The sequence below is a fragment of the Candidatus Erwinia haradaeae genome (genome assembly GCF_900698955.1).
Taxonomy (GTDB): Bacteria; Pseudomonadota; Gammaproteobacteria; order Enterobacterales; family Enterobacteriaceae; genus Erwinia_E; species Erwinia_E haradaeae_G.
In genome coordinates this window covers 173015-230685 of record NZ_LR217720.1, presented here as the reverse complement: position 1 = coordinate 230685, position 57671 = coordinate 173015, and the positions used below count along the sequence as shown (strand labels likewise).

The 57671-nt window shown below is 34.1% G+C and carries 28 protein-coding genes and 2 pseudogenes; 11 read left to right on the top strand and 19 right to left on the bottom strand.

The features are described 5' to 3' along the window. The first annotated feature begins 741 nt into the window (after positions 1-741). Complete coding sequence (nlpD, locus tag ERCILAFE3058_RS00710; RefSeq protein ID WP_157989578.1) at positions 742-1854, top strand: murein hydrolase activator NlpD; 1113 nt, start codon at positions 742-744, stop codon at positions 1852-1854. A 1197-nt stretch (positions 1855-3051) separates the two neighbouring features. Here nlpD and dnaB read toward each other — a convergent pair. The 4 genes from dnaB to hns all read right to left on the bottom strand — a co-directional run bounded on the left by dnaB (position 3052) and on the right by hns (position 12579). Beyond that, the gene (gene dnaB / locus ERCILAFE3058_RS00705; RefSeq protein ID WP_157990047.1) at positions 3052-4470 is read right to left on the bottom strand and encodes a replicative DNA helicase; all 1419 of its coding nucleotides are present in this window, start codon (positions 4468-4470) and stop codon (positions 3052-3054) included. An 855-nt stretch (positions 4471-5325) separates the two neighbouring features. Beyond that, positions 5326-6345: a type I glyceraldehyde-3-phosphate dehydrogenase gene (gene gap / locus ERCILAFE3058_RS00700; protein ID WP_157989577.1), complete on the bottom strand. Its 1020-nt coding sequence runs from the start codon at positions 6343-6345 to the stop codon at positions 5326-5328. 1107 nt (positions 6346-7452) lie between these two features. Beyond that, on the bottom strand, positions 7453-10440 hold the full coding sequence (gene rne / locus ERCILAFE3058_RS00695; RefSeq protein ID WP_157990046.1) for a ribonuclease E: 2988 nt from the start codon (positions 10438-10440) through the stop codon (positions 7453-7455). Between the two features lie 1731 nt (positions 10441-12171). After that, the gene (gene hns / locus ERCILAFE3058_RS00690; protein ID WP_157989576.1) at positions 12172-12579 is read right to left on the bottom strand and encodes a histone-like nucleoid-structuring protein H-NS; all 408 of its coding nucleotides are present in this window, start codon (positions 12577-12579) and stop codon (positions 12172-12174) included. Positions 12580-14403: 1824 nt separating this feature from the next. Here hns and ERCILAFE3058_RS00685 point away from each other — a divergent pair. Together ERCILAFE3058_RS00685 and htpG are read left to right on the top strand one after the other, a co-directional pair. Next, positions 14404-14997 (top strand): thymidine kinase, encoded by a 594-nt coding sequence (locus tag ERCILAFE3058_RS00685; protein ID WP_157989575.1) that lies wholly within the window; start codon positions 14404-14406, stop codon positions 14995-14997. A gap of 621 nt (positions 14998-15618) precedes the next feature. Continuing rightward, entirely contained in the window at positions 15619-17517 is a 1899-nt protein-coding gene (gene htpG, locus ERCILAFE3058_RS00680) for a molecular chaperone HtpG (RefSeq protein WP_157990045.1), read from the top strand. A 1907-nt stretch (positions 17518-19424) separates the two neighbouring features. Here the strand turns inward: htpG and dnaX are convergent. Continuing rightward, a pseudogene (gene dnaX / locus ERCILAFE3058_RS00675) lies at positions 19425-20519 on the bottom strand (DNA polymerase III subunit gamma/tau); the annotation flags it as partial. A gap of 1207 nt (positions 20520-21726) precedes the next feature. Between dnaX and guaB the strand changes: the two are divergent. Further along, complete coding sequence (gene guaB, locus ERCILAFE3058_RS00670; RefSeq protein WP_157989573.1) at positions 21727-23193, top strand: IMP dehydrogenase; 1467 nt, start codon at positions 21727-21729, stop codon at positions 23191-23193. A gap of 123 nt (positions 23194-23316) precedes the next feature. Beyond that, entirely contained in the window at positions 23317-24894 is a 1578-nt protein-coding gene (gene guaA / locus ERCILAFE3058_RS00665) for a glutamine-hydrolyzing GMP synthase (RefSeq protein WP_157990044.1), read from the top strand. Positions 24895-25825: 931 nt separating this feature from the next. Here the strand turns inward: guaA and gyrA are convergent. After that, positions 25826-28378: pseudogene (gene gyrA / locus ERCILAFE3058_RS00660) on the bottom strand (DNA topoisomerase (ATP-hydrolyzing) subunit A); the annotation flags it as partial. Between the two features lie 309 nt (positions 28379-28687). On the opposite strand from gyrA, the gene gltX reads away from it, so the two are divergent. Then, positions 28688-30109 (top strand): glutamate--tRNA ligase, encoded by a 1422-nt coding sequence (gene gltX / locus ERCILAFE3058_RS00655; RefSeq protein WP_157989571.1) that lies wholly within the window; start codon positions 28688-28690, stop codon positions 30107-30109. A 686-nt stretch (positions 30110-30795) separates the two neighbouring features. On the opposite strand, the gene pheT is transcribed toward gltX, so the two are convergent. From pheT to trmB, 7 genes are all read right to left on the bottom strand, one after another. Further along, on the bottom strand, positions 30796-33192 hold the full coding sequence (gene pheT / locus ERCILAFE3058_RS00650) for a phenylalanine--tRNA ligase subunit beta (RefSeq protein WP_157989570.1): 2397 nt from the start codon (positions 33190-33192) through the stop codon (positions 30796-30798). Between the two features lie 15 nt (positions 33193-33207). Beyond that, on the bottom strand, positions 33208-34191 hold the full coding sequence (gene pheS, locus ERCILAFE3058_RS00645; RefSeq protein ID WP_157989569.1) for a phenylalanine--tRNA ligase subunit alpha: 984 nt from the start codon (positions 34189-34191) through the stop codon (positions 33208-33210). Positions 34192-35626: 1435 nt separating this feature from the next. Further along, a complete protein-coding gene (gene rplT, locus ERCILAFE3058_RS00640) occupies positions 35627-35983 on the bottom strand; it encodes a 50S ribosomal protein L20 (protein WP_157989568.1) in 357 nt (118 codons plus the stop codon). Between the two features lie 88 nt (positions 35984-36071). Further along, on the bottom strand, positions 36072-36269 hold the full coding sequence (gene rpmI / locus ERCILAFE3058_RS00635) for a 50S ribosomal protein L35 (RefSeq protein ID WP_157989567.1): 198 nt from the start codon (positions 36267-36269) through the stop codon (positions 36072-36074). A gap of 103 nt (positions 36270-36372) precedes the next feature. After that, complete coding sequence (infC, locus tag ERCILAFE3058_RS00630) at positions 36373-36921, bottom strand: translation initiation factor IF-3 (RefSeq protein ID WP_157990043.1); 549 nt, start codon at positions 36919-36921, stop codon at positions 36373-36375. A gap of 15 nt (positions 36922-36936) precedes the next feature. Continuing rightward, complete coding sequence (thrS, locus tag ERCILAFE3058_RS00625) at positions 36937-38856, bottom strand: threonine--tRNA ligase (protein ID WP_157989566.1); 1920 nt, start codon at positions 38854-38856, stop codon at positions 36937-36939. Between the two features lie 401 nt (positions 38857-39257). Continuing rightward, positions 39258-39977 carry a tRNA (guanosine(46)-N7)-methyltransferase TrmB gene (trmB, locus tag ERCILAFE3058_RS00620; RefSeq protein ID WP_157989565.1) on the bottom strand — a complete coding sequence of 240 codons (720 nt, stop codon included), beginning with the start codon at positions 39975-39977 and terminating at the stop codon, positions 39258-39260. A gap of 593 nt (positions 39978-40570) precedes the next feature. Here trmB and ERCILAFE3058_RS00615 point away from each other — a divergent pair. Beyond that, positions 40571-41293, top strand: coding sequence for a TerC family protein (locus ERCILAFE3058_RS00615; RefSeq protein ID WP_157989564.1), 723 nt, complete (start codon positions 40571-40573; stop codon positions 41291-41293). A 480-nt stretch (positions 41294-41773) separates the two neighbouring features. On the opposite strand, the gene rnt is transcribed toward ERCILAFE3058_RS00615, so the two are convergent. The 4 genes from rnt to mutY all read right to left on the bottom strand — a co-directional run bounded on the left by rnt (position 41774) and on the right by mutY (position 46380). Further along, positions 41774-42409 carry a ribonuclease T gene (gene rnt, locus ERCILAFE3058_RS00610; protein WP_157989563.1) on the bottom strand — a complete coding sequence of 212 codons (636 nt, stop codon included), beginning with the start codon at positions 42407-42409 and terminating at the stop codon, positions 41774-41776. Between the two features lie 1484 nt (positions 42410-43893). Further along, positions 43894-44973 (bottom strand): membrane-bound lytic murein transglycosylase MltC, encoded by a 1080-nt coding sequence (mltC, locus tag ERCILAFE3058_RS00605; RefSeq protein ID WP_157989562.1) that lies wholly within the window; start codon positions 44971-44973, stop codon positions 43894-43896. Positions 44974-45058: 85 nt separating this feature from the next. Further along, entirely contained in the window at positions 45059-45289 is a 231-nt protein-coding gene (locus ERCILAFE3058_RS00600; RefSeq protein ID WP_157989561.1) for an oxidative damage protection protein, read from the bottom strand. Next, positions 45286-46380 (bottom strand): A/G-specific adenine glycosylase, encoded by a 1095-nt coding sequence (mutY, locus tag ERCILAFE3058_RS00595; protein WP_157990042.1) that lies wholly within the window; start codon positions 46378-46380, stop codon positions 45286-45288. Before mutY ends, ERCILAFE3058_RS00600 begins: the two co-directional genes overlap by 4 nt. Before the next feature lie 823 nt (positions 46381-47203). Between mutY and ERCILAFE3058_RS00590 the strand changes: the two genes are divergently transcribed. Together ERCILAFE3058_RS00590 and pta are read left to right on the top strand one after the other, a co-directional pair. Next, complete coding sequence (locus ERCILAFE3058_RS00590; RefSeq protein WP_157989560.1) at positions 47204-48412, top strand: acetate kinase; 1209 nt, start codon at positions 47204-47206, stop codon at positions 48410-48412. 234 nt (positions 48413-48646) lie between these two features. Beyond that, on the top strand, positions 48647-50785 hold the full coding sequence (gene pta, locus ERCILAFE3058_RS00585) for a phosphate acetyltransferase (RefSeq protein ID WP_157990041.1): 2139 nt from the start codon (positions 48647-48649) through the stop codon (positions 50783-50785). A gap of 708 nt (positions 50786-51493) precedes the next feature. On the opposite strand, the gene ERCILAFE3058_RS00580 is transcribed toward pta, so the two are convergent. After that, positions 51494-51835: an HIT domain-containing protein gene (locus tag ERCILAFE3058_RS00580; RefSeq protein ID WP_157989559.1), complete on the bottom strand. Its 342-nt coding sequence runs from the start codon at positions 51833-51835 to the stop codon at positions 51494-51496. Between the two features lie 863 nt (positions 51836-52698). Beyond that, complete coding sequence (gene ppa / locus ERCILAFE3058_RS00575) at positions 52699-53253, bottom strand: inorganic diphosphatase (protein WP_157989558.1); 555 nt, start codon at positions 53251-53253, stop codon at positions 52699-52701. A gap of 1492 nt (positions 53254-54745) precedes the next feature. Here ppa and ERCILAFE3058_RS00570 point away from each other — a divergent pair. Next, entirely contained in the window at positions 54746-55372 is a 627-nt protein-coding gene (locus ERCILAFE3058_RS00570; RefSeq protein ID WP_157989557.1) for a Fe-Mn family superoxide dismutase, read from the top strand. 350 nt (positions 55373-55722) lie between these two features. Next, positions 55723-56916: an outer membrane protein assembly factor BamB gene (gene bamB / locus ERCILAFE3058_RS00565; protein ID WP_157989556.1), complete on the top strand. Its 1194-nt coding sequence runs from the start codon at positions 55723-55725 to the stop codon at positions 56914-56916. Positions 56917-57671: the final 755 nt, after the last annotated feature.

The following is a 57671-nucleotide window of genomic DNA, read 5'->3' as shown; positions in this document are numbered from 1 at the left end:
ATAACTAAACATTTAAAACATGCAACATGTGTATAACAATACCGCCACCACATGTAGCATGATCTTGTGACTTTAAAGTATCATTACAAGGTCTGCTGATGAGTCTGGTAGACTTATGATCTTATGTAGTTATTCCATACATAAATACCATGATATTACAAAGTAATACTCTATAAAATTTTCCTAATCAAAAATGACACTGAGTAATGAAACTCCGTGTACTATGTTATCAAAACCATCTTCAAAATAATTATTTATAGATAAATTCAAAAAATTTATAATATTGATTATACAATAAAATCATTAAACATCTAATGGGTTAAAATATATTACCCCTATTGCATATGTAATAAATAGTCATTCTTTATCTACATAATTCAGATGACAGGTAAAAATTACATATTTCAATCATTATGTACAAAATTTTTACTCTGTATTATCGGAGTAAAAGATTATATCGCTTTTATAACTAGTATGATATTTCATATGCTTGAAAGACCGCGTCTTTGCATTAAATGGCGCTATCAATACTTAAAAGCAATGAAACTGCAAGATAAGTACACCTAAAAAACAAATATAACACCATTATGTACATACAACAAACTAGCGACAAATGTAAAATACTTCAAAGAAAGATAGAGATGATCGTACCTTCTGAAAAAATTGTTACCACTTGAGTCACACCTAGTGCACATATATAATAAAATATAAATCAAAAATTAATCAAGAGGATTATTTGTATTGAAGCTACCTCATATTACGACTTGCGTACTGGTAGTATTAGCACTAACAGGTTGTTCCAAGCATTACAATACACCAACACCTGTAAACAGAGCATATAGTAATATCTTAAAAACAACAGATCTTTACTACAATGATACAAACCGTATAAATAAAAACAATACTAATAGTAACGATATGTTACGTAATATGCCTGTCTATGCCTTACATCGAGAATTTAATACCTTGAAAATAAATTATACACAAAACGTCATTACAAAAAAAAACCATGTAGTGTATGCACATGAATATAATCACGCGCTGAAAGGCGTTTATGCTAAGAAATATTATATAGTCCATCCGGGAGATACCTTATTTTATATTGCATGGATTACTGGAGATAATATTTATGATTTAGCAAAACGCAACCATATTCCGATACCATACAATCTTTCGATAGGTCAGAAATTACAGGTATCTTCTAAAAAAAATACAGAGATTTCTGCACATCAGACTATAGCATTAACAAAAAATAGACATAAGCAGGATCCCACACTCACGTTTTCCTCTACAGTTCCAGCGCTAAATCACATACATTCTCTCCAGTTAATGCATGCAAAAACTCACATAAACACCACGCACTCTAAAAACATTACCATCACACATCATGATAAAATAGCCCCCTTAGTCAATAAAAAAACAGCACAAAAAAAGTTCATTAATAAATCTATAACACAGGCTATCCCCCAGCATACTTCTTTAGTGCATAAATGGAATTGGCCAACTGATGGTAAAATTATTAATTCTTTCTCTAGCAGCGAAGGGGGAAATAAAGGCATTGATATTGCAGGGACTTACGGGAATTTTGTTGTGTCAGCTGCATACGGGCGTGTAGTATACATTAGCAATGCACTACGTGGATATGGTAATTTAATTATTATCAAACATGATAATAATTATCTCAGTGCTTATGCACATAATGCATATGTCTGCGTTCAGGATAAACAAATCGTACAATTAGGTCAAAAAATTGCCACCATGGGTAATACTGGTACGAGTTCCGTAAGATTACATTTTGAAATTCGATATAAAGGAAAACCAGTAAATCCATTACTATATTTACCGCCACGATAATATACCTCACATAGCTATCTAAGTAAAGATTACACCCGATTAGAGTAAAAAAAATCAATATACACATATAGTATAGAAATTTCTGCTTAAAAATACTATGCAAATAAATAACCATTAATAAATCACAGGTAGCTAATATTGTATATAGTCGGCAACACTAATCAGTAATATCTCTGGTATTTAAGAAAGCTTATCGAATATTATAGGTGGCTATTCTTTCTTCCCTGCAGTATTGTCCTATAGTATACTGTGTATATGCTACCTATTATGCATCATCACTAAATGATAATCAGTAAATAATACCTCTCTTCTCAAGATTACTTGCCGTTGATATGTAACATACCTTTATTTTATTCATTTCAATATAATAAAGCACATATAATATGTTATTATTTCATATAATAGTTCATGATTTCGTGATAATAAATAAAACTACACCAGATAAATCTGCGTACACATCTTACGCATCATAAAAAACCATAAAGTCACGCTCTATACACCGAACTATTCCCATACCACGAGCGATATATTCTTATATATAACGTCATTATCTTATCCATAACTCATTGTTTACTATAAATCCAAAATATTTTCATTTATGCAACTCATGCGCTAAAAACTCTGCAATATATAATCATATTTTTATTATTGATAATATGGACTTATAATCTAATACAAGTAACTTCTATGGTACAATATACAATAAACCTCTCACGCAGATAGGTAATCAAAAAGCCACTCTATACGTTTACAGAAAGAAAATCCTGTAACACTATATGTTATCATACTGCAATTTTGTAAAAAGATAGTTATTGAAAATAATAATATTCCTTATGTCAGAATTATCTTTGAACAAAAACCTTTCACCTTTTTAAGTCAAATGAAAGACAAATTATAAACATGAGATAAACATCCTGTGCTACCTATACTAGATCATTTCAACCTATCTTGCCTCATAGACCTATTAATAATTATATAGATCAGCAAAATATCATGTGTGTAACACATACTGTCCCATGCATCTTTGAATTAAAATATCTCATATACGATAACATTCTCGATAGGTACTACTCCTGTCTTTTTAAGCACTTAAAAATCATCCATACGCTACCAGCATAAGTCCATATATTCATATATAAGTCATATAAGCCGTTTCAACAGGACATGAAGTATTATACCTAAAATATATACGTATCATCATGAACCTTCATACGAAGATGACCAGGAATAATTGTCAAAACGTGACCACTGACCATTAAAAGTAAGTCTAACAGTACCAATAGGACCATTACGCTGCTTACCAAGGATAATCTCTGCCACACCTTTGAAGGTACTATTCTCATTGTACACTTCATCGCGATATATAAACATAATTAAATCGGCATCTTGTTCAATCGCACCCGACTCACGTAAATCAGAGTTAATCGGCCTTTTATCAGCTCGTTGTTCTAATGATCTATTTAGTTGTGAAAGCGCTATGACAGGTACTTTTAGTTCTTTTGCTAATGACTTTAACGAACGTGAAATTTCAGCAATTTCTAAAGTGCGATTATCAGCGAGAGTCGGTACACGCATTAACTGTAAATAATCAATCATAATTAAGTTTAGGCCACCTTGTTCACGAAATATACGGCGAGCACGTGAACGTACATCGGTTGGAGTAAGTCCAGACGAGTCATCAATGAATATGTTTTTCTTTTTTAAAAGAATACCCATCGTACTAGAAATACGCGCCCAATCTTCATCATCAAGTTGCCCTGTACGAATGCGTGTTTGATCTACACGTGATAATGATGCTAGCATACGCATCATAATTTGTTCCACTGGCATCTCTAAGCTAAAAATTAAAACTGCTTTATCCTGTAACATAGCTACATTTTCACACAAATTCATTGCAAAGGTAGTTTTTCCCATAGATGGACGAGAGGCCACAATAATAAGATCTGATTGCTGAAAACCAGACGTTTTTTTATTAAGATCTTGATACCCAGTGTCTACTCCAGTAATACCACTATGCGGACTCTGATATAAAGACTCAATGCGTGCAATGGTAGCCTCCAAGATATGATCAATACTTTTCGGTCCTGATCCCTGCGGTGCTCGATGTTCTGCAATCTGGAATATGCGTGATTCTGCAAGATCAAGAAGACTGTCGCTATTACGGCCCTGCGGATTATATCCAGAATCAGCAATTTCTTGTGCTACAGAGATCATCTCGCGTATAACTGCGCGTTCACGTACAATATCCGCATAAGCACAAATATTGGCAACACTTGGTGTATTTTTCGATAATTCTGCTAAGTAAGAAAAACCACCTACTAGATTTAACTCGCCTTTAATTTCCATTGATTCAGAAAGTGTAATTAAATCAATTGGCTTTCCTTGTCCTAAAAGATGTTCCATTTCTGAAAAAATCATTCGATGAGGTCGACTAAAAAAGTCTTTCGCAACCACACGTTCTGCAATATTTTCCCATCGTTCATTATCAAGCATTAAACCACCTAATACTGATTGTTCTGCTTCTATAGAACGCGGCGATAATTTTAAGTCTTCTATCTGACGATCATGCCATTCATGGTGCGTGTAAGGTTTTTGTGTAGGCTTTTCATCTATCATAGACATGTGATACCAAAATCTTATAGTAAAATGTTAGCTTCTAATCGGAAAAACCATCTATAGTGCTAACGCCTTGCTAATATTCTAAAAGCTATTTATAATAAAAATAAAAATATCAGAAAATAAAAACACATCACCTCATTTTGAGGTTCTGTCATCTACCACTCAATATAACTGGTATAATCCACAATCTGTACACCATTTAAAAATTCTATATCTGTACTACTTTCTGTAATAACTCCAATTTTATCTAAAAATCAGCATATCTACATGTAGTTGCGAGAACACATATTGTTCTCTCGTTTTATGCAGCAACTTCATATACGCGCAAACTCAAATATTATAAATAAAGTACAGTCACAGATAAATTTTCATGCACTATATCATACTAATCTTTGTATTTATTGATATAATCCTTTAACAATCATCTCAAGATGTAAAGCTTTATCCAAGATAAATATCTCAACCCCATGACTACTGATATAAAAATATCACTAACAATGATACAAAACAAAACACGTATAAAATATTTTTATATTATCATCTCTATCTTAAGTAGAAACATGCCACACTGAATCTTTCAAATAAATCATATAATCTAATTACTATAGCGCTACATCTTCTAAACATGATGTATAGAAACATTATTTGCCCTTTCTCTTCTAAATCTTTCATGCATATTTATAGTATGAAACCTTTTTGTTACATCAAAAAAAACATCCTATCCTTACCAGGATATTACGTGATATTTTTATTCATCACTCTTTGCTTAATCACAAAAATTATCAAGTATTTCGTTCTTGCTCTGCAAAAATCTTTAATATAGTGGTATCTCTTATATGTTCCATGTCATATCTAACAATCATTATTGTGCATACCTTGCATAATATGCACAACTAGATCTAAAACCTTATGCGAATACCCTGTTTCATTATCATACCAAGCAATCAGTTTTACAAAATTATCATTTAATGAGAGACCGGCATTTGCATCAAAAATAGAAGTCAGTTTTTCACCATTAAAATCACTAGATACCACTGCGTCTGAAGTGAAACCTAGAATACCTTTCATGTCACCTTCAGAGGCTTCTTTTACTGCTGTGCAAATCTCTTGATAAGATGCAGCTTTTATTAAATGTGCTGTAAGGTCGACAACAGAGACATTTGGGGTTGCAACACGAAAGGACATACCTGTTAACTTACCGTTCAGATCAGGAATAACGTGACCTACTGCCTTAGCAGCACCCGTAGAAGAGGGGATGATATTCTGCGACGCACCTCGACCACTTCGCCAATCCTTACAGGATACACTATCAACAGTTTTTTGAGTCGCAGTAGTGGCATGAATTGTGGTCATGAGAGCTTGCCTAATCCCAAATTGATCATGAATGACTTTCGCTAATGGAGCTAAACAATTTGTAGTGCAAGATGCATTAGAAATGATATCCTGTTCCTGATACGATTGATGATTAACCCCCATCACAAACATGGGGATATCATCTTTAGGTGGACCTGTTAGTATAACTTTCTTCGCACCGGCTATAATATGCTTACGTGCAGATTCGTTTGTTAAAAACATACCAGTCGCTTCAATCACAACATCAACATTTGCAGAAGCCCATTGAAGACATTCCGGGTTTTTTTCCGCACTCACACAAATAGAACTTCCGTTAACAACTAAATTACCACTGTTATTTACACCCACAGTGCCATTAAATCTTCCATGGGTTGAATCATACTGCAACATGTAAGCCATATACTCTGCATTGAGCAAATCGTTAATAGCTACAATTTTTATATCAGAACGAGCTTGCGCAGCACGCACAATCACGCGACCGATACGCCCAAAACCATTAATACCTATTTTAATAGTCATTATATACGCTACCAATGTGTAATTGTCATATAATTGTAGATTATGTTAGTTATTCTACTGTATAGTTTTAATATTATAAAATGCAAAATGATTAAACATTGCCATGTTACATATTCAAAAAGCCATACTCACCTCTTTCTAGAATAAAACCCAAATTTCAAACCATCATAATACCTATGTCTTTATTATAACGATGATAATGACTGATAAATCTTAATCCCTTGCAGACCAAGTATAAAATATCAATTAAGATGTAATAAGTAAAATTTTCACTAGTTCTTTATATTATAAGTACAATAAGTTTATATACTATATAATATTGCATTATCACTACGGATTTTCGATTCAAAAGAGCACACAATAATATTGTAAAATATCTAATGCTCTAGTGTAGACATCGCCTGCTTTTACAGCGCATCTTAAGATATTTTCCAAAAATTTCAAAAATATTATTATGATATCTATACTATATTATAGTATAGATATCATATGCATTAACCTCTATTTTTACGTGACTACTCATAACACACTAATAAGCTTTCTCTATGTCGTGTCACTATCAATACCTGCTCTGTGATTGGATAAAAAATATCACATCCAATGCAATAATTAATATCTTCTAGAGAGTTATAGCAGCAAACATAAATTTTATTGATTTCAGTGTCAGAAGTACTCTATATTCCGCTCTCTATACATTCAATATAATTGAAGGTATTACAATAATAATTGATATATCTGCATAAATACTAACACATACTTACATCTTCAATGGCAATTTTAGCGCTCTTGAACCTACCGGTTTTTCTAAATAAAACCTATTTTTTGACAAAGACCATGTGCATACTTCTTACATAAACTGGTAACCACGCACATATGACTAAAAATACATTATAAAACCCCGACTTGCATTTATTATATGCATTAGAAATGAACCATATAATAAGTATAAGTATCTCGCCTAGATGCTCAGAGAACATAAATATGGCATTTTTAACATTAAAAATACTACATAACTTGAGTTGTGCAATCTAAGGCTATCGCGATCTTTCTATCGAATAATCTAACTTTAAGGGACAACCAATATATAATCCAATGATAATTGCTTAATCACTCTCTCTGTGGATCTGTTAAAATTGTAACTTGTGTGATTGGAGCAGACGCGTGATCCGTATAACGACCGAGCTCTACCGACATCCTATCTTCTTGGAATACCCCTACGCTTTCGGTAGGTGAAACTAAAACATTCAAGATTTTTTGTTCTGGTGTCAGAGTGGTGATAAGTTTATTAATAAATAAATCGGTATCTTTCTCGTTTATATTACTCACATGTGTCATGAGCTGTACCGTGGCGCTATTAGAAACGATATCTTGTGCACCCCTTCTGAGGCATGCCGTTCCTTCAATATTCTGAGATGTATGAGCAGTGATATTGCTAATGTCATGAGGCATACCTACAATGCATTCTTTCTTAGCATAACTATATACTGATACGACAGCACCTGTTTTATCTCTATCAGAAGTTATGGTATCAGTTGTAATCTTTGCTACCGGATACGTAATCCACACCTTACCTAATGCAAGCTCAAGTGAAGAAGAGGCATGTACGAGAGGCATAGGTGAATTTTTTGGATAACCCTCATTATGGAAACGACGGCGCCGATGACTACTAAAACGCAAATGACGCGGGGAACGACGTGAACGACGTGCGCTTATATAGCCTTCAGTATTATGAGGTTGACACATCTCCCATGATTTTTTAACACTACCTAACATGTGAGAACCAGACACAGGAGGTTGTTCCAGGACGGTAGTGGCATTAGGTGGAGCGACATTATCCATTTTTTGTACAGGCAATGCGGTATCTATTATTTTGTTTTTCAACACGGGTGGAGCAGTATGGGCTGGTGTTGCTTGTATGGTTTTAGTTGATTTCGCGATCTTATGCATCACCACCACACCTTGCTTGATATGCTTTTCATCCTCAATCAGAATGGAGTTCTCTGTTGGATAATAATTAGTACGACGGCTCTGGCGCACTGAGCGTGAGTGAATATTTTCACCCACCACTATCTCTTCAGGTCTCACAACTTGACTACGGTTAGAGGTGTTCTGAGTATGACGACGATTTCTGTTATTATTACGCCTATCTCGTCGTACATCACTTTCATCAGGCTCGATACTGTAATCATGACGCTCATCTGAACGCATACTTGTGTGCGCACTATCGCTGTTGTGATCATCATGTTTGTGATGAGTATTGCAATGCCCCTCTAAAGGTAAGGACGTCCTTACTATGCTCGTGTCTGTAGGAGTCTTGCGTAACGCATGATTAGAAGTATCTAATAAAGAAAATAATCTCTTGCACCCTTTAATAAGACGTACAAAAAAACTAGATTCTCCCGCTACTGTCATCCCTGACCATGTTGGAAAAACCGTTGCCTTATTATACTCATTAAAACATTCTTTTGTGTTGTGTGAATGCTCTTGCTCTGTGGTTTCAGCAGTGCTTAAAGCCGGTTTCTCCGGGCGTTTGCGATCAGGCTGCTGGTTATCAACAAATAAACCCATCTCTGCTTCATGTAACTTAGAAAGATCATAACTCATGGTTTGTGTCTCCTCTCCACTACGTACACGCAATACTGCATAGTGAGGAGTCTGCATATTATCATTTGGAACAATGATAGCACGTACACCACCAGGACGCTTTTCTATTGCACTAACTGCCTCTCTCTTTTCATTCAGTAAATATGAAGCTACCTGTACTGGCACAATAGCATGAACCTCTTTAGTATTTTCTTTTAACACCTCCTCTTCAATTAAACGTAAAATAGAAAGTGATAATGATTCATTATCACGAATAGTGCCTTTACCACTACACCTAGGGCATACATGATGACTAGATTCGCCTAATGATGAACTTAGTCGCTGACGTGACATTTCCAATAAACCAAAACGTGAAATATGACTTATCTGAATACGAGCACGATCCTGACGAACCTCATCACGTAGACGATTCTCCACTGCTCTTTGGTGCCGAACTGGGCTCATATCGATAAAATCAATAACAATTAAACCGCCTAAATCACGTAAACGTAACTGACGCGCAATCTCATTTGCTGCTTCAAGATTAGTATTAAATGCTGTCTCTTCAATATCACCCCCTCGTGTAGCACGAGCAGAATTAATATCAATGGCTGTGAGAGCTTCAGTGCTATCGATCACAATAGACCCACCGGAGGGAAGCCGTACTTCACGCTGAAAAGCTGATTCAATCTGTGATTCAATCTGATAATGGCTAAATAATGGAATTTCACCTGTATATAATTTAATCTTACTAGCAAAATCAGGACGACCAAGTGCTGTAATATGCTTACGTGCTAATTCTAGTACATGGGGGTTATCTATTAAAATTTCACCGATATCTTGGCGCAAGTAATCACGAAAAGCACGTACAATAACATTACTTTCTTGGTGTATAAGAAAAGGCGCTGGCCGACTCTTAGCAATCTTCTTAATCTCTTCCCAGTGTTTAATACGAAATCCTAAATCCCACTGTAATGCTTCAATTGATTTTCCTACCCCTGCAGTACGTGCAATCAAACCCATTCCATCTGGTAGCTCTAGTGAAGAAAGAGTTGCTTTTAATTCTACACGTTCATCACCTTCAATACGGCGAGATATTCCACCAGCACGCGGATTATTTGGCATCAATACTAAATAAGTTCCAGCTAAACTAATAAATGTAGTCAAAGCCGCCCCTTTACTACCACGTTCTTCTTTATCAATTTGAACAATGACCTCTTGTCCTTCACGAATAACATCTTTAATATTTGGACGACCATGAGCTTTATCACGTTCTAAAAAATATTCACAAGAAATTTCTTTAAGAGACAAAAAACCGTGCTTATCTGCTCCATAATCAACAAAAGCAGCCTCTAGACTAGGTTCAATGCGAGTGATCCTGCCCTTATAAATATTAGCCTTTTTCTGCTCATACCCAGGGGTTTCAATATCTAGATCATATAAACACTGTCCATCGACAAGTGCAACACGCCACTCTTCTTGCTGAGTAGCGTTTATTAGCATTCTTTTCATCATAACTTACTCATTATTATTGCATGATTAATACAGATACGAACCATAGCCATATTAGCGGTTAGTAACTGATAACCTGCTTTGTTATTATAAAGCTGTTAATTTCATTATTATTACTCAAGAAGGGATGCGAAAAACTTAGTAACTTATTATAAATATAGAACAACCATGCTTAACACATTAGTACTGGATGATATAGAAAAATCTCGCTACATCATCTACATACAACTATGCGATCAAAAAATAAACCGATGAATACCTCAAAACTCTACCATGTCTGATGCGTTATACGACTTTAATCAAACAAACCATCCGTTATTATTATAATAAACATTAATAGATCGTAACTGCTATATAATAAAATTAATAATATAACTTATCTCTTAGATAATGTCTGTGACTGTATTAAATACATACGTTATATCTCTCATCTGAGCGTTTAAATGTCTCCACTATTCCATTTCTAAGTAGATAAAAACAAGATAACTTTTATGCAGCTCACTCAATGGCGTTTTAAGGATTCTTGTGTATCAAGATGCTCTTTTAGATTTCTTTAATCTATATCCGCACATTCTCATTCACTTATACCACATCTACTATAACAGTAAGTGGTAATCTAACCACCGTGCTAATAATTTTTAAATCTTATAATATTATCTAGCTAACATATAAATATTGCACACATCTTAGCTTGTGGTGTGTATTTTTTGTGAATATATAATTGCATACTGCATCTATCTATAGTGCGCATCTTTAAACTTCTAAAAATACATGCAATACAATGCAATTGGATATATAACAATTACCACGCAGTATAATAAGATAGATTAAAATCTATGATGTTAATTTAACGAAAGATTATTAATATTCAATATTTTATTAAAATATTACACACGTATATTTGCGTATATCAGAACATCATATTGATATGATAGATATTTTATTCAACACTTGGAGTAAGCTGAATCATGAAGTCGAAAATATCTGTACGAAATATCAGAAGGGAAACGTTTTAAAGGAGTTCTTTTAATGAACAGGAGCGATATATTAGCTCCTGCAAACTGTAAACTAGATAAATAATTATACATTCAAGATATTAGACGCAATAAAAAATAACATCTGTAAAAATATAAAAACCTTTCTTTATAGAGATATAATATATCACACTATATGTATTATTATGATCATTGGAAACACTTTTCCAGGTTAGAAAAAGCATTGGAAAATATATTTTTATAAAAAGAATGATCGTGCACCTATCATGATCACATAAACATGATAGTAATCAATATTATCCAGTGTCATAACATACAGATAACATAAAAGGTTCCTATATGTAGTATACAGGTAGGAAAATTATAATGAAGATACAATTATAATTGTATACAAAATCATCACATTACTAAACATGCACACTCAATACCTAGCAGAGAGAATAATCTATATGATTATATCAACCTTTTATTTAAAAATGATTATATTGCTTAACCATATAATATGCATGTTTTTATATATTTTATATACAATAAATAGCCTAATTAATCAATGATTCATATCATCAGTCATAAATCAAATTTAATGAGTACAGAATGACCATCAAAATATAATATGTGCTATAATGTAAAAATCATATGTAATATAGCTCATTATATTATAAAAATAAAAATAATGATAAAGACTTACTTACATACAGATACGATAAAGACTTACATACAGATACAGAGAGAACGCTTATAGCAGAAAATCTTCTAATTTTTTTCCGTCAGACTCTATGGCTGATCTAATGACCCCTGGCGTCCGTCCTTGACCAGTCCACGTTTTATTTTCTCCATTTTCGTCAATATAACAATATTTTGCAGGACGAGATGCGCGTTTTGTCTGTACACTAAATTTAGTTTTCGCTGTAGTTAACAATAATTCATTAGGATTAATCCCATCAGTCATAAGCATATCTCTATACTGCTGCAGCTTACGGGAATGTTCTGCTATTGCCGCCTGTGCCTGACTATCTTCGGCGCGACGTTCATGTACCACAGTTTCAAATTTAATGAGCATATCTTCTAATGTTTCTAAAGTACATTCTCTTGCCTGTGCACGTAGTGTGCGAATATTATTCAGAATTTTAAGGACGGTACTCATAAGTTACATTCTCTAAATTATTTATATTGATCGGGATAATTCTTTACAATAATTAATGATGGTTGTCAAGTATTGCAATAATAAATTTGTAATCATAATGCATCTAAAATTAAAATAACAGACAATTAAAAATAGAAACAGATATATAGAATACTATATTTTTTTTGATAATTGCTGATGTAATAAAATATTTTATGAAAAGTCATTCCTCATGTGTCAGAACAAATCTAGAGTCTTGTAAATTACAGTAATCTCAAAGTGTATAAATAATAAATTCATGAACAGTAAATCCGTATCTATCATGTCCACTCGATAGATTGGGAAATGTCTACTGTAAAATAGCTATACAACGCCTTCAACATATCACTTTAATTCTTACCAATGCATCTGTATGTTACAGTGAATCGCTATCACTGTATTTTCTACAACAATCTGCATTAAATTATTCATTAATAAAAATACCATTAATTAAAAGTAACCTAATAATCATAAACATATTTGTCTACCTATCTATGGCAGCATAATACTACACTATAGCCCCTATCTTCTACAAGCATCCCCAATGCAAGGATGCTTGTTATTTAATATGCATACTATTAAGAGCTGCTTTATACCTAAAGACATAAAAATGTTATTAAACATAAATATAAATATGAAAAATAAAAATAACATATTACTCGCTCAAACTCAAAAAAATTACCAGTACTTTAATATAAAATAGCAAAAAAACTAACGTATCGCTTTTATTATTTAAGATATAATTGATGATTAGTCTCCATACCACGGATATTACATTATCTTATTCATCTAGATTAATATCATAATAATCCGTTAATATTATAATAGATGATATCTGTTACTCATTCATCTTTTATTTCCGATAAAAGAAAAAATATACACTAGGCTCTTCTATAATTTTTCTCCATCAGACAAGATATAGTCCAGTATATATGTCACACTCTATAACTACCTAGTGAAGAAATATAGATAGAATAAAATATATCATATATAATGTACATATTTCGCCAACTTTAGTGATATTGACATCCATTTTCGATACCATTATGGATAATATCATTATAAATCTATGATACGATAATACATCTATATCTAAATAAAATTGTTTATTTATTGTGCATATAATAATTGTGCATATAATAAAAGATATAATACTATGTTTTAATTATAGACATGTTATCCAAAAACCTTACCCAATCCTGTGCATGACTATAATAAAATGTAAATAATGGTAAGAATGTAGAAAATAATTTATGTTATAGATATAATACAGTCGTGGTAATTACTTATTGTACTATATATACTTTATTACAATAATTATAGAAATTATTTTTATACAAATTCTAAAAACATTTTTATAAAACTAATAAAACTAATACTTTACTACGTAACTCAAACTAAAAATTATATTAATATAAGTTTTATCAGCTTTAAAAAAGGTACATAATAAAAACAAAACATACACATCATATAAACATTTCTACAGAGCATACAAATAGTATAGAATATATAGTATATAGAATATTGAAATAGTCGGTATAAATGATCTTATCATACTAAAACAGCACACTCTAATGACACCCCATTCTAAGTAAAATAATATGATAATTCTTATGTTCTATTTATCCTTTCAGAGGTACAAAGTAAATAATACTTTCTTGAATACCAAAAGAGATAGAAAAATTTTTATAAAAATAATGCGTAATACAACAATCTCTATATAAATTTCACCTTGTATATATCCACGCACATAAAATGAGTAATATTATGATGTATATACTGCATATTATTAAGGAGTAAGAGTGGATGGCTCAGCTTTATTTTTATTACTCTGCAATGAACGCCGGAAAATCAACAGCATTATTACAATCATCTTATAATTATAATGAAAAGGGAATGAGAACCTTAATTTATACTTCTAGAATAGATAATCGTTGTGGTATAGCTCGAGTTAGTTCACGTATTGGACTATCCTCTATTGCTAAATTATATCACCTCAACACATTAATTTTAAAAGAAATTGACTCTGAGCATGCTCGTGACCCCGTACATTGTGTTTTAATTGATGAAAGTCAGTTTTTAACACGAAAACAGGTTAAAGAATTATCTATAGTAGTAGATAAGCTAAATATCCCTGTACTATGTTATGGCCTACGTACAGATTTTCGCGGTGAATTATTTTCTGGTAGTTTGTATTTATTAGCGTGGTCAGATAAGCTTATTGAATTAAAAACAATCTGCTATTGTGGTAGAAAAGCTAATATGGTGCTGCGTCTCAATCCGACCGGTAAGCCTATTTTATCTGGCAAGCAGATAGAAATAGGCGGAAATGAGAAATATGTTTCAGTATGTCGTAAGCATTATTTTACAGCATTAGAAGACTCCTGTCTAACTACTTAAAATAAGATCACGCCAACCATAGATCCATTTATTTATGATGTACTAAAGTACTACAGTTGTCATCTTAATATAAACAATGTATTGAGAGTGTTGACCGTATGGATAGCGCTGATAGTACTGTATGACTCATAGTGGTCGTGAGCGTAACCTTCGTATTGCTCTTTCATGCTCCCAGAAAGCATACATCAATAATAATACCAAAACTCAGCATTTTTTAATTATGTGAAGAGAATTATTCATTAGAATAATATCTGGCATGATTATATTGTATTTTTTTAAAATACTAATTGTATAGGAATGTGCATAGCTAGAAGATGATGATCATGATCTACATCATTGATGAATCTTAATCTAAACTTAAGCACTTAACTTATACAAATATATGCATAATATATCCCTAAAATCAAAGATATAATGCACTTTATTAAATACATAAATCTAAAATTTTAAATGTGATATTATCATATATGATATTTCTTATGTAGCTTATCTTGCAATCTTATTTTTCACCCCAAATAAATAAGCCATTCAGCCATTAAGAATTTTATGAACTCGATTAATCATCTACTATAAAAACTGCATATAACAAAAAGATAATACCACACAAAATACGAGGTCGAAATCACCATGAAAGGAAAAGAAACGCTGCATTTTCAATCAGAGGTAAAACAACTTCTCAAATTAATGATACATTCACTATATTCCAATAAAGAAATTTTTTTGCGCGAACTTATTTCTAATGCCTCTGATGCTGCTGAAAAATTACGTTTTCAAGCATTATCCACCTCAAACATGGATCACGGAAATCTGCGCGTACGGATCGCTGTCAATAAAGAAGATCGCACTCTGACGATCAGTGATAACGGTATTGGAATGAGACGCGATGAAGTGATTGAGAATTTAGGCACTATTGCGAGGTCAGGAACTAAATCTTTTCTCTCGTCACTGGGATCAGATGAAGCTAAAAATAGTCAACTCATTGGTCAATTTGGCGTAGGTTTCTATTCAGCATTTATTGTGTCAGATAAAGTTGAAGTACTTACTCGCTCTGCGGAATCACCTAATAACGCGGGTGTATGGTGGCAATCCTCTGGAGAAGGTGATTATACTATTACTGACATTGAGAAGGATGAAAGAGGTACAGAAATAATCCTACACTTACGCAAGGGCGAAGATGCATTCTTAGATCCATGGCATATTCGTAGTATTGTTAGCAAATACTCTGAACATATTTCTCTACCAGTAGAAATCCAAACACATAATGAAAAAGATAACACAACATTATGGGAACAAATTAATAAAGCTCAAGCACTATGGACACGTCATAAATCTGACATCAAAGATGATGAATATAAAGAATTTTATAAACATATTTCTCATGATAATTCTGATCCATTAACCTGGAGTCATAACCGAGTAGAAGGTAAGCAAGAATATACAAGTCTTCTATATATACCAACTCAAGCACCATGGGATATGTGGAATCGTGATCACAAACATGGTCTTAAACTATATGTACAACGTGTTTTTATCATGGATGATGCCGAACAATTTTTACCAAATTACTTGCGTTTTATTAAAGGAATTATTGATTCCAATGATCTACCGCTAAATATTTCGCGTGAAATTCTACAAACCAATCATGTTACACAAACTTTGCGTATAGCGCTAATTAAACGTTCATTACAAATGCTCGAAACAGTAGCAAAAAATGATCAAGAAAAATATCAAACTTTCTGGAAACAATTTGGACGCGTTCTTAAAGAAGGACCTGCAGAAGATAGAAGTAATATAGAAAACATTACCAAATTATTACGTTTTGCATCTACTATGTCTCAAGATTCCTTACAAAATGTATCATTAGTAGATTACATACAGAGAATGAAAGAAAATCAGGAAAAAATCTATTATATCACTGCTGATAGCTATCTCGCAGCAAAAAATAGCCCATACCTTGAAATGTTCGATAAAAAATCTATTGAAGTATTACTCCTATCCGACCGCATTGACGAGTGGATGATGAGTCATCTCACTGACTTTGATGGTAAAAAATTCCAATCAGTGAGCACAGCTGATTCTGCACTTAATACACTAGCAGACACCACACCAGAGATACAAAAACAAACTGAAAAAACACTGGAACCATTCGTCAGTCGGATTAAAGCATTACTTGGCACCCGTGTAAAAGAAGTAAATCTTACACACCGTTTATGCGATACACCCGCTATCGTTACAACTGAAATGAATGATATGACAACGCAAATGGCTAAATTATTTTCTGCAACAGGTCAAGAGGTACCAGAAATTAACTATCACTTTGAATTAAATCCGGAACATATATTGGTAAAACGCGCAGCTGATACTACGGATGATGCTCAATTTGCAGAATGGATTGAATTATTTTTATCTGAAGCCCTCTTTGCTGCCACAGGAACCTTAGAAAATCCTCATAAATTCATTCAGAGAATTAATACAATGCTACTACGCTCTAATATAGAGGACAAAAATATATCTAGTTAAGGCTCATGTATAAAATTTTATAAGACGATATAAATTACTCATCAATAGCCACCAGTAAATTATTGTATCAGCATATAACTGGTGGCAAGATATAAAATATTAGCGTCTCCATATCACTCTCTGTGTTATAAATAATTACTAATTGCATTACTTAAGATAAAATAAACCATAATCCAAAATACTAAGCGACCTTACGCTATTTTTAAATAAGAGAACCATCCATTAAAATCTACATGATAACTAAGCGATTAGTATAATTTTCACTATACACTGATAAAAAACTCCCTCTAAAACGATGACAAACTAGAAATGGTATCTTTTGTATTACTTACGATGGGTCAACAAAATTTATAATCTCTCTAGCAAAAAATACTTCTATACTTAACAAGTATTGTTTTACTGAATATACAGCACAATAAAAATTATTGTATGTATTCTTTCAAAACATATGACTATATTTTTTAATATCAAAACTACATTGACAATACATATAAAAAGAAAATAATATATACAATATCGTCTGATCATACCAAACATAATCTGAAGCCATATCGTACACAAATGATCACTAATGATCTATACTATATGTATATATAGTACACATAACTTCCATATAAAATAAACGACTAATATTTTCCTATATTGTCTATGGAGTACGTGTACTCTACTATGCTATTAATGCACTTAATAGACATTTTTAAAGAAAATTCTACTTGATAGTGTACAAGATCCAGTCCTCTAAGAGGATATCAAAACGTATCTTCATTAAGGACCATTGATTATACATTTTCTTTATACATGACATCTTCGTGCTTAAAAATAGTAAAAACATATTTTTAATCATCATAGCATTTATCTGCTAGATAGCATTATTATTGTCTAAATAATTTTACAACTTGTTCTACATTCATATTCATTAAGATAGGAGAAAATAATGTGGTTGGTATTCGCGGAGAAATAAGACTAAGAGAGCAGTAAAGATATAAAACAAAACTATAACTGCTCTCTCTACCTCTCTCTAAGTTTTATTACAAGAATAAGTGAGCTATATACAATATTAAAGTAACCTTAATAATAAGATAGATCATAATCCTCTCTTTTATCTAAGCAGTTAAATATTCTCTTCCACTATATTAACACCGCAAGACAATTATATGGCGTCTACAGATAAACATCTTGCATAATATACTGACATGCCCCTGCTGACTTTTCCTAATGCATTTATATACCCCACATTTTGCGATGGATGCTAGTATATATCAGGCATCACCTATTTGTGCTCTCTATGATACATATCGCAGGTAAAGAAGTCATGCTTCTGTATTTTATTACTTGTGATGAAATATAAATATATGTACATTACTTCCATAAAACGAAAGCATAGACAAATATTCTTTTGCAATATTTTCTCTCCCCGCGTTCCATGCTTATTACTCATCGAGTTCTAATATAGTACGAGGCAAATCCTCATATAACCTTATACCCCTTTAACACAATATTTAAATTTTTTTCGTGAATATAACTTTTAAGATTGGTGTATATTACCATATACGCTTGATCATTCCATAGCATATACTACTACTCTCATATACTACGCTCATAATTATTTTTAACTATAATTAAACTGCTTATGCAGGTCGCCACTGATTCTCTGTTAGTACTCAGAATACACTACTTACTTATTAATCCGTCTGCACTAAGAGTACCACTTAATAGTGTATTTCTACCACACCTAATATCTTTGTACTATGCATTAAAGAAGAACTTTAAGCATATCCCACAACACATGTTATGTTAATTTCTACTACACAGGTGCCCTCATAAAACTCACTGACAAAAATTGGCACATTTGTTTAAAAAACAAAATATCCTGCAATGGAATCTCTACTCTATAATTGTAATCCAGTAACGATATCTTTAGGTTGGAAAGCCAGAATGCGCAACAAGGTGATCTCCACCCCCATCCGTCGATTAGGTGCAAATGGTAACTCTTTTCGACCAACTAACATCATTTGATAATAAAGTTGAACATCACTAGGAGTTAGTATACCAGCCAATTTCTGCAATCGAGTAGCAATTACTGCAAAATCATTACTCATTATAGAAGGTAGAAGCTGCATAACAGCTATACGATGCAAAAGTTTCAGCATTTCTGTTAACAACATCTCCAAATCACTACCACACAACACAGATTTTTGTACTAACTCCATAACCCGTACCCCATCAGCATTTACTAAAGCTTCTAGTAGATTAATGGGTTGTTCTTCATCCAAGGATCCGAGCATATACTTTACGCTATCAATAGTGATTTGTCCCTTACCCATCACAATAGCTTGATCAGTTAAGCTTAATGCATCACGCATGTTCCCGTCTGCCGCACATGCTAGAAGTTGTAATGCACCAGTATCTGCACTAATATCCTCGACACATAAAATATGGTGTAGTGCACCACAAATCTGATCTGGATTGAGAATTGTGAGATGAAATTGTAAACAACGTGATAAAATAGTTATTGGCAGCTTTTTTGGATCCGTGGTAGCCAAGAGAAACTTAACATGCGATGGTGGTTCTTCTAAAGTTTTCAATAACACATTAAAACTATGACGCGATAGCATATGCACTTCATCAATTAAATAAATCTTAAATCGGCCACTAGAGGGAGTATATTGCACATTATCTAATAGATCCCGAATATCCTCCACCTTTGTTCGAGAAGCAGCATCAATTTCAATCAAATCAACACAGCAACCCTCCACAATATCATGACATTGATCACACTGACCACAAGGATTAGCAGTTATACTTGTTTGGCAGTTTAGGGCTTTAGCTAATAAACGTGCAATGGTAGTTTTTCCAATACCGCTATTTCCAGAAAATAAATAAGCATGATGTATGCGCCCCATAGATAATGCATTTACTAGAGCAATTAATACATGTTGTTGTCCCACTACATCACTAAAAGTTTGGGGGCGCCACTTACGGGCTAATACCTGATAACTCATAAAATCTAATCATCTACTCAAAAAGTATGTCAGTTCTTATCTTAAATAAAAAATTCATAGACAGTATCTTACTGTATAACAATACTTAACAACAATGTTATATACTATTTTAGCTGGAGTGTCATAAAAAACTAAGTAATTCGTCATACTAAAAATAATTCAATGTCAGAAGATCGAAGAACCCTTGATCTACATATTCTTTTATTTGCAATGTTTAATTATTATTTTTTACGTTAGTATCCTCAGAAGCAGCCAAGTAAACCACTAATTATATCCAATACGTACTCACTTTTTATACCAATGATCATTTAATCAATTATCAAATATTGTAATCGATATCTCACTTTTATGTATATATGTATGTATCTATAGGTATATTATATCAAGCGTGTTTATTAACCTGCAGATTGAAAGAATAGCGTTATAATATTCACAATATTTACATTATGTATACGATTAGGATGTAATAATTTCATGTTCTTATATTTTGATATGCATAGTATCTATGCTATATACTATACACTAAATATAAAGCCCTCACCTTAGATGCACACTCAGGTATCCCATCAGCCAGTCGTTCTGCGATAATAATAAAAACTCAGCGAAATCTTTCAGTCAACTACACCAAGTTTTCTGTATTCTGACGCAATAAGCATATTGCTTCAAATATTTTGTAAGCGGACAACAAAGATTCTAGACATCTCATGATTTAGAATCAATGTACGAATACAGCCATGTACGCTATCTAGTATAGATAGCAATAGAACACTTGATCATATGAGAATTCTTCAAAATATATTAATAGGTCTACCACCATAATAGTATTATGGAATTTAGATAGTTAGAGCCATCTCAAAAAGATTAAAAATAAAATAAATCACACATCAAAAAAAACACATATAGCTATTGTTATCTACACATAAAATCACGCCAATATACATAATTTCTCATCTGACAAAGCAATATCTTAAAATATAAGACATGTATATGCATATTACATATTGTATAATAAAATAAATATCAACATAAGTTAAGTACTACACAATATACACGACCACAAAACTATAATAATAGTTATTAACTATAGAAAAATATTAGTGAAAAATAAAGAATTTTACACAAAATACTAGAGGATACAAAGCATAACCTGTAGAATACTACAGCAATATTTATGCGTTTTTATTCACTTTTAGGTTGAAATATTGCTATGCTCAGAATCACTAAAGAAACCCTGACATTTGACGATGTGTTACTCGTTCCAGCTTATTCTTCCATTCTTCCAAATACAGCTGATGTGACTACCTTTCTCACCAAAAAAATCCGTTTAAACATTCCCATTGTTTCAGCTGCTATGGACACTGTCACTGAGTCTAGTCTAGCGATCGCAATTGCACAAGAAGGTGGACTAGGGTTTATTCATAAAAGTATGTCGATTGAAAACCAAGTAGAGGAGGTGCGTAGGGTAAAAAGGTATGAAAGTGGGGTGGTGACTAACCCACAAACTGTATTGTCAACTACTTCTTTAAGCACAGTAAAATCTTTAACTGAACGTAATGGTTTCGCAGGTTATCCAGTGGTCAATAATAATAACCAGTTAGATGGAATTATTACCGGCCGAGATGTGCGGTTTGTAACGGATCTCAATCTTCCTGTATCCGCCGTTATGACCACAAAAGAGCGATTAGTCACTGTAAAAGAAGGTGAATCTCGTTCTGTAGTCCTGCAAAAAATGCATGAAAAACGTGTCGAAAAAGCATTAGTAGTAGATAAAAACTTCCACTTACTTGGCATGATCACTGTTAAAGATTTTCAGAAAGCAGAACGTAAACCATATGCTTGTAAAGATGAACATGGCCGCCTACGTGTTGGAGCTGCAGTAGGTGTTAGTTCAGGAAATATAAAACGCATTGATATGCTTGTCTCTGCTGGAATTGATGTTCTACTCATTGATTCTTCACATGGTCATTCTGAAGGAGTACTGCAACGTATTCGTGCTACCCGTGCAAAATACCCAGATCTACAAATTATTGGTGGTAATGTCGCAACCGGTGCCGGTGCACTTGCGTTAGCAGAAGCAGGCGCTAATGCAGTGAAAGTAGGTATTGGCCCTGGATCAATTTGTACTACCCGCATTGTTACAGGTGTAGGTGTTCCTCAAATTACTGCAGTTTCAGATGCCGCTACTGCACTAGAAGGTTCTGGGATTCCAATTATTGCTGATGGCGGTATTCGATTCTCTGGGGATATTGCTAAAGCAATTGCCGCGGGAGCGGCAGCGGTTATGGTAGGCTCCTTGCTCGCAGGAAGCAAGGAATCACCAGGTGACATTGAATTATATCAAGGACGTTCATTTAAATCTTATCGCGGCATGGGTTCTCTAGGTGCTATGACTAGAGGTTCCGCTGATCGTTATTTTCAAATTGATAATGCCACACACAAACTAGTACCAGAAGGTATTGAAGGACGCGTGGCATATAAGGGTCGCCTCAAGGAAATTCTCTATCAGCAGATGGGAGGATTGCGATCCTGCATGGGACTGACTGGTTGTGCAACTATCGAAGAATTACGCACTGTAGCAATGTTTGTGAGAATTAGCGGAGCAGGCATTACAGAAAGTCATGTACATGACGTTACGATCACAAAAGAGCCTCCCAACTACCACGTAGGTGCATAATCATTGATGCCGCCGCGTATATGAATCTATTGACATCAGATATAATATATATTTATATCGCTTCAGTATCCTGATCAATTAGATCACAACATTATATTCTATCCCCTCTGGACACACCTCATGATACATAAAAATATTTCTCAACATCGCATTCTCATACTAGATTTTGGATCACAATACACTCAACTACTTGCTCGACGCATACGGGAAATAGGGATATATTGCGAGTTAGTGTCATGGTACGTAACGGAAGAACAGATTAAAGATTTCCGCCCAAACGGTATCATTCTTTCGGGGGGACCCGAAAGCAGTACTAGTACCACTAGCCCACGGGCGCCACACTATATATTTGACGCTGGAATACCAATTCTCGGCATATGTTATGGCATGCATATTATGACCATACAACTAGGTGGAAAAGTAGAAAGCAGCAGACAGCGTGAATTTGGATATGCCCAAATAATGATTACAAAGGAAAGCTCACTTTTTTGTAATACAAACGATACACTAAGAACAGGTCATAAAAAAATTCTAGATGTATGGATGAGCCACTGTGATAATGTTGTGGAAACTCCATCTGATTTTATTACTGTGGGTAGTACTGAAAGATGCCCTGTAGCTATTATAGTGAATGAAAAAAAACGTTTCTACGGTATACAATTTCATCCAGAAGTTACGCATACACAGCAGGGTTATAACCTACTAGAACAATTTGTGCGAAATATTTGTCAATGTGAGACGCGATGGACTGCAGTCAATATCATTGATGATATTACTCAATATTTACATGAAAAGATAGGCAATGACACAGTAATGCTTGGACTATCTGGTGGAGTGGACTCTTTAGTAACCGCATTATTACTTCACCGCACGATTGGCTATCGTCTAAAATGCGTATTCATTGACAATGGACTTCTTCGTTTAAATGAATCGCAGCAAGTGCTTAATATGTTTTCTCACTGTTTAGATTGTAACATTCTTCATATAAAAGCAGAGCAACGCTTCTTAAATGCTTTAATAAAAATACACGAACCAGAAGAAAAACGTAAAATCATTGGTCGTGTATTTATTGAAATCTTCGAAGAAGAAGCGTCAAAATTCCATGATATCAAATGGTTAGCACAGGGCACAATTTATCCTGATATAATTGAATCGGGCATGTCATCTGTCTCACCAACGCGGGTAATCAAGTCGCACCATAATGTCGGTGGTCTACCACAATGTATGACACTGCGTGTGATAGAGCCACTAAAACAACTATTTAAAGACGAAGTGCGAAAAATTGGAATACAGTTGGGTTTACCACATACTGCTCTGCAGAGACATCCATTTCCTGGGCCAGGTCTAGGTGTACGAATATTAGGAGAAGTTAAAAAAGAATATTGTGACCTCTTACGATGTGCTGATTCTATCTTCATTGAAGAACTACACAAAGCAAACCTATATCATAAGATTAGCCAAGCATTTACTGTTTTTCTTCCCATTCGTTCTGTTAGCATCATGGGTGATGAAAGAACATATGACTGGGTGTTAGCATTAAGAGCTGTAGAAACCACCGACTTTATGACAGCAACATGGGCAAATTTAACGTATGAGTTCCTTACTTGCGTATCCACTCGAATTATGAATGAAGTACCAGGTGTATCCAGAGTGGTGTATGACATCTCTAGTAAACCCCCAGCAACCATTGAATGGGAATAACTCTATGTATATGACGCTTCAGAAAACTAAAATTTTCAGATATACCACCACCTTGCACATCTATAACATAGAGTAAACACTTTTTCATATCTTTGACTTCTGCATCTCTATGCATTCACAAAGCGTCTATATGTAACATACGATCTAAAATATTAACATTCATTGATATGTGACTGACTGTAGTAAGACAAATATTTACTTATTGTGAAATGTACGTAATATGTACTACACCCTAAAAATACGTGACACACTGATCAGATAAAAATCTGATCTTATCTATACATGTACTGTTCTATGTTTCAATTGCTGCATGAAGATATATAGTTGTCAAAAGTAAAACTTATATGTAGTGGCACTGACATGATGTTCTGTTCTATAACATATAACGTATAACATATAACATAGTATGCACTGACACTTCTAATAATGCACGCATATATATATTTTAAGTTCTCTCTCCTCGTATCTAAAGTAATTTTATTGATCCTGTATCCCATATAAACTTGGTGAATACCCTTCTACATAATATTTGTTTATGTATATTACATACCGATAATAACAAACATTATAATTTCTACACATTGGAAAATATTCATACTTACAAATGTATACATGCTATATAGATCTCACAAATATAGCATGCTGTTCATTAACTTCTAACGAATGATTACCATATGGATCTTATTGACTCAAGGACATTTCCTCATACTAGTATCATATAAAAAGTATGATCCAAGATCCATAATATATGATGAGGCAGTACAATACATCAATACAAAAACTAAGTTATTCTTTGTACGTGTCATATTTTCACACCCCCTAAAGACTAACGATCGTTCTCTAATAGCTAGTGATTCTTCTCTAATAATAAAACATTCTCTTGATGATTCATTAAAGCGATGGTATTTCTATCATGCCTTGAAAGCACTTTAAGCACATCCAGCTCTTCCTCTGCGATAGGTTCAATAACTCTCTGTAATGCAACCACATTTTCATTGTCAGCGGTACGAATTAGAATTACACCATGTGTATTACGACCAATCATACTAATCTCGGACACTCTAGTTCGCACTAAAGTACCTGCATCAGTAATCATAATGATTTGATCACCATCCATGACTTGTACGGCGCCAATAACTAACCCGTTTCTTTTTGTAACTTTAATTGCAATAACCCCTTGTGTAGCACGCGATTTAAGTGGATATTTAATATTTTTTGTACGTTTTCCATAACCATGCTGAGTAACAGTCATAATAGCACAATTGTCACGAGGTATAATCAAGGAAACCACGCGATCCCCTTTAGATAACTTTATGCCTCGTACTCCAGAGGCGGTACGGCCCATAGTACGCACTTCTGTTTCAGAAAAACGTACAACTTTTCCACAGGCAGAAAACAACATCACTTCATCATTTCCATTGGTGAGAGACACACCAATTAACTTATCATCTGTACGAAGATTGACAGCAAGAATACCAGCGCTACGTGGTCGACTAAACTCAGTAAGTGCTGATTTTTTTACGGTTCCGCTAGCAGTAGCCATGAATATATTCCACCCTCCTGCATATATACGCACCGGTAATAAGGCAGTAATACGCTCATGGGATTCTAGTGATAAAAGGTTAACAATCGGACGACCGCGGGCATGACGACTGGCTTCCGGTAATTGATAAACTCTGAGCCAGTACAAACGACCACGACTCGAGAAACATAAGATAGTGTCGTGTGTATTCGTTACCAAAAGACGATCGATGAAATCTTCCTCTTTGATGCGTGCTGCTGATTTTCCTTTTCCGCCCCGCCGTTGAGCTTCATACGCAACAAGTGGCTGATACTTAATATATCCTTGATAAGATAAAGTCACTACTACATCTTCTTGATGAACTAGGTCATCAAGGTTGATAGTAGCACTATGAGTTGTAATTTCAGTACGACGTTTGTCGCCAAATTGATCTCTGATCAATTCTAGTTCTTCCCTCATAACCTCTGTCAAGCGCGTTGAGCTGTTTAAAATAAAGACTAATTTCTGAATTTTATCTAAAAGACCTACATATTCTTCAAGCAATTTTACATGCTCTAGTCCCGTTATTTTCTGTAAGCGTAAATCTAAAATCGCTTGAGCTTGATCGGCAGTCAACGAATATTTACCAGATGCTAGATAATGCTGTACTTCTCGTAATTTATGACCAGCAATAGGAGTACCGGAAGACTCTAACATTGTAGATAAGTTACCTATTGTCCATGTGTCAGTCATAAGCTTTTCTTTCGCTACTGCTGGTGTAGATGCAGTTCGTATTAAGTGAATCATAGTATCAATATTTGCTAATGCTAAAGCAAGCGCCTCAAGAATATGAGCGCGATAACGAGCATTACGTAATTCAAAAATAGTACGACGTGTAATCACTTCACGACGATGGCACACAAAGGCTGCCAAGATATCCTTCAGTGGCATAACCTGTGGTTTACCCTCATGCAAAGCAACCATGTTAATACAAAAAGAAGTTTGCATCTGAGTAAGAGAATAAAGCTGATTTAATACCACTTCACTTACTGCATCACGTTTCACTTCTATGACAATGCGCATACCATCTTTATCAGATTCATCACGTAATGCACTAATACCATCTAAACGTTTTTCTTTAAGTAATTCAGCAATTTTCTCAATAAGATGAGATTTATTTACTTGATATGGAATCTCGTATACAATAATACTTTCCCGTCTACTTTTAACATTGACCTCCACTCTCGAACGAGCTCGAATATATATTTTACCACGACCACTGTGGTATGCTTCATAAATGCCGCTCTGTCCTTGAATAACAGCAGATGTAGGAAAATCTGGGCCTGGAATATATTCCATTAATTCTTCTGCAGTAATATCCTCATTCGCAATATATGCCAAGCACCCGTTAATGACTTCAGTTAAGTTATGTGGAGGGATATTGGTTGCCATACCCACAGCAATTCCTGACGCACCGTTAATCAATAGATTCGGTATGCGAGCAGGCATTACTACCGGAATACTTTCTGTATTATCATAATTCGGTACAAAATCTACTGTTTCCTTTTCAAGATCTCCTAGAAGCTCGTGAGCCATTTTAGACATACGAACTTCAGTGTAACGCATCGCTGCAGCAGAATCCCCATCAATGGAGCCAAAATTTCCCTGCCCATCTACCAGGGTATAACGTAAAGAAAACAATTGTGCCATACGCACAATGGTATCATATACGGCAGTATCACCATGTGGATGATACTTTCCAATCACATCACCAACCACACGCGCAGATTTTTTATAGGCTTTATTCCAATCATTACCAAGTACATACATGGCATAAAGAACACGGCGGTGTACCGGCTTTAACCCATCACGAACATCTGGTAACGCGCGACCAATGATAACTGACATGGCATAATCTAGATAAGATTTTTTTAATTCTTCTGCAATATCAACCGATGTAATTTCACGGATAAGGTCATTCATGGAGGAACTTTCCTTGCTGTGTTAATCCTGTATGGAAAAGTATTATAGTATATCACATTAGGCAGTTAGATGAATAATCAGCGTGATTTTAATCCATGATATATATCAAATCATATAATATATCTTGAACAAAAATTAAATATGCACATAAATATTATCGTCTTATTTATAATGCATAAAAATAATCACAATATTTATATACTGAATTAAATTCATATAATATAAAAGACTAACATAGAAATATAAAAGTTAGTCTCATGTAGAATATGTGATAAAACTAAAATTTCTCAAATACAAAAGGTTTCTTAGATGAAAGTTAAAACTCGATTCTCCCCGAGCCCTACAGGACACCTACATGTTGGTGGTGCTCGCACTGCGTTGTATTCATGGTTATTTGCCCGTCGTCAAAACGGAAAATTTGTGCTACGGATTGAAGATACTGATTTACACCGCTCCCACAAAAATATTAGCGATGAAATTATGACTGATATGCGCTGGCTTAACCTTGATTGGGATGAAGGACCGTATTATCAAACAAAACGTTTAGATCGGTATAACGCAATTATTAATCAAATGCTACAAGATCATAGCGCATACAAATGCTATTGTTCAAAACAAAGGCTAGAAACCTTACGTACAAAACAGATGGCTCATGGATTAAAACCACGCTATGATGGTTATTGCCGAGATTATAATGAGGATTGCACAAAACAAAAAAAACCTGTCATACGATTTCGCAATCCCGATGAAGGATTCGTAATTTTTGAAGATCAAATACACGGAATAATTAAGTTCAGCAATCAAGAATTAGATGATTTTATAATTTGTCGTTCTGATGGAATACCAACTTATAACTTTTGTGTAGTTATTGATGATTGGGATATGAATATTACTCATGTGATACGTGGTGTTGATCATATTAATAATACCCCGCGTCAAATTAATCTTCTTAAGGCACTTAACGCCCACATTCCTATTTACGCACACGTATCCATGATTTTTGGTCCTGATGGTAAAAAATTATCTAAACGACACGGGGCTATTAGAGTTATGCAGTATCGCAATGAAGGATATCTACCTGAAGCATTACTAAACTATCTTCTACGACTTGGGTGGTCGCATGGTAATCAAGAAATATTTAGTATGAATGAAATGAAAAATTTATTCACACTACATACTATCAATAAATCTCCAAGTATCATGAATCTTAAAAAACTACAATGGCTCAATCAAAAATATATTAATGCTTTATCACCTGCATACATCTCTAAAAATCTTCAATGGCATATGGAACAAGAAAATCTTGACATTGAGAATGGTCCGTGTCTAGAAGACTTAGTAAAGTTACTTGGCCCGCGTTGTCATACATTAAAAGAAATAGCTGAAACTTGTCATTATTTCTACGAGGAATTTAATGATTATGACCTTGATGCAGAAAAAAAATATTTCTTTACACAGTTAGAAGTTGCACAAAAATCACTGCAATCGATACGTGTTAAATTAGCCGCGATACTAAACTGGACATTACTAGAGGTGCGAAATGCTATAAATGCCAGTGCTCATGAACAATTTGGAGGTATGCGTACTCTTGCAATGCCTTTACGTCTTGCTATCACGGGATCACTCAAAGCTCCTGCAATGGATATTACCATCTATACCGTTGGTCAGATACGAAGTCTTGCGCGTATTAATAAAGCATTATTACATATTCAAAAGTACAAGGATCAATAAATTAATTATATATACTGTGCATGCAAACAACCGATCTCCAAGAAAGATAGGTGTATATTGATCAGAAATAAGTACCTCTTTCTATGTACTTTTTGAGACGTATCATGTAATAACAGTCATCTATAATAAGAACAATTAAACTGCTTTCTCCTAATATGTATCATGCATAAACTAAGATTGAATGTGATCACTATTGCCAACAAAAAATTCAATATCAGAATGAAAAGTATTGAATCTACTGCTCTTCTGATAAGAGTGTATATAGCATATATGCTCTTCTATCAGAAAGATAGAATACAACATCTTATAATGCATAGATCCATCTGAACCCAAAGAGAATTCCTGCATATGATAAACCTCATACGCCTTTATTTATTATATATTAGTAATCTACCGATCTTTTTTAGAGTATTCTCATACTACTTTTTATTTTTAACCCACTCACAATTTTCTCATATAATGAGAAAACATTCGTATGTTTTCACCTATTTTAGCGTGTAGACAAGAGTGTTACTTTGTATATAATAGAACATAAAAACTCCTAAATCCTAATACATGAACTCACTCACTGTTTACAAAAGCAAAACATATTTCTATAGAACATTGACTAATGCTGAAGAATAGGATTTGTGAGACTAATTTATTATACACAACACCATAGTATCGTGTTTGTAAAGGTCGTCGCCTCACTCTCTTAATAAGATATTGAATTTATTTTTTAAGGAAGATATACATTTGTCAATAGTAGTGGCAATCTCCTTCTCTTCTAGTGTTCGATTGGCAGCTTGTATAGCAATGCTAATAGTGACACTCTTAAAACCTTCCGTAATTTTTTCCCCGCGATATACATCAACTATATTAACACCCACTACATTATACTTCTCTCCAATATTCTTACATTCGCTAATCACCGCCCCTGCCGGTATGCTTTCAGCAATAATCATAGAAATATCTCGATAGTTCACTGGGAAACGAGAAACCGGAACAGCATAAGATAACATGCAGTCTGCCACCTTCTCCCATAAAAGTTCAAATACTATTATACGACTTTTATAACCTAACTGACCTTCTATATCTGGATGAATCACTCCGATACATCCAATATACTCTTTTTTTATATAAAGCCCAGCACACTGACCAGGATGTAATGCAGGATGAGATATTCCGATAAAATCTACGTTCTGAAGTTGATTCATCAGATCAAGCAGAGACTCCAAATCTCCTTTTAAATCATAAAAATCTACATCACATTGCGTTTGATCCCAATGTTCATGATATCTATTGCCGCTCATCGCGCCTGCCAACAGTAACTCTTGACGTACACCAAGAGGCGCCGTTATGTCTGGTATAAAACACAGACCACTTTCAAAAAACCGAATATGTGACTGTTGACGATTTTGGTTATAGATCACGGCGCCTAATAAACCACTCCATAGTGATAAACGCATGACTGACATCTCTGCCGAGATTGGACGAAGGAGCTTTAAGCTCTCTGATGCTGGGTGCAGAAGAGTCTGCACCTTTGGGTTGACAAAGCTATAAGTAATTGCTTCCTGATAACCTTTATCAACCAATAACTCCTTAGCGCGTTGGAGAGAGAATTTTTTCTCAGAATTCTGATTCATAACTACACTAACTGGTGCTAATGTATTAGGAATTTTATGATACCCATAAACACGCATGATCTCTTCTATTAAATCTACTTCAATAGAAAGATCAAATCGCCAAGTAGGAATCACTACTTCCCACTGACCTTGAAGCAATTGATTAATAATTTTACATCCCAATCGTTGTAAGATATCGATTATGATATCTTCGGATAGTATACATCCAATTAAACGATCAATATTTTTACGAGAAAGCAAAATAACATGAGGTAATGGTAAATTATCTCTATTAGTACAATCGATCAATGCCCCAGCATAACCACCACAAATCGCTAACAAAAGACCAGTTGTACGTTCTATAGCTTGATATAGAAATTCTGGATCTACCCCTCTTTCAAAACGATGAGAAGCATCTGTATACAGATGATAGCGGTGCGAACATCCTGCAATAGACAATGGTTGAAAAAAGCCAGCACCAAGAAAAATATTCTGAGTATTTACAGTAATACTAGAACCTTTACTACCACAAACACCTGCAATAGAAAGTATTTTTTTATCATCTGCTATGACTAGCGTCTTATTATCGAATGTAACCGTACTGTTATCTATTAAAGAAAACACCTCACCTTCTTGAGAATAACGAATTGTAACTGTTCCTTCAATACATCGAAGGTCAAATACATCTATCGGCTGACCAAGCTCTAATAATACGTAATGTACAATATCTTGAAGTATATTATAGGAATATATTCCACAACGTCGAAGTTTTTCTTTCATCCAAAGAGGCGTGGGAGTATGAATGTTTACCCCTTTCACTACACGCCCTAAATAACGCGGACACACCTCGGGTGCATCAATATGAATTAAGAGTGTATCGAATACGCTCACCTTAATCAGTGGTATCTCTATTGGACATAATGGAGTACTAGTAATCACAGAGATATCACGAGCAATGCCCATAATACTCAGACAATCTGCACGATTGGAGCTGACACTCATTTCAATGATATTGTCATCTAATTGTAAATACTCATACAGATGTATACCAATAATAGCATCTCTTGGAAGCTCTATAATACCCTCTTGATTAATTTTTATACCGAGTTCAGAAAATGAACAAAGCATACCCTCTGATAGCTCTCCTTGGATTAGAGAAGCCTGAATACTCATATTGTTAGGTAGGGTTGCACCTACAGTCGCCACAGCCACTTTAATCCCTTCTCGACAATTTGATGCACCGCATATAATATGGAGAAAACGATCTATACCTATATTTATTTTTGTTGCATACAGTTTATCTGTACGTGGATGCTTTACACATTGTACCACCTCGCCTACTACCACCCCATGAAATGCAGGAGAAACTAACTCCCTATGATTAACTTCAAGACCAGCCATAGTAATGGTGTTGCATAAAACTAAGCTCTCCATATTGGGATTAACCCATTCCCGCAGCCAGCGTTCACTAACTTTCATTGTTTGTACTGACCCTTATTTAAACTGTTGAAGAAAACGTAAATCATTTTCAAAGAAAAACCGTAAATCACTGACACCGTAACGTAGCATAGCAAGACGCTCTATACCCATACCAAATGCAAATCCAGAATAAACATTAGGGTCAATACCCACTTTATGCATAACATTAGGATGTACTAGTCCGCAACCTAATACCTCTAACCATTTACCACGATCACTCATAATATCCACTTCTGCAGAAGGTTCTGTAAACGGAAAATAAGACGGACGAAACCGTATATCGATATCCTCTTCAAAAAATTTTTTTAAAAAATCCAAAATAGTGCCTTTAAGGTGAGAAAAACTAATATTCTTATCCACAAAAAGACCTTCCATCTGATGAAACATAGGCGTATGAGTATGATCGTAATCATTACGATAAACTCGGCCTGGCGCAATAATACGAATGGGTGGCTGTTGTGTTTGCATAGTTCGAATTTGTACTACAGATGTCTGAGTACGTAATAAGCGCGTACTATCAAACCAAAAAGTATCATGATTATTACGTGCTGGATGATATTGAGGCATGTTCAATGCATTAAAATTATAATAGTTATCTTCAATTTCTGGGCCAGTAACCACCACAAAACCAATCCTACAAAAAAAATCTTCAATGCGCGCCATGGTGCGCATAATAGGATGCAGCCTACCACCCTCTCTTCGTCGACCCGGTAATGAAATATCAATTTTTTCTGTGAGAATCCGCGCGTTAAGCGCTAAATATTCTAATCTCTTTTTTCGATCTTTTAATTCATTTTGAATTTGTTTTTTAGCTTGATTTATTTTAGCGCCTACTATAGAGCGTTCTTCTGTAGATAGCTCACGCAAAGCAGTCATCTGGAGCGTTAAATACCCTTCTTTACCTAAGTATGCAACACGAACATGATCTAATGCAGAAAACTCCTGAGCACTGTTAATAGCACATTTTGCACTTGCTACCAGGTCTACCAAATGTAACATCTTGTCCTCTTTTATTTAGCCCTTGTAAAATATCTGCAGTATGCTATAATTTTATTATGCTATAATTTAACTACATAGTAACTGGATAAATATGATCCATTTATTTTTCGTTTTATACCTACATAAGATCAGAGCTGATATTGCATGTTATATATGAAAATATAGGTAGTTTTACTAGTCACACAGTCAAAAAATTTTTGGATCCTATATTATGGATGAAAATATCAAATACAAAACGGCAACTTGAGACGCATGATTTTTATGAATCACAGAGGTCGCTTGAATATCATATACAACTTGATAGCACATGCCTTTCCATGATACGAACTGATTCAAGTGATATATGTGTGTTGTACACATCACTCCTTTTGTAACCCTGTCTGAAATAACACCAGCATACTAATCAGCACGGATAAAATAAAATAGAGCTATCTTATCCATAATGAAATGCTCTATTTCACATCATTCAAGATGTTTTCATTGCGCTAATGCCTATACCGCATTCCCTTTTATTTCACAAAATATACAATTAATATCGAATAGATAAAAGATGATAGGTGTATATGTATCTTACCAATAATTTTATTCTGATATATTTATGATTATCTGTTTAGAATAAATTATTATGTCTTGAAAAGTCTTCACTTCAATCATCCCATGTCCTGACATTCATATAAACTATCTTATTATAGTATTAGTTAATTCTTATTCATATAAAATGCCTTACAGGGGCATGCATCTATTAAACGCATTGAGAATATAATTGTTTGTAATTACCTACTACTATATTAATGCTTTTCTATTGATTGGAGAGATTAAGGGAAATTGGTTACCATAGATGCTATAGAGGCTTGCCCCTAATGTATTACAGATAACAGAGTACCCAAGAATGAAATATCTATCATATTTGTAATATTACACCCCTGGTGTAGGTAACTCGTACAAGTATAATGAGATTCTTCTTATAAAGAAAGAATGGTCTATAGAACTATAGACCTCTAAATTTTACTGAGAAAAATAGAGATGATATGCATAGATTGATATATAAAAGCATACAGGAAGCATAAATGGATATCACGAGATTTATGTGCAGATCTATGTAGTACCTCTAATTATCAATACAAATAAAACGCATACTACTGAGTATACTCTCAATTTTTTACTCAGTACATGCATCCACCTCAGCGAACACTCTCAAATCCTTCCGTGTATCACCTAACAATTTAAAATTGTAAATGTAAGTACCTTACTAAAGACGTGTCAGTGAACAGTTCTACTACATATGTATATAATATGACAACACTCTGAAGTAAGAGTAAAATATAAAATATATGGATGTATAAGACTCTGACCATACCAACACATACTTACAATCTATCAATCCTTAAGTAAGGATTCACATAAATCACCTTACGTATACTTCTATGGCCATAGGTTAAGCTAGTGCTTCTTTTGCTCGCGTTACTAGTTCAGAAAATACAATTTTATCATAGATAGCGATATCTGATAAAACTTTACGATCAATATCAATGGAAGCCTGTTGCAGACCATTCACAAACACACTATACGATATTCCATATCGGCGAGCGGCAGCATTAATGCGTATAATCCAAAGCCGACGAAAATGACGTTTCCGCTGACGACGATCACGGTAGGCATATTGCCCAGCTTTAATTACTGCTTGACATGCCACTCGATACACTCGTGAACGAGATCCGTAGTAGCCTTTAGCTTGATTTAAAATTTTCTTGTGACGCGCGTGAGCAGTTACGCCTCGTTTTACACGAGCCATTTATCTCTCCTTGTAGGATACACGATCTTTTTTTCGTATACAATAATCTTTGAGTATCGCCATAACGTATGGATATAGTTCAAGTTGCTTACGCGTAAGGTAAGCAGGCCACTACTACACCGATATCGCTTTTAGACACCATAGCTTTCGGCCGTAAGTGACGTTTACGCTTGGTGGATTTTTTAGTCAAAATATGACGTAAATTAGTGCTTTTATGCTTAAAACCACCAGAGGAGGTTTTCTTAAAGCGCTTAGCTGCGCTGCGTATAGTCTTAATCTTAGGCATATTCAATTTCCACTGTACATTATAAACTATAGCAAGCATTAAAAATGAATAATTGACATTCCATGTTATTCATAACAATGCGATATTATCTCTTATCTTCCTACTATTTTTTCTTTGGCGCAAGAATCATAACCATCTGGCGACCTTCAATTCTTATAGGAAAGGATTCTACAGTAGCGATATTCTTATCTTCGCATAAATCTTTACGGACGCGATTAATTACTTCCATCCCTAGTTGCTGATGTGCCATTTCACGACCACGAAAACATAGTGTAATTTTAGTTTTATTTCCATCTTCTAGAAAACGCATTAGATTGCGTAATTTAACCTGATAATCTCCATCGTCAGTGCCAGGACGAAATTTAATTTCCTTCACTTGAATTACTTTTTGTTTTTTCTTCTGTTCCTTATGAGATTTATTTTTTTCATAAAGAAACTTTCCATAGTTCATAATACGACAAACTGGCGGTTCAGCATTGGGACTAATCTCAACAAGATCTACGCCAGCTCCTTTTGCTTTTTCCAAAGCTTCATTTAAGCTCACGATACCAATCTGTTCACCGTCTATATCTGTCAGACGAACCTCAGTAGCACGAATATCGCCATTAATACGATTCGCGCGCACTAGTTGAACTCGTTTTCCACCTTTAATACTATACCCCTCCAATTAATACAGATTTTTACGCCTGCAGATTTCATCTTTTAATTGCATCAACCAATCGTGAGTGTTGATACAACCCAAATTCTTACCACTTCGTGTACGCACAGATATTGTTCCTGTTTTGACCTCTCTCTCACCGCAAATTAAAAGATAGGGCACGCGACGCAAAGTATGTTCACGGATCTTAAATCCGATAGTCTCATTTCGCAAATCTGCTTTTACTCGAATACCTATATTTTTTAAGGTATGAGTAAATTCTTGAACATATTTAATTTGACCCTGTGTAACGTTAAGCACAACAACTTGTAATGGTGCAAGCCAGGTTGGGAAAAATCCTGCATATTCTTCCGTTAAGATCCCAATAAATCGTTCCATAGAACCCAATATGGCACGATGAATCATTACAGGAACCTGACGTTTATTATTCTCTCCTATATACGAGGCATTTAAACGTGCAGGCAACGCAAAGTCTAATTGAATAGTACCACATTGCCATGCTCTGTCTAGAGAGTCATGCAGCGTAAATTCAATTTTTGGGCCATAAAATGCACCATCACCGAGTTGATATTCAAATAGAATTTTGTTCTCTTGAAGTACAGAGACTAAATCAGATTCTGAACGATCCCATAAATTCACATGACCAATAAATTTTTCTGGTCGCGTCGATAATTTAACGGTAGTTTTTTTGAAGCCAAAAGTATTATAAATCTCATATAACATTTTAATACAACCATTGACTTCATCGTGCACCTGTTCTTCCGTACAAAAAATATGAGCATCATCTTGCGTAAAACCACGGACACGCATTAATCCATGTAATGCGCCAGATAATTCATTACGATGACAACTACCAAACTCAGCCATACGTAATGGAAGATCTCGATACGATTTTTGACTCTGATTAAAAATTTGCACATGCCCAGGGCAGTTCATTGGTTTTATGCAGTACTCACGATTTTCCGAGGAAGTCGTAAACATAGCATCTTTATAGTTCTCCCAGTGACCAGTTTTCTCCCACAACCCTCTATCCATTATCAATGGACCTTTTACTTCTTGATAATCGTACTCTTCTAATCGACTACGCACAAATTTTTCTAGCTCACGAAAAATATTCCAGCCATCATGGTGCCAAAAAACCATGCCTGGCGCTTCCTCTTGCATGTGATATAAATTGAGTTGTTTTGCGATTTTGCGGTGATCTCTTTTTTCTGCTTCCTGTAATGAGACTAAATAACTTACTAACTGTTTTTTTGCCGCCCATGCAGTGCCATAGATACGCTGTAACATATGGTTCTTACTGTCACCTCTCCAGTACGCACCAGACACTTTTTGTAATTTAAAATTATTGCAGAAACGTATATTTGGCACATGTGGTCCACGACACATATCAATATATTCCTGATGATAATATAAACTTAAACTCTGCGTAGGGACAATATTTTCGTCTAAAATAGAGATTTTGTAAATTTCACCTCTTGCGGTAAAAATATCGCGCGCCTCCTGCCAACTGACATACCTTTTTATTACATCATAATTACTTTCAGCCAAATAATGCATTTTTTGTGCAAGAAGCGTAATATCATCCTCGGTGAGTGAATGAGTCAAGTCGACATCATAATAAAAACCATGTTCAATAACGGGACCAATAGCCATTTGAGTATTTGGCCAAAGCTGTTTAATAGCATGACCTAGTAAGTGAGCGCAAGAGTGACGAATAATATTTATACCATCTAAATCTTCTCCAGTAATAACACCCACAGTAGCATCTGATAATATTTTATCAGACATGTCAAGCATCTGCTGGTTGACCCTTCCAGCAACACATTTTTTTACTAGTTCTGGCGCCATGGCTATTACGATATCCATAACGCTGACGGGCTGATCAAATGACCTCTGCTTGCCATTAGAAAAGGTAATTAAAGGCATGAGACATCCTTAAACTGCAATACTTGATGTGCACACTTACACTATTGATTACAAGTGATGATAACACTAAAGTACTATTATCACTTTTATAGTAAAATGGCGCATGTATATTCAAAAATCAAATTTTACTGTATTGACGATGTTGTTATAGTTTGATTGTATTTCAACCATGATGATACAGTTTATGAAGCGGTGAACCACAATACTCTCTGAACTCCATGAGATGTACTATAAGATCTACAAAGAGAAAGTGCGATGTTGGTCCTAATATAGACAAACTACTAATACCTCACATTTCGTGCAGTCAATAGATTGTAAACAAATTATTATATTACTATCATTATTATACTAACATGAATGTTTCACATAAACCAAGTCTAAAATGCTACGTTATACCATGGTTACTTCACTCGCTGAAACATTAAATCCCATATGCCATGACCACAAAGCTCCCCTTTCTTCTCAAATTTTGTATATGGTCTAAATTCTGGACGTGGTATCCAAGTATTATTGATAGACTGATTCTGATAACCATCTATCGAACTCATAACCATAAGCATATGATGCGCATAATCTTCCCAATCAGTTGCTATATGTAATATACCGCCCAATTTCAGCTTTTTCAAAACTAGTTGTGCAAAAGGCTTTTGTATTATACGACGTTTATGATGGCGTGTTTTCGGCCATGGGTCTGGAAAAAAAATCTGTATTGTATGAAGCGAATCTAAAGGCACCATGTGATCCAATATTTCTACTGCATCATAATATGCTATACGAAGATTATTCACTTTAGCTTCCTGTGCTTTGAGTAAGCATGCCCCTACACCTGGTTTATAAACCTCAATACCAAAGAAGTTTCTATTAGAGCTCGCAGCAGCCATATTAACCAAAGAAGAACCCATACCAAAACCAATCTCTAATACAATTGGCGCTAAACGACCAAATAAATAAGTAAAATCAATTAATTGCCTCTGATATTCGACACCCATCACAGGCCATAATCTTTCTAACGCCTTTTTCTGACCAGGAGTACAACGACCTTGACGAGGTATAAAGCTTAAAATTCGATGGATGGGGCAATCTTTTTTATACACATATTGCGTCACGTTATGATTTACCATGATTGTTCTTAATGGCTATAAAATATAGAACCAAGTATAGTCTTTTAGACTTTTTGTGTGCAGCTAATAAGCGTATAATAAATGAAAAAGTTGTCATTGCGCTCAGTAACACACTTCAATACAATAATAGCGCGTCAACATATAATTAACGTCTTAGTACATATTATATCTCTGCAAAGCAGAGCCGCATAAATTTCTCTAACTATTTTCCCAACCCCTGTAATATACATCATCTCTAATGATAGTCATTTCGGATCAAATTAAAAATCTGATATCCATTTTCTATCCATTTACGTTGTAGTTAGTTAGTATTGAGTATGATTAAGGGTGTCTTGATCTTCTTAAAAGAATTTGTGATGACGTATGCTCATAATTAAAACATAAATTATAATACGTAAAATACATCTGAGTATATCAATCAAGCAAAAATATTTTTCTATAGGATAGTATTACAATAAGTAACACACATTATACAATAAATTTCCAAAATCTTGGTAAGTATTTTGAAGGTCCCATGTTTTATATATGAGCATAACACACCGTACAAAAAAACGGTGATAATGAAAAAGCTAATTTGTAAGGAAAAATACAGCATGTATGAATGGATTACGAATCCTGACACGTGGTTAGCTCTTGGAACACTAACAATCCTTGAGGTAATTCTAGGTATTGATAATATCATCTTTCTAATGCTAATTGTAGAAAAACTACCAAAGAAAAAACAACATTCTGCCCATTTTCTAGGCATGTCTGCAGCAATGGTCATGCGATTAATCTTGCTTACATTTATCACGCAGATCATGCATTATACTGATCCACTCTTTGCAATCACAGATCATAATTTTTCGGTACGAGACTTAATATTGCTATTGGGTGGGGTATTTCTATTCTTTAGCTCCAGCCTCGAACTTTATAATAGTGTCCAAGGTGTGTCATTTTCCACAAACACTCATACATACCCCTTTCTTGGAGCTATGATACAAATAATTTTATTAGATATCATTTTTAGTCTGGATTCCATTATTACCGCAGTTGGTCTATCTGACCATTTACTTATCATGATGACAGCAGTAGTGATTGCAGTTTTAGTAATGATGCTGTTTTCCAGTATGATTAGTGATTACATCAGTAAGCATCCATCAATAAAAATATTAGCACTCAGTTCTCTTGTTTTAATTAGCATGACCTTAATATTAGAAAGTGTCGGTATTCACATTACAAAAAGTTATATATATTTTGCAATGTTTTTTTCAGGATTAATAGAAAGCTTGGAAATTATACGTAATAAAAATGCTCTTCTCAACAGTAAAAATTAAAACGTTCATCTTCTTCTCAGATACTATCATGATGATTATATCGACAAACTAATCAATAACTAGATACATTTGAAAATTTCATCTGTATTAAGAACACCTTCATGGTTATCTAATACAATACATATTGTCACACAAAGACTAAAAAGAATCTATACCAATCAGAATTCTCTACATCCGTCATAAAAATAGAAAACCTTTTTCAGTAACAAAAGAAAGATGGTTATAAAATATAATGAGAAATGAAATGGTATATCACACTCCTGGTTATAGAATAGGAATTTTTAGAATAATCTCAATGCTATTAATGCTCTCTGCGGATCTTGTCTATATAAAATGAAACGCTCTCAAAATTAATCCATTTTTACCTACAAACTGCTTTTCATAAAACAGTGGCCCTTAGTTTCTATTATCATTGAATATACGCACGACCATACATTGAAAATGCAACATCACTATTTCTTTTATTTATACCTAGATATTTTAAGTCAATGGCCAACCACCAAGACGTTTCCAACGATTTACGAGTTCACAAAATAACTCTGCGGTTTGAATAGTGTCATATAATGCGGAATGCGCCTGACTATTATCAAATGATATACCAGCTGTAGTGCATGCTTTGGCAAGTACAGTTTGACCAAGTACTAGCCCGCTTAAAGCTGCAGTGTCAAACGTAACAAAAGGATGGAAAGGATTACGTTTAAGATTTGAACGTGCCACAGCAGCATTCATAAAACTCAGATCAAATGTTGCATTATGTGCCACAAGAATAGCCCTATTGCATCCGCTCTTATGTAACCCCTGACGGACTAATGTAAAAATAGCATGCAAAGCGTCTGATTCACAAACTGCACCACGTAGAGGATTCCCTGGATCAATACCATTAAACGCTAGTGCTTCAGGATGTAGTGTTAATCCAGGAAACGGCTTGACATGGAAGTGTAAAATAGCATCTTTTCCCAACCAACCATGACTATCCATTTTTAGCGTAATGGCCGCAATCTCCAATAAAGCATTAGTTTTAGCATCAAAACCTGCTGTCTCAATATCAATCACCACCGGATAAAAACCACGGAAACGACTACTTAGAAGTATATTCGACTGATTTAAATCATGCATTCATTAGAAATCTCATGTTCGAAAAAAGAAGTATACATTTATAGAAAGCGTTAATATTGGATATCGCACACTAAAACATTCTATCTAACTGTATGTTCGATAATGTACACCACATCTAACATTTATCTTATATGCGTTGTATCACTTTATGGTGATATTACGATACAATAAAATAATCAAGAAATAATTATATAACCATATTAAAAAAAACACACAAAGTCATATTAATAATATTTTCATAAAATCTATCACAACTGATAACTTCTTAATATTATTTCCGTTATAGAAACGTTCTATGACATTACAGGTATCATCTTTTACTGTGTAAATTAGTTGTACTACTGATCGCTAAGTATATCATAAAAACTAATATCATATATTTAATGCAAAAATAACAATGTACAATACACGTATGCTATGGAAACTATTATGAGCACAAAATAAAAAATAAAGATAACAAAACATTAATGATAATAAGTATCATACACCGATTTGTGATGTCGATAATTATATGTACATATAAATTATAAAATTAAAATATCAGAAACTATTTTCACTTTGAATTAATATAATGACGTAAAATTATTTTTATAAGATGTTATTCTACCTATTATAGTAATACATATGCTATCTGTTACAGATTAACATCAATGATAGAAGACTTCATTGCTATGAAGACCTCTTATCTTCTTGCATTATATCATAATAATATAACATGATTTCTGAGGCCGATATGCATCATGCCTTATGTTTATAGCTTTACTCTCACCTAAATATACACTCTGCATTTAGAATAAAAAACGGGAGATGTGTTACAAATAACGTCTTTATACATTCTTGAGTGCTTGAAGTAACACGATCTGATATTTTGTAACATTTATGGTGTTAGTTCACATAAGAGTAGCTTTAAGCGTAGAATACAGTGTTCACGCTTATCATCCATATTTGAACTAATATATGCATATATAAAATATATTCGAAAAATATGATGCGATAACAAGATAAATAATAATCGCCGCATGTAATAAATGTTCTATAACGATATACATTTTAAACTGTCACTTATGATGCTATTTGCATATCAATCATAGATACCTTAATACAGAACTAATATATTTCCGGACAAATTTATTTAAAATATCACAAGAACACCCTTATCTTGAGCATTCTTGTATGCACTATTGTCACATATATATTAAAATAGTATGATATTATTAGCATATACGATGTTCCATAATTCTGACTTCTATATATCTATATAAAAATAATACTAAGAATATAAAATGATTATATCATCTGTAGTGTAAACGCATACAATACTTGACTACTAAAACCATACTATGCTGTATATGGTTCAGTAAAAAAATTATGCAATTTTATTCATATGATATCTCACAGAAAACTATACATAGTTAACGCATATAAACACAGCACTGTCATGTAAATATAGATTATCTATCTGTTAAAATTAGACATGATACCCGTTAATAACGATTAAAAGATTTTTGTGCGTGATGAACTTTATATAAGTATCGACGTGACTCAGGTGTGGGATGTGTGTCTATTAGCATCTTATATACCTCTGAAGAAGAGAGTTTATTGATTATCGATAGAGCACGATCTTTTTTGCCAGAAAACACCCTCAGTACACTGCCTGCACCACCATGATAAGCGGTAATCACTGCATAAATACGTGAAATGGGATTCTTAATATCAGCAAAATAGTTATTTTGTAAAAGCGCAAGATATGCTGTCCCAACATCGATATTCTTTTCTGGATCCAGCAAGTATCTACGACTTGGTTGACCGTGTTTACCTTGCATGCGAAATACATCTAATCCAGCAGTATTCTGTACAACCTGCATTAATCCTACGGCATTAGAATGACTAACAGAATATGGATTAAAACTAGATTCAGTTTCCATGATGGCTAGAATTAAAGACTGAGCAATACCGTATCTCTCTGAAGCTTTTTTTACAATAGGTAAATATTTATGTGCACGCTGATCAAGATGGTTAGCAGTCATCGGAATCGTCACTGACCAGATTATATGCGAACCTGAATATCGATAATGTCTTCGATACTTCACTACATAATCAGCGTAATGAGCTGCATCATCCTGATGAATAATAGGCTGTCCGGTATTAGTTAATACCTGTCCATATAAAAGTGGTTCTGGATTAAGTGAAGTTTTTGTACTATTATAATCAATGTTTAGATCATAAGGGTCATCGCCAATAAGAAGAATACCAATAATAGCTTTCTTTAAACTGGCTATAGGATTAGTATTATCTATTGTTGATACAGTAATACGACCATCTGAAAAGTTAATATGACTACGAGTATGATACTGATCACTATATTTAATATAGTCTTTTGGTCCAGCAATCAGCACTTCCTTAATACCCCATATATTGTCAATATTATAAGCAAATTGCTCCATTAAGATATCAAAAGCATTGGTATCTTTGATCAACTCGTCGTGCAAAGTATTATGTGTCTCATGAGAACAAGACGTGAGTACAGGACAAATAAGACACAAAAAAATTAGATTATTATTCATATTTAGGAAAATCTATGTGCACCAAAAACTTTGTAAAAACTGATGCAGCTTTTTCTGTAATACATCCTATGAGCTTCAGTGTACGCTATTTAAATAAAAACTTCATCATCTCTTCTTCTATCAATTTTCGGTGTTCAATATCTAACATATTGAGTTTTCTTTCATTGATTAGCATTGTCTGTACTCCCATCCATTCCATCCATGCCTCTTGCGAGATCTCATTAAAAATTCGCTTACCTATGTCACCAGGATATAATTGATAACTCTGACCTAGGGAATAGCGTTTTAAAAACGTACAAAAAATAATACGACTCATAATGTCTCATCCATTTTTATATTATCTATACTACACATATGATTCTTTAATAAACGTACTTTTTTTAATAAAAAATCTATTGGAGCAGGTATCCCTATCATTGGAGGCTTAAATAAATTATACCAACAACCTGCGCCATAATTTATTTTCACGCAAAATGTTGGTAAACATAGGCGTATAGGCATCATTTCCAAATGAAAATGACTAAAAGTATGTTGGATAACTTCCATGTAGTGCGTGTAATTCTCATTAAGAAGTGCATGCCTATCCAAAGCAAGGCGTAGCTCAGCCTCAGTATTGTATTCAGGAAAAGAGAACAAACCACCCCACAAACCACATGGTGGTCTTTTATTTAACCATATCTCCTCTCCTCGTTGTATGAGAAGTAGCCAAATAGTACGACGCGGTATTTTTTTTCTCACTGGTTTTACAGGTAATAATTCTACAATATTACATTTCCGAACATGACAATCTATCCGTAATGGGCAAATAGTACATTTTGGACTGAAAGAAGTACAAAGAAAAGACCCTATATCCATTATAGCTTGATTAAACTCTCCAACATTATTAACTGGAGTAACTGCCTCACTAATACACCACAAACGTTTTTCTACCTCTCGTTTATTAGGTGAGTCTACAACACCATAAAAACGCGAAAGAACTCGCTTTACATTAACATCTAAAATTGGAAAATGTTTCCCTAATGCCAATGAGAGAATGGCTCCAGCAGTAGAACGCCCGATACCAGGTAGCTTAATTATTTCGATAAAAGTTTGCGGGAATGTCCCGGTATGCTCCTCAAATATAATCTTTGCTGCCTTATGTAAATTGCGCGCACGTGCATAATAACCAAGACCAGACCACAAGTATAATACTTCATCTAATGATGCTTGTGCTACATGTGAAATATCTGGAAAATATGCTATAAAGCGTATAAAGTAAGGTATCACAGTTGTGACTGTAGTCTGTTGTAGCATTACCTCAGATAACCAAACTTTATATGGTGTCTTATCGATCTGCCACGGAAGATTGTGGCGACCGTTCTTCTGATACCAACTGAGGACTTGTTGTGAGAAATGCAACTCCTGAATCATTTATATCCCGACTTCCTTTTCAGTATCCGATAATGTCTATCAAGCAAGTTAGTACCGGCCAATAATCTCAAAAAAATACAAAATCATGTGCTTATGATAAAGCTTCTAGCTCGTGTAATAAAAAAGTCATCTGGCTTCACATACTTCTTATTAAAACCCTACTATCCCATAGAAAATCTGAATCAACCACATTCGATATCGCTGCCATCCTCTTGTGAGGACCTACTTCCTCATTGATTACCAATATTATGAGCATGCTATGTACAGCATATTTTAATATGCCAATGCTAGCAATGCTACATTATTCATATAATGCATGCCTTAATACATATATATAAGCTCCAATAAATACACGTCTCTACAAATATCAATCTTCTCGTAGCAGAAAATATTTTATACAAAATAATACATTACGTTCCCCATATACAGTCAAGACAAATCATGATGATACATCAGAATTGACATGCTTATATTATTATCTGAATAAAATCCTCTTACTTCATGCTATCATTTGTTAATTAAACCTAACACACAAAATGTTTCTTGTAAGATAGTTATCAGCCACAAGTAATGTCTGTATACATCATAGGGTCACTAACATCAAGTACTGAAATACAAGCACCGATTAAAATTCACGCAACAAATTAAAGTGTAATTCAAATATAATATGTACTAAAATTATTTATAAGGTCACAAAAATACATATATTTAGTATCAGTAAATAATCATCCTGTGTGCTCACCACACGAGTAATAAGCAATGAATAACTATTGTTATATACAGTGTAAACGATCTCCACTGATAAAATATAGGCTCTTCTATGTCTAAAAATGTCGTATTAGTTTTAAATTGCGGAAGCTCTTCCTTAAAATTTTCTATTCTTGATCCCCATGATGGACAGGAATATCTTTCTGGTATAGCTGAATGCTTCCACCTCGAAAACGCTCGTATTCATTGGATATTCAATGAAATTGATATGACAAATGAATCACACCTAGGATCTGGTGCAGCACATAAGGAGGCATTAAGCTTTATTGTAAACACAATTCTAGCCTCAAAACCTGCACTATCAGAAAAAATTACCGCCATAGGACACCGCGTTGTTCACGGAGGGCGAAATCTGACAAAGTCCTCTGTGATTAATAACACATTAATTCAAGATATTCACAACGCCTCATCATTTGCCCCTTTGCATAACCCAGCACATATAGTGGGTATCAATGAAGCACTCACACATTTCCCACATTTATCTCACAAAAATGTTGCGGTATTCGATACAGCATTTCATCAAACAATGCCGGAAGAGTCTTATCTCTACGCATTACCGTATTATATGTATAAAGAGCACGGCATTCGCCGTTATGGTGCTCATGGCACTAGTCACAGATATATTACTCAAGAAACAGCTAAAATTCTAAAAAAACCAGCATCTGAACTTCATATTATTACTTGCCACCTGGGTAACGGTAGCTCAATTGCTGCTATTCTTAACGGTCAATGCGTAGATACCTCTATGGGACTGACACCACTTGAAGGTCTAGTGATGGGTACTCGTAGTGGGGATATTGACCCATCGATTATATTTTTCCTACACGACAAACTAGGAATGAATATAGATGCTATCAATCATATGCTTACTCAAAAATCTGGCCTACTCGGGCTAACTGAAGTAAGTAGCGATTGTCGTTATCTAGAGGAAAACTATACATGTAACGCTAACGCTAAACGCGCTATGGATGTATATTGTCACCGACTAGCAAAATATATTGCATCCTATACGGCACTCATGGAAGGCCATATAGATGCCATTACTTTTACTGGGGGCATTGGAGAAAATTCTTATATGGTACGTCAGTTAACGCTCAATAAGCTTAGCCTCCTTGGCATTAGAGTAGACTATGACCGTAACGTATCCACTCGATTTGGTCATTCTGGTTTTATAAATCAAGAAAATAGTCTCCCTATTCTTGTATTACCGACCAAAGAGGAATTGTTGATTGCTCAAGATACCATGCGACTAATAGGATAATGCTTTTATTTATTGACACTGACCACAAAGAGGGTCATATAGTATATGTGGCATCATATCTTTATAGGGTAAGATAAAACGTATAAATTATCTCGATAGCATCACTGAATACGATAAAATCATTAAGCTTGACATTTTTAAGGGGCCCTCTATTTAGAGATAGATTAAAAGTATTAAGAGAGCTTCTTATACTGTTCTATAAAACTTAAGAAAGATTTAATGGAGAAATTAACTGTGCGACGTGCTATTATTTTTATTCCAACAGATACTGACATAAGTCTTATAAATATTTTATCTGGGATTGCAATTGCAGCAAAAAATACAGGAATGCAGTTGTGTATTTTTACCCCCATTTCTTCAATAGCGTGTAACGCCGCACAGGAAAGTCTTCCAAAAGATACAGCGAAATATTCATTGCATAAAATTATACCAGATTTTGCTATTCCAATGAGCCGCGTCAAAACCCTGCTGCAATCTGATCAGATTGATATTCTTATGGAAGAGATTGTTGCGCATTATAGTGATAATACTGATGAAGATACGATTATACTGGTCGAGGGTCTTAGCGTTAATGATTCTCGCCCATGGGCTTTACGTCTAAACCAAGAAATGGCAAATACACTTAATGCTGAAATAGTCTTTGTCACAACAATAAAAAGTGATGAGTCCTTATCTCAAATTCAAGAAAAAACAGCACTCATATATGCTAGTCTAGAGGATCACACAAACATTGCCGGTATTATCATTAATTGCATAGATTATCGCTTCAAAAATATCACACATTTTTATCAAAACACATCCCATACTTTTAAGTACTTTAATCATCAATCTCCATCCAATATAGATATACAAAACTTAATCACTACAAGCAAATTGCCAATTTTAGGATATATACCATGGAGTGTAGAATTACTAAGCCCTCTCTCCATAGACATCTTCCATTACTTAAATGCAACTGCTATTCAAAATGGTGACTCTCGACGTATTACCGCAATAATATTTTGCTCACAAGATCTAACAAAAATTATAGAGCATTTACCAGCAGGGTCATTACTAGTTATATCTGCTGAACGTCTAGATTTATTTCTAACAGCATACTTAGCGGCAACAGAAGATACAGAAATTTCTGGCATTATATTAACAGGTAACTATGCCATTTCCCTCACTATTTTACAGTTATGCAAAAGAGCTTTTCCAACTGGTTTACCGATATTTCAAGTGATGACTGATACCTTGCAAACAGCACAGAATTTACAGAAATTTATCCGAGAAAAATCTACACATGGCATGCAAAATAATTGTAATACACACACCACCAATGTAGCTCGTCATATTTCTACTGCATGGATTACATCCTTACAGCAATCTTCTAACAAAATAAATAACATCTCCCCAGCGGCATTCAGATATCAATTAACTCAGGCCTCTCGCCTGGCTGGCAAACGTATTATACTTCCAGAAGGAGATGAACCCCGCATCATTCAAGCAGCCTCCATAGCTGCTGAACGCGGCATGGCTACCTGTATACTATTAGGGAATAAAGAAAAAATTCAAAATGTCGCGTCAGAACTAGATATCACACTTGGAACTAGTGTTCAAATCCTCGAACCAATTGATATACGTGAAAACTATATACACCGTTTAGTAGAGCTAAGAAAGCATAAAGGCATGACTACCTGCATAGCCCAAAAACAGCTAGAAGATAATACAATACTAGCTACAATGATCCTTGAGCGCGGTGAAGTAGACGGCCTCGTTTCTGGAGTCAGAAATACTACTGCAAATACTATTCGACCAGCATTACAACTCATTAAAACAGCACAGAATAACTTGTTAGTATCTTCAGTTTTCTTTATGCTTTTGCCTCAGCAAGTCTTGGTATATAGTGACTGCGCTATAAACACAAACCCTAATGCACAAGAACTAGCGGAAATTGCTATACAATCTGCCGATTCTGCACTAGCATTTGGTATCGAACCACGTGTAGCAATGATTTCCTATTCTACTGGTGACTCGGGGTCTGGAAAAGATATTGATAAAATTAAAGAAGCAACTCGTATCGCTTGCGCAAAGCGTCCGGATCTATTAATAGATGGACCCTTACAATATGACGCAGCGATTATGATGGATGTAGCAAAATCTAAGGCACCATACTCACCTGTAGCAGGAAAAGCTACCGTATTTGTGTTTCCAGACCTGAATACAGGTAATACTACCTATAAAGCAGTTCAACGCGCAGCAAACATCAATTCTATTGGACCCATGCTACAAGGCATGCGCAAACCAGTAAACGACCTGTCAAGAGGGGCACTCGTTAAGGATATTTTGTATACTATTGCTCTTACAGCCATCCAAGCATCGAAATTGGAATAAAATCATGAGCATGTTCTTTTTAATCAAAACTTTATGCACTAACACTCACTATGCGATGATTACAGATCGTATCTGTATATCATTGCAGTGATATAAGCACGATATATCGTATAACTGTATAACTAGTTGCATTCTACTTCGGCAGGGATATTTTCATAAACTATTTACTCTATTGGCACTAGCATACTAATGCTAATATTTAAATACCCCTCCATGGTATGTCGTAACACTCACACAACATTTATCCTAAATGACATCAGGATAAAATTGTCTATTGACAAAAAGAAAAAAGAAATTCTTTCAATATTTATCACAATAATTTTACATAGACTCACGTCACTATAAAAGAATACTAAACTTACCACGCACACCTATTACATTCTTATAATTGGTGTTTCTAACTAACCATGTAACTCCTGTTATTCTATTCTCTTATAAAGCGTATAAAAAAGACCACATCCGTATATTATCAACATGTTTTCACAGCACTTTATACGTTTAAAGCAAGAATAATACTTACCCCTCTCTGAAAAAGCAGGTTTCAATACCTATTTTGTACACACAAGTACTAATATCATCATTTCAAAGAAAATTTTTATCTTTCATATTACCGATTCTTACCTGAGTATAGTAAATGTTTCTCCTATTTATTAGCTAGAAAAAGAGTGCATACAAGCCAATTTTTGTAATATATGCTATAGTAATAGACTAGATGGGTCTCAAAAGTAAACCACCCAGCAAATGCACATGGAGATGATATATCTCTTGTCCGGCATTTTTATTACAATTTATAACTAAACGATATCCATCTGCTGATACTCCCTCATCTTTAGCAATTTTTGCTGCTATTAAAATCATGTGACCTAAAATAGATTCATGACGAGAAGAAATGTCATTGAGGGTTGGAATTAAAACATTCGGTACAATTAAGACATGTGTAGGAGCGCAGGGAGAGATATCACGAAATGCTGTAACTAATTTATCCTGATATAGAATATCCGCTGCAATTTCATGACGAATAATTTTGCTAAAAATAGTTTCTACAGACACCTTACACTCCTGTAATCTAATGATATCGCAATTCTGTTTAAATAAAGTTATTTATATGCTTATGATTATAAAATCATAAAATTATTTTATATTTTAGATTTTCATTTACGCCTAATACACATTGTGTTAATACACAGAATGCCAGAAATATATCTTCTATATTCCAAGGATTGCATGTACGGTACAAACCGGCCAATATTCTAAGAGCAAAAATAATTCTTCATGTGAAAATATATTATACAAAGTCAAAAATAATAGGAGAAATGGAATTATGTTGATGTACTAGACCTCCATCTTATGGAAGCGCGAATGTCTATATGAATTAATAAAAGCTATAGCGTATTACATTCAAGAAACTAATAATACTATCTTCGATTAATTCATGCCTCCTTTATCAATCTATACATGATGCATGCTACCACGACATAAATAGTAAATATCATACAACAAATATCGTAAGATCAGATCATATAAACATCACAGAAAAATCATATATCAAAATCATTATAATAGAAATGCGATTTATCTAATCTAGATTGTGGCTAAATACAACAAAAGTTGCATTGATTTTATACAGACAGGTAAGAATGCAATATCGATAAAAATGTTAAAGATATATTTGATTGATAATGATATGCGTATAGATTAAATCGTTAAGATCTAGAGGATTAGTACGTTTATCAATAATCTATCTCTACTGTTCCAACATAATGATGTTACATCTGCTCCATATTACCTGTCTAGACAGTATTAATAAATACCAAACTAGATACTTATGTATTAAGCCATAAGGCCTATATATTCCGACACAGAATAACATCACTTACTACAAGAATATGTCTTCACTCCGTACAGACAAATAATTATGTTGCATTACCATCTACCACCTTACCCTCTTGAAATCGTCTGCTGCAAGAAATGATTTCCTCTTTAGCAGAGACAGCGCCCTCCCAACTACTTACTTCGACCCATTTTCCTTTTTCCAATACTTTGTATTGCTCAAAGAAATGTTGTATTTGACTACGTAGTAACATGGGCAGATCCTGTATATCTCTAATAGCCTCATACTCTTGCGTCACTTGTGTTACTGGAACAGCAATAATCTTAGCATCTGGCCCTGACTCATCAGTCATTTTAATTAAACCAACAGGACGACAGCGGATGACCACACCAGGTCGTAATGGATACGGCGTTGGAACAAGAGCATCTAGTGGATCTCCATCTTCAGATAAAGTCTTATTCATATAACCATAATTACAAGGATAAAACATAGTAGTTGCTATAAATCTATCTACAAATAATACCCCAGTCTCTTTATCCACTTCATATTTTATTGGATGCGAATAAGATGGAATCTCTATAATAACATAAATATCATCCGGTACATGATATCCAGTTGGCACATATTTAAGGCTCATGGTTTTTCCTTTTCAATCTAAAATGTCTCGACTTCTTTCAAGGATCTATAATTTATGTATGTCTACTGATGCTATGCACTGACATTTTATAGAAAAAATATTCCTATTTTAATTAAACGAACAGATAAATATATGAGGTTAGATTATATTAGTGCAATGATATATTACAGATGACGTGATTAACGATTAATATATTTCCTGAAGCTATATGAGGTGTAGTAAAGACGATTAAGTATCATCTGGTGTCATACAATTGCTGATATGCATATAATAAACATCATGTATTTTCAGGGAGAAATCTCTCATGGGAGATACGGATTATGATCGCTCAGCATACTATATCTCTTTTTATTCTCTGATGTACTGGATATTTTCTGAACATCCAAACATATAGCTCCGAGGATATTGAGATTGTATCAATATTATGTCACATACCAAAATTACCACACCTAAAATTATTTTAGATATCTTCCAATATCGTATAATTGACATTAACATTTGATAGCAGCATAAGTACTCTGACAACTTTAATAATCTTCATGATAACACCCAGATATCTATCAAAACTTTTTGTAGATAGTTCTTTTGCATCCTAATAAAATTTTACGATTATAGAGTTGTACCTGACGAAACCGATACGCTTCTAGCGACGTTATAGGGATGAAGCAGGTCATATTTTATAGAAATAGCATTAATAAATACACGCAGATATCACAAGAATACGCATACATCGCTCAATTACATCCCTCTTCAACACCACTACCGATCTATCGGATACAGACTAATTAAAGCATATGCGATATAAACACATTAACCAAAAAAGATAAAAATATAAACACTCATTCATATGACATGTAATTTGCTAATAACAGTGCCATATTTTCGTACAACATCACACAAGAACTACAAATCGTGATCAAACGGAGCGTACTATTACTCAATAATATGTATTATGTACAGCATAATAAAAATGATGTAAATGCATCAAAGTCTACAAAAGTAGAAAATATATGTATATAAATGACAAATACTACTATTGCCTCAGTGACGTTATTATAGTTATAAATCAGTAAGAATTAAGTGGATATGACAGACAAACAGATAACCTAGATAAAAATAACATTACCAATGCGTACAAGGAAGACAATATACATTTTTTGATCGAACCAGTGATCATTTGCAGATTTCTAATACTATTCTTAATATGTTCAAAGATCCATATTATCCCCTTGTAATCTCTCTATATGCAATGCACATACATATAATAGTATTTTAAGACATACCATACATGAAACCTACATGTTAGATACTCTGATGAATTAAAATTTTGTGACTACTAGAATTTATGTCTTATTACAAATAAAATTGCTATAATATGAACATCCCTCATTACTTATGGGATTTTTGGTTACAAAATATTTCTTATTGTGATAATTATTAGAGTACTCATATCTATTCATATCACACTTTCTCACTATACTGGAATTAGACGATGAGCTATAAACTACCATCTTTACCTTATGAATATGATGCATTAGAACCATATTTTGATAAGCAAACCATGATATTACATCATACCAAACATCATCAAACTTATATAGATAAAGCTAATATAGCTTTAGAGGGTACTGATTTTACAGATCTCAAAGTGGAAACTCTCATTTCTAGACTAGAGAAACTACCGAATAACAAAAAACAATTATTACGTAATAACGCAGGAGGACACGCTAATCACAGCTTCTTTTGGAAAATTTTAAAACCCAATACCTGTTTACAGGGTAAGTTAAAGCAAGCAATTGAAAAAGATTTTGGCAGTATTGAAAAATTTAAACATACTTTTGAAACAATAGCATCTTCTTGTTTTGGCTCTGGGTGGTCCTGGTTAGTTCAGAAAAATAATAAATTAGCAGTGGTTTCTACTGCTAATCAAGATAGTCCGCTGATGGGAGAGTCCATCTCTGGTGTATCTGGTACACCTATCTTATGCCTAGATGTCTGGGAACATGCTTACTATTTACAGTATAAAAACCAGCGCCTGAACTATATTAGAGCTTTTTGGAATATAGTAAATTGGGATCAAGCCACCGTGAATTTTTTAGAAAACCAATCATGCATCTAGATAGATGCAGTATATATCACTTATACTGCCAGGGGTTAATAAATCCCGCCAAGTATATACATACTATTACAACTCATCATTATCGTATACTCATACAACACGGCAATTACGAATGCTTGATATTTTAATAGTGGCGATCGTTAACAATAACCAATAGGGGTATCCACTGATCTTGTGGCATACCTCTATAATACTGTTGAGAATACTCACATGGAAAAACATTGAATATTCTAGTGTTTTTATGATATGTAAATTTAATAAAACAGTATTACTACAGCAGCGTAAAGTATAAGAAGAAGTCTATGCTGACCTTTAGCACCCTGCTACACATATTACAAATGAGGACTTTAATGGTATTTCATAAAATACTTCTCACAAATCTAACACTACTCACGCTACTCAGCGGATGTTCGTGGATTAGTAACACAGATCATTTTAACAAAAAGTCAATGCTTTCAACTATACAAAATCAATTGGCACCCGTAAAAATTTGGAGTAAAACAGTTGGGGATGGCGAGCCACATTCTGATTCAACATTGCAGCCAGTAGCCTCTAATAATACTGTTTATGCTGCTGACCCAAGTGGAATCGTTACAGCACTAAATGTTATTGATGGAAAAGAGAAATGGAAAATTAATCTCGCAGAACGCGCGGGTTTATTTTCTAATAAAATGCCCGCATTACTATCTGGCGGGCTAACCATTCATGATCATGCTCTTTATCTTGGCACTGAAAATGCTAAAGTTTTTGCTCTTAATATTAGGGATGGTTCTATTATCTGGCAAACTAATGTAATGGGTGAGGTATTATCTTGCCCAGTAGTTAGTGATAACATAGTTTTAGTGCATACCAGTAATGGTATGTTACAAGGTCTTAATCAGTTTAATGGTGTTGTAACATGGTCGCTTAATCTTGATGTATCAGAATTTAATCTTAGGGGACAATCTTCTCCCGCTATTTCATACGGTACCGCTGTTATAGGAGGAGATAACGGTAATGTAAGTGCAGTGATGAGCAATCAAGGAAAACTGATATGGCAACAGAGCATTACTAAAAAAAGAAGCACTACTACTGGCGTTAATCGATTATCTGATATAGATACCACTCCTTTAGTAATGAATGGCATCGTATATGCTATAGCATATAACGGTGATTTAACGGCACTCGACTTACAATCAGGTCGCATTCTATGGCAGCGCGACATTGGATCGGTACATGGTATGGTTCTAGATATAGATCGTATATTCCTTGTAGATAAGGAGGACAGATTAATGGCGATAAATATTAAAAATGGTACTAATATTTGGCGTCAGAGTTATTTACTGCACCGACATCTTACACCACCAGCATTATACTCTAATCATGTAGTGGTGGGTGATCAAAAAGGATATATATATTGGATTAATCCTGATAGTGGTCGAGTAGTTTTTCAAAAACAAATAGATCCTACAGGTTTTGCAACTCAACCAATAATCACCAATAATAACTTTTTACTTATGATTCAGTCAAAAAGTAATCAAATTCATGCGATTATGAATGAATAGTATTTCCAAATATACAATACATACCATGTCAAATATCTTCTACTATATTGATATTGCCTTTGAGGTGGTCTGAAAATCTATAGCTATCACTTGCGTTCCTGTCAATTACTCTCATGCACATTTTGCAAACATCATTCACAATTGACAAGTGATAGCTAATAGTGATCTTATCATCTCTGTTAAGATGTTTTATGCATTGAATACACTGTTTATTATTTTTTGTGTGTGATGTCTATATTTAATGTAGACATACTAGTCAGCGGCGTATACATCCTCACTATGAGCATTGAAGAGTTTTAAAAATATTTGATTATTTATAAAAACTATACCCCTCTCATAGCCAATATTTTTACTATAGTTATATTGAATATACCATAATTTATAGTTTAATAGAGGACAATAAAAATAAAAAGACTTAATAACTTGCGTTAATTATCCGCAAAGTACAATTTTTGATTATGCATCATGTATTATTAGATGTGTCTCGAAGGTTATATATGGATGTATGACTTGTTTTAGAAAATATTTCTCTAAGTATAAACCTGTTTTCTATTTTAAAATTTATCCATCTTGATGTATTTCTCTCTAAGAGAGATATAACGTGTAGAAAAATATACCAATTAATACATTTTGGATGTCAATTTCTAAATGACTGATATATATTTTAATATACTGTACGCATGACTCAAAACACAACCCCTATCCGTAGGCACTCATATAGAGGCTAATATAAAAAATGAGATATTTAGTAATAT

Bases quoted from the DNA above. Each gene is read 5' to 3' on its own strand.
- dnaB (WP_157990047.1), bottom strand. From the start codon at position 4,470: ATGATAGATGAAAAGCCTACACAAAAACCTTACACGCACCATGAATGG.
- gap (WP_157989577.1), bottom strand. From the start codon at position 6,345: ATGACTATTAAAATAGGTATTAATGGTTTTGGGCGTATCGGTCGCGTG.
- rne (WP_157990046.1), bottom strand. From the start codon at position 10,440: ATGAAAAGAATGCTAATAAACGCTACTCAGCAAGAAGAGTGGCGTGTT.
- hns (WP_157989576.1), bottom strand. From the start codon at position 12,579: ATGAGTACCGTCCTTAAAATTCTGAATAATATTCGCACACTACGTGCA.
- ERCILAFE3058_RS00685 (WP_157989575.1), top strand. From the start codon at position 14,404: ATGGCTCAGCTTTATTTTTATTACTCTGCAATGAACGCCGGAAAATCA.
- guaB (WP_157989573.1), top strand. From the start codon at position 21,727: ATGCTCAGAATCACTAAAGAAACCCTGACATTTGACGATGTGTTACTC.
- gltX (WP_157989571.1), top strand. From the start codon at position 28,688: ATGAAAGTTAAAACTCGATTCTCCCCGAGCCCTACAGGACACCTACAT.
- pheT (WP_157989570.1), bottom strand. From the start codon at position 33,192: ATGAAAGTTAGTGAACGCTGGCTGCGGGAATGGGTTAATCCCAATATG.
- pheS (WP_157989569.1), bottom strand. From the start codon at position 34,191: ATGTTACATTTGGTAGACCTGGTAGCAAGTGCAAAATGTGCTATTAAC.
- rplT (WP_157989568.1), bottom strand. From the start codon at position 35,983: ATGGCTCGTGTAAAACGAGGCGTAACTGCTCACGCGCGTCACAAGAAA.
- rpmI (WP_157989567.1), bottom strand. From the start codon at position 36,269: ATGCCTAAGATTAAGACTATACGCAGCGCAGCTAAGCGCTTTAAGAAA.
- thrS (WP_157989566.1), bottom strand. From the start codon at position 38,856: ATGCCTTTAATTACCTTTTCTAATGGCAAGCAGAGGTCATTTGATCAG.
- trmB (WP_157989565.1), bottom strand. From the start codon at position 39,977: ATGGTAAATCATAACGTGACGCAATATGTGTATAAAAAAGATTGCCCC.
- ERCILAFE3058_RS00615 (WP_157989564.1), top strand. From the start codon at position 40,571: ATGTATGAATGGATTACGAATCCTGACACGTGGTTAGCTCTTGGAACA.
- rnt (WP_157989563.1), bottom strand. From the start codon at position 42,409: ATGCATGATTTAAATCAGTCGAATATACTTCTAAGTAGTCGTTTCCGT.
- mltC (WP_157989562.1), bottom strand. From the start codon at position 44,973: ATGAATAATAATCTAATTTTTTTGTGTCTTATTTGTCCTGTACTCACG.
- ERCILAFE3058_RS00600 (WP_157989561.1), bottom strand. From the start codon at position 45,289: ATGAGTCGTATTATTTTTTGTACGTTTTTAAAACGCTATTCCCTAGGT.
- ERCILAFE3058_RS00590 (WP_157989560.1), top strand. From the start codon at position 47,204: ATGTCTAAAAATGTCGTATTAGTTTTAAATTGCGGAAGCTCTTCCTTA.
- ppa (WP_157989558.1), bottom strand. From the start codon at position 53,253: ATGAGCCTTAAATATGTGCCAACTGGATATCATGTACCGGATGATATT.
- ERCILAFE3058_RS00570 (WP_157989557.1), top strand. From the start codon at position 54,746: ATGAGCTATAAACTACCATCTTTACCTTATGAATATGATGCATTAGAA.
- bamB (WP_157989556.1), top strand. From the start codon at position 55,723: ATGGTATTTCATAAAATACTTCTCACAAATCTAACACTACTCACGCTA.